Below are 56,155 nucleotides of genomic sequence, written 5' to 3' on the forward strand. Positions count from 1 at the left end.
GCGGCACGGCAATCTCGGCCGCGACGGCAGCCGGTGGTGAAGTGTCGGTTGGCGCGGCGGGCAAGGAGCGTCGCATCACGAATGTGGCAGCGGGCCTGAACGCGACCGATGCAGTGAACGTGAGCCAGCTGCAGTCGGAAGACGCGAAGGTGAATAACGTCTCGAACAACGTGTCGAACCTGAGCACCACCGTCAACAACATCGTCATCAACGGTGGCGGCATCAAGTATTTCCACGCGAACTCGACGCTGGCGGACTCGTCGGCAACGGGCACGGACGCAGTGGCGATCGGTGGCAACGCATCGGCGACGGCAGTGAACTCGGTGGCACTCGGTTCGAACTCGACGACGACGGCAAACCTGTCGGCAGCAGGCTACAACCCGGGCAGCAGCACGTTGTCGGGTACAGCTTCAGCAGCGAACGGCGAAGTGTCGATGGGTTCGGCAGGCAAGGAACGCCGCATCACGAACGTGGCAGCCGGCTCGGCCGCTACAGATGCAGTGAACGTGAGCCAGTTGCAGTCGGAAGATGCGAAGGTGAATAACGTCAGCAACAACGTGAGCAACATCGCGGGCAATGTCACCAACATCAGCAACACGGTGAACAACATCACCAACGGTGGCGGCATCAAGTATTTCCACGCGAACTCGACGCTGGCGGACTCGTCGGCAACGGGCACGAACAGCCTCGCGGCTGGTCCGGCAGCAGTGGCAAGCGCAACCAACGCAGTCGCACTGGGCAACGGCGCGAATGCAGGTAACGCTGGCGCAGTCGCACTGGGCGCAGGCTCGACCACCACGACGGCGGTGACGACAAGCGGCACGACGATCGGCGGTATCACCTACACATTCGCTGGCTCGGCTCCGACGAGCACGGTGAGCGTGGGCTCGGTGGGCAACGAGCGGACGATCACGAACGTCGCGGCTGGCCGTCTCAGCGCAACGAGCACGGATGCGGTCAACGGAAGCGAACTGTTTGCAACCAATCAGCAGGTGACGCAGAACACCGCGGACATTTCCAACCTGACGAACAACATGAACAACGGTTCGGTGGGTCTGGTGCAGCAGGACGCGGCCACACGCAACATCACTGTTGCGAAGGACACCGACGGTGCGGCGGTGGACTTCACGGGCAAGGCAGGCACGCGCAAACTGACCGGCGTGTCGGCCGGTGACGTGAACGCGACGAGCGTGGATGCGGTGAACGGTTCGCAACTGTACGCGTTGGCCAGCTCGACGGCCGATGCCATGGGCGGCGGTTCGACGGTGAACCCAGACGGGACGATCACGCCTCCGTCGTACGTAGTGGATGGCACCACTGTCAACAATGTAGGTGACGCGATCACCAACCTTGATGGCCGTGTGACGCAGAACACCACTGACATCACCAACATCAACAACACGCTCAATAACATCAGCAGCGGTGCTGGTGTCAGGTACTTCCACGCCAATTCGAACCTGGCTGATTCGCAGGCAACGGGCATGGAATCGGTGGCGATCGGCGGTAACGCCCAGTCGCTGGCGGCGAACTCGGTTGCATTGGGTTCGAATTCGGTGGCTGACCGCAGCAACACGTTGTCGGTCGGTTCGGCGGGTAACGAACGCCAGATCACCAACGTGGCGGCTGGTACGGCGGATACGGATGCGGTGAACGTCGCGCAGTTGAAGGCCTCGGGTGTGATCAATCCGGATGGCACGACCAACGCTGCCGTGACGTATGACCGCAAGGCGGACGGTACGACCAACTACAACAGCGTCACGATGGGTAACGGCGCTGCAGGCGGTACGACGATCCACAACGTGGCAGCAGGCACGGCCGGTGACGACGCAGTCAACGTCAACCAGATGAACGCGGCGATCTCCACCGTCACGAACATTGTCACCGCGGCGAGCAACCCGATGTTCGCAGCAGCCGGCAACCGTGACACGGAAGCAGCAGTCGCCAGCGGCACGCATTCCACGGCGATGGGTGCGAACGCGAAGGCGACGGGGGCCAACTCGGTGGCACTGGGTGCGGGTTCGGTGGCGGACCGTGACAACACGGTGTCGGTGGGCTCGGCGGGTAGCGAACGCCAGGTCACCAACGTGGCAGCCGGTACGGCAACGACCGACGCAGTCAACGTCGGCCAGTTGAACGACGCAATCGGCTCGTCGCTCGGCAATCTGCCGGCCGGCATGACGGCAAAGGACTACACCGATAAGCAGATCAATTCGGTGCAGAACAGCGTCAGCCAGGTCGCGAAGAGCGCCTACGCAGGTATCGCAGCAGCTACCGCGCTGACGATGATTCCGGATGTCGATCAAGGCAAGACGTTCGCGGTCGGCGTCGGCGGCGGCACGTACAAGGGTTCGCAGGCTGTCGCGCTCGGCGTGTCAGCACGTATCACCGAGAACCTGAAGATGAAGGCCGGTGCGGGTACGAGCTCGCAAGGCACGACGGTGGGCCTTGGTGCTTCGTACCAGTGGTAAGTGGCGTGGCGGACGAGGCGCAAGCCTCGTCCTGGCAGCCGAGTCTGCTCTGACTTAAATGCAAGCGCACCCTTGTTCGCAAAGCACGCGGCAAGGGCGCCGCTTCAATTGACTGAATCCGTGAAAATGAACGTAACTCTTTTCAAATCCTTGCGCGCGCCGTTGCTCGGCGCGTTTGTGACATTCCTTGCTGCATGTACCGCGCAGTCGGGGGCGACTTATACGCTTCGCACGATCAGCGTGCCGAATCAGCAGGCGCCGATCTACCGGGTGAGTTGCTCAGGACTCTTCGAAAGCTCGCAGAACTGTGTGCGGGTCGCTGAGGAAACCTGTAAAGCCCAGCCTGTGACGTGGATGCAAGCAGTCGATCGCGTAAGCGACGGCGCGCCGAAGAAAGATCCGCGCGAATTGACCTTCATGTGTGGCAAGCCGGTCGTGCAACAGCCGACCCCGCAGCCGGTTGCGCAACAGCCTGCTCCGCAGGGAGCGCCGCAACAACCGGCCCTGCAGCCGCAAGCAAAGCCGGTGGTTCCGCAGGTTCGTCTACTGCTGCAAGGCAACGCCAACTTCGCCACTGACAGCGCGGCGCTTAGCTCGGTTGCAAAGGAAAACCTCGACCGCTTCATGAACGTGAACCAGGGCGTCAACCTGCATCGCGTCACGGTGATGGGTTATACCGATAAGACGGGTTCGGAAGCGCATAACCTGAAACTGTCGCAAGCGCGCGCTGCGGCTGTCGTGCAATATCTGCGAGACGGCGGTCTCCACGCCGATCAGTTCGTCGCGCGTGGTCTCGGCAGCGCTGATCCGGTGGCGCCGAATGCGACGGCCGAAGGCCGCATGCAGAACCGCCGCGTCGACGTCCGCGTGTTCGCCGAGTAAGCAGCGACACGCATCGTTTGATGTTCGACCCAAAGGCCTGCCATCGCGCAGGCCTTTTTACCCACACCACTTCAACCTTCGCCGTCGATCCTCAGCCGGCCGATCACCCCTTTCGCCTGCCCGACCCGCTCCACCAGTTCAGGCCCGCGCTTGAGCGCGACGCCCACCGCGAGAATATCGCCGATTGCCAGATGCGACATGCGCGATGTCATTGGCGAAAACACATCGTTTTCTTCGACCACGTTCGAGAACAGACAAATCGACGCGACACGCGCAAGCGGTGAACTGCCATGCGTGATGGCGATCACCTTCGCGCCGCGAGCGAGCGCGGAACGCGCCGCTTCGATGATGTCGCGGGTCCGGCCGGTATTCGATACCGTGACGACGACATCGCCGGGGCCAAGCAGCGCCGCCGACATCGAGTAAGTATGCGGATCGGAGTACGCGACGCTCGGCATGCCGAGCCGAAAAAACTTGTGCTGGATATCCTGCGCGGCGATGCCCGATCCGCCCGCCCCATAGAATTCGATACGTGCCGCGTTCGCGAGCAACTCAACGGCCGCTTCCACGCTATCCGGCGACAGGCTATTGCGCACCTCGATCAGCGTGCCGATGGTCCGATCAAACACTTTGGCGATCAGTCCAGGCGCGCCTTCATCCGGCCGCACATCCCGATAGACGGTCGGCACGCCCGACGCAATCCCCTGCGCCAGCCGGATCTTGAACTCGCGGAACCCCGAAAACCCGAGCGCGTGACAAAACCGCGCGATGGTCGGTTGGCTCACGCCCGCACGGGCGGCCACTTCCGTCATCGACAGATCGAGCACCTCGCGCGGCGCCTCGATCACGTAGTCGGCGAGTTTGCGCTCGGAGGGCCGCAACTGCTCGCGCATCTCTTCCACCTGAGACAGCATCATCGGAAAACTCGCACTATGCTGAAGAATGCGTGGACTATATACCGATTGCCGGAAAGGTACAAAAACTACATATCGCCTCGTAGGTGTAATCCCTAGGTTTTGCGTGAAACCTGTGAAGTCAAAGCCCATGGGGATTCCGGGCAGTTTGATTATGCGGCAGCGCAGCAGCAATGAACATTGCGATCGTGTAGTTTTTCTACTAAGATGGCGTCGTCAACTGATTCGACATCCCCGCGATACCTACCTGGCACAGTGCGCATACGCATCTCTTCAGCCAGCGACGAAGGAGCTCCGATGGTTTCCCCGCATTCGCAATTGTTGAAGGTCACGCAACGTGTTGTCGAGCGCAGCAAGCCGACGCGTGAGGCGTATCTCGCCCGCATCCACCAGGCGCAGGGCAAGTTTCCGGCGCGCGGTGCGCTTTCCTGCGCCAATCTCGCTCACGGTTTCGCCGGCCTCGAGGGCAACGACAAGCTCGTCATCAAGCAGATCCGCGAGCCGAACATTGGCATCGTGTCCTCGTACAACGAAATGCTGTCGGCCCATGCGCCGTACAAAAACTACCCGGACATCATCAAGCAGGCCGCACGTGAAAACGGCGGCGTCGCGCAATTCGCGGGCGGTGTGCCGGCCATGTGCGACGGCGTCACGCAAGGCAATGCCGGCATGGAACTGTCGCTGTTCTCGCGCGAAGTCATCGCGATGAGCACGGCGGTCGCGCTCACGCACAACATGTTCGACGCGGCGCTGTGTCTCGGCATCTGCGACAAGATCGTGCCGGGCCTGCTGATCGGCGCGCTGCAGTTCGGCCACATCCCGACCATCTTCGTGCCGGCCGGCCCGATGGGCAGTGGCCTGTCCAACGACGACAAAGCCAAGACGCGTCAGCTCTTCGCGACCGGTCAGTGCGACCGCGGCGCGTTGCTCGAAGCGGAAGCCGCCGCGTATCACAGCCATGGCACCTGCACGTTCTACGGCACCGCGAACAGCAACCAGATGCTGATGGAAGTGATGGGCCTGCATCTGCCGAGTTCGGCTTTCGTGCATCCGCATACGCCGCTGCGCGACGCGCTGACCGCGCAAGCCGCGCGCCGTGTGCTCGATCTGACGGTGGAACGCGGTAACTACATGCCGATCGGCCACGTGGTCGATGAAAAAGCGATCGTCAACGGCATCGTCGCCTTGCTGGCGACGGGCGGCTCGACCAACCACACGCTGCACCTGGTCGCGATTGCACGCGCGGCGGGCATCGTGATCGATTGGGATGACTTCGACACGCTGTCGCAAGCCGTGCCGCTGCTCGCGAAGATTTATCCGAACGGCAAGGCCGACGTGAACCACTTCCACGCGGCCGGCGGCGTGGCCTTCCTGGTGCGCAATCTGCTGGAAGGCGGCTTGCTGCACGAAGACGTGAACACAGTCGCTGGCAAGGGCCTGAAGCACTACACCGAAGAGCCGAAGCTGATCGACGGCAAGCTGCAATGGGTGCCGGGCGCGCAAGCCAGCGAAGACACGGCGGTGCTGCGCGGCATCAAGGAACCGTTCCAGCCGGACGGCGGTTTGCGTCTGATGCAAGGCAAGCTCGGCCGCGGCGTGATCAAGATTTCGGCGGTCGCGGCGCAGCATCGCAAGGTGAAGGCGCCGGCGATCGTGTTCGATTCGCAGGAAGCCGTGCAGGAAGCATTCGACAAAGGCGAGCTGAAGCGCGACTTCATCGCCGTGGTGCGCTTCCAGGGCGCGCGGGCAAACGGCATGCCTGAGCTGCATCGTTTGACGCCGCTGCTCGGTGTGTTGCAGGATCAAGGTTTCCACGTTGCACTGGTCACGGACGGCCGCATGTCCGGCGCGTCGGGCAAGGTGCCGGCGGTGATTCATCTGTCGCCGGAAGCGTTGCTGCAAGGGCCGATCGGCAAGGTGCGCACCGGCGACATGCTGGTGATCGACGCCGAAGCCGGTGTGCTCGACATCGAGATCGACGCAGCCGAGTGGGCAGCCCGGCCTAACGCCGTGCCGCAGCATCAGGCGGAAAACGAAGTCGGCTTTGGCCGCGAACTGTTCGGTGTATTCCGTGCGGCGGCGGCGCCGGCGGAGCAGGGTGCGTCGGTATTCGGCGCGATGGTGGGCGAGCGTTCGGCGCATCACGGCGAAGCAGCCAAAGCTCACACGGCAAAACACACAAGCACCACTCACGCCAGCTAAGCGCTGCAGAACAAGGAGTCTGACTATGACGTCGAAAACAGTAAGCGATATCGTGCGCCTCGGCCCGGTGATTCCGGTGCTCGCGTTCGACTCTGTCGAACAGGGTGAGCACGTGTCGCGCGCGCTGCACGCGGGCGGCGTGAAGGTGCTGGAAATCACTTTGCGCACCGCAGCAGGCCTCGAAGCGATCGAACGCGCGAGCCAGTTGGCCGAAGATATCGTGGTCGGTGTCGGCACGATTACAAAGCCGGAGCATTGCGCTCAGGCCAAGAAGGCGGGCGCGCAGTTCGGCGTCTCCCCTGGCCTGACGAGAGACATGCACAAGGCCGCGCAGGATGCGGGCTTGCCGCTGCTGCCGGGCGTGATGACGCCCTCGGACATCATCGCGGCGCTGGAACTCGGCTATGAGATCGTGAAGTTTTTCCCGGCGCAGCAAGCCGGCGGCGTGCCGATGCTGCAAGCGTTCCACGGCCCGTTCCCGAATCTGAAGTTCTGCCCGACCGGCGGCATCACGGCGGAAACCGCGACGCATTTCCTGTCGCTGCCGAACGTGGTGTGCGTGGGCGGCTCGTGGCTCACGCCGAAAGCCGCGCTCGCCGCGCAAAACTGGGACGAAGTCACGCGTCTGGCGCGTGCCGCGAGCCAGTTGGCGGCGCCGGCTCACTAAGTTCAAGCCGCGCGCTCGTTAACCCTTTATCAGGTCCGACACAAAGGAGCCTCGTCGATACAGCTGTTCCGGCTGTCCTGGCGAGGCTCCTTTGCGATATGCGCGCAGAATTGGCGCACGTTTGCAGATAACAAACAGTAAAATTCAGCGTCCGCGCGGTCAGCCCGGTTTCAAGGTGCCGCACAGGTCGCCGTGAGACACGGTGCTGGCTGTGTTCCGCACGCACTGAAATCAATAACGCAAAAAGGAGGGGCTTCATGGAAGCTGTCCACGGCAGCACGCTGCTGGTCTTCGCGGTGATCGCCATCGCATTGCTGATCCTGCTGATCACACGCTACAAGGTCTATCCGTTCCTCGTTCTGATCATCGTGTCGCTGCTGCTGGGTCTTGCATCCGGCATGCCGATGGCGACCATCGTCAAATCGTTCGAAACAGGTAATGGCAATACCCTTGGGCATATCGCCATCGTGGTCGGTCTCGGCACGATGCTCGGCAAGATGATGGCCGAATCGGGCGGCGCCGAGCGCATCGCCACCACGTTGATCAACTTCTTCGGCGAAAAGAACATCCACTGGGCGATGATGATCGTGGCGATCATCGTCGGCTTGCCGGTGTTCTTCGAAGTCGGGTTTGTGCTGCTGATTCCGATCGCGTTCAACGTCGCGAAGCGCACCAACAAGTCGTTGCTGCTGGTCGGCTTGCCGATGGTCGCGGGTCTGTCCGTCGTGCACGGCCTGCTTCCGCCGCATCCGGCCGCGATGCTCGCGGTGCAGGCGTATCACGCGGATATCGGCAGGACTATCGCTTATGGGCTGATCGTCGGTGTGCCGACCGCGATCGTCGCGGGTCCGCTGTTCGCGTTGATGATCAGCCGCTATATCAAGCTGCCGAAAGAGAACGCGCTCGCCGCGCAATTCCTCGGTCACGGCGACGAAACCAAAAACGGCGCGCAGAACGCAGCGCAAAACGCAGCACCTAAGCGCGAACTGCCGAGCTTCGGCATCACGCTGCTCACGATTCTGCTGCCGGTGATTCTGATGTTGATCGGAAGCTGGGCCGATCTCTTCACCACGCCGAAAACCTTGCCGAACGATCTGCTGCATTTCGCCGGCAATTCGGACGTCGCGCTGCTGATCGCGGTGCTGGTGAGCTTCTGGACTTTCGGTGCGAGCCGCGGTTTCACTCGCGAGCAGATTCAGAAATTCTGCGGCGACTGTCTGGCGCCGATCGCGGGCATCACGCTGATCGTCGGCGCGGGCGGCGGTTTCGGGCGCGTGCTGATGGATAGTGGCATTTCGAAGGAAATCGTCAATGTGGCAACGGCCATGCATCTGTCGCCGCTATTGTTCGGCTGGCTGGTGGCCGCGTTGATTCGTCTGGCCACGGGTTCGGCGACGGTCGCCATGACCACCGCGTGCGGCATCGTCGCGCCGATCGCTTCGGCTAGCGGCGTGCATGTCGAGCCGGAGCTGCTGGTGCTCGCCACCGGTTCGGGCTCGCTGATCTTCTCGCACGTGAACGACGGCGGTTTCTGGCTGATCAAGGAATACTTCGGTATGACAGTGGGGCAGACCTTCAAGACATGGTCGCTCCTCGAAACCATCATTTCGCTGATGGGCTTGGGTTTGACCTTCGCACTCGCGGCGGTCGTGTAAGGAGTTTTTGATGATTCTGATCGCAATGGGCGTGTCGGGCGCCGGCAAGACGAGAATTGGCGAAATGCTGGCGGAACGCCTGCATTGCGCGTTCACCGATGGCGACGCGTTTCACAGCGCCGCCAACAAGGAGAAAATGCACCACGGCATTCCGCTTACCGACGAAGACCGGTGGCCGTGGCTGCAAACCATCCGCGTGGCGATCGTCGAGAAGCAGAAGGCGGGCGAAACGGCGGTGTTCACGTGCTCTTCGCTGAAACGCTCGTACCGCGACGTTTTGCGCGACGGCGACAGGGACGTGTGCTTCGTGTATCTGAAGGGCTCGCGTGAAGTGCTGGAGCAGCGGCTAACCACGCGCACCGGGCATTTCTTCGATCCGTCGCTGCTGCAAAGCCAGCTCGACACACTCGAAGAGCCGGGCGCGGACGAAGCGATCACGGTGAGCATCGAGCTGTCGCCGGAAGAGATCGTCGTTGAAGTGCTGAAGCAGGTCGAAGCGCGTCAGTGAGTTTGTTTCGCTGCTGCAAATAAAAAACCGCTCCATGGAGCGGTTTTTTTACGCCTCGACTTTGACGAGGCAATCAGCAATCGAGACCGCTCAAGCGATCCGCTTGGCCAATTCGACGGCCTTGCCGATATACGAACCCGGCGTCATCGCGAGCAAGCGGTCTTTCGCATCCTGCGGAATCGCGAGGCCGTTGACGAACGTTTGCAGCGCTTCACGCGTGATGCCCTTGCCGCGCGTCAGTTCCTTCAACTGCTCGTACGGATTCTCGATGCCGTAACGGCGCATTACCGTTTGCACCGGCTCGGCCAGCACTTCCCAGCAATTGTCGAGGTCTTCGTTCAGACGCTGCGCGTTCACTTCGAGCTTGTCCAGGCCGCGAATCAGCGAGTCGTACGCGAGCAGCGAGTAACCGAACGCGACGCCGATATTGCGCAGCACCGTCGAATCGGTCAGGTCGCGCTGCCAGCGCGAGACCGGCAGCTTGTCGGCGAGATGGCGCAGCGTGGCGTTAGCCAGGCCGAGATTGCCTTCCGAGTTTTCGAAGTCGATCGGGTTGACCTTGTGCGGCATGGTCGACGAACCGATTTCGCCGGCCTTGGTGCGCTGCTTGAAGTAACCGACCGAGATGTAGCCCCACACGTCGCGGTCCAGATCCAGCAGGATCGTGTTGGCGCGCGAGACCGCGTCGAACAGTTCGGCCATGTAGTCGTGCGGCTCGATCTGGATCGTGTACGGATTGAACGTGAGCTTCAGGCGTTGCTCGACCACTTCGCGCGAGAACGCTTCCCAGTCGAACTCCGGATAGGCCGACAGGTGCGCGTTGAAGTTGCCGACCGCGCCGTTCATCTTGCCGAGCAGTTCGACCTTGGCGATACGATCGATCGCGCGTTCCAGGCGGGCCGCGACGTTGGCGAGTTCCTTGCCGAGCGTGGTCGGGCTAGCCGGCTGGCCGTGCGTGCGCGACAGCATCGGCTGTTCGGCGTGCGCGTGGGCCAGAGCGACGAGACGCTGATGCACCGAGCGCAGCGCCGGCAGAATCACGTGTTCGCGGGCGCCCGCGAGCATCAGGCCGTGCGACGTGTTGTTGATGTCTTCCGACGTGCAGGCGAAGTGAATGAACTCGCTCGCGCGCTCCAGTTCCGCCTGACCCTTCACCGATTCCTTCAGCCAGTACTCGACCGCTTTCACGTCGTGATTCGTCACGCGCTCGATTTCCTTGATGCGCGCGGCGTCGTGCGCGGTGAAGCGCTCGGCCAGCTGCAGCAGGAATTGCTCGGACGCTTCGGAAAAGCGCGGCACTTCGGCGAAACCGGCGCGCGAGAGCGCGATCAGCCAATGGATTTCGACCGTCACGCGATTGCGCATGAAAGCGGCTTCCGAGAGCCAGTCGCGCAGGGCTTCGGTTTTCGAGGCGTAGCGGCCGTCGAGCGGGGAGAGCGCGTTCAGCGCGAACAGGGTGTCGGGGCGGGTGTCGGACATGATGGGGGCGTGGCGCAAGGATGAAAACGCGGAGGAAACTGCGGGAACCGCGAATTTTACCACCGGACGCTGACCGGCCTGATTTCGATGCGGCGCCACGCGGCGCCGGCATAACGGGCCGCGCAGCGGCTAGCCAGGGTAACCGTCGTAGCCGGGAAACAGGGTAGGCAGCGTGAACGACGGCATCGAGTAGCGCGAAAAACAGCGCGAGGTGGACGCGGGATGCACCAGATGCAGGCAGCTCGCCTGCGGATCGTCCACCGCGATCACATTGCGACCCGCTTCGACTACGCGCCGGATGAAGCTCTCGTCGTCGCACAGGTCGATGTCGTCGAAGGCTGAGATCGCGGCAAGCGCTTTGTCGTACACATAAGAGAAGCCGTAGAACAGGATGAAGTCCGCGCCGATCTGCATTTTCTCGTGGAATTCGATGGGGCTGACCGAGCGGCCGCTCAGCTCGTAATGCAGGCCCACTTTCGCGTTCAGGTCCATGTAGCCGAAGAATTGCGTGTGCGGCGCGTACATGAAGAAGCCCGACAGCTTGATGAGGTCCGCGCGGTTCTCCTGCATCGTTTTGACCATGTGGGCGAGGTAGTGCGGCGCGTAGTGGTCGTCATCGTCGAAATGGGCGATCACCGAACCGCGCGCTTCCGCGATCAGCGCATTGCGCTTGGCGCCGATCGACATGCGCGAGGCGCAATGAAAGTAGCGAATGCGCGTGTCCTGCAAGGCCAGCGCCTGCAAGTACGCGCTCGGCTCGGGGCTATCGTCGAGCACCAGCCATTCCCAGTCGACTTGCTGGCGAACCACGCAACGCGCAATGGCCGGCAGGAAGCGCTCGCGGTTGGCCGTCGGCGTGATGATGGAGACGAGTGGGGGCATGGCGGGTCTCGCGCGTGGAAAGGCGCGTTGTCAAAGAGAGTTGATGGAGGGCGCGGCGCGTTGGCCGCCGAGGTGTGCGCGCAGCAAGATAGCGGCTCGCGGCCAGCCTGCGCCATCGGCGCAATCCGATTTCCTTGTGAAGGGTTATCACGCGTTCTCGCGCACGGCCGTGCGCGCCGCTTTCACGGCACCCACTAGAATGCTGACTTCCTCTCTCCCGTCGGCAGCAGGCCCCGCATGGAACTGAAATGGCTCGAAGACTTCGTTTCGCTCGCGGAAACGCGTAGTTTCAGCCGCTCGGCTGAATTGCGCCACGTCACGCAGCCGGCATTCTCCCGGCGGATTCAGGCGCTCGAAGCATGGCTCGGCACGGAGCTGATCGACCGCTCGGTCTATCCGACGCGGCTCACGGCGGCCGGCCAGGTGTTCAACGAGCAGGCGCTCGCGATGCTCTCGCAGTTCCACGAAGCGCGCGCGCTGCTGCGCGGCCACACGGCGACGCCGCAGGCGACCATCGAGTTCGCCGTGCCGCACACGTTGTCGCTGACGTACTTCCCACGCTGGCTGCAGCGGATCGAAGCGCATCTGGGTCCGATCCACACGCGTCTGCGAGCCCTGAACGTGCACGACGCGGCGTTGTCGCTGGTGGAAGGCGGCTGCGATCTGATGATGGGCTATCATCATCCCAGCCATCCGGTCGCGCTCGATCCGGGCCGCTACGACATGCTGACGCTCGGCAACGAACCAATCAGTCCGTTTTCGGCACCGGGCCGCGCCGGCCGGCCGCGTCACACGTTGCCGGGCACGGGCGAGGCGCCCACGCCTTACCTGTCGTACACGCCGAACGCCTATCTGGGACGCATGACCGAAGTGATCCTGGCCAATGCGCCGGAGCGCCTGTACCTCGACCGCCTCTACGAAACCGATATGGCCGAGGGACTCAAGGCGATGGCGCTGGCCGGGCACGGCATCGCCTTCCTGCCGCACAGCGCGGTGGAAGACGCGGTCGCCGACGGCAAGCTGATCCGCCTCGACCGCGCCACGCGCGGTACGCCGGAAGGCCAGCTCACGTTGACCATGGAGATTCGTCTCTATCGCGACAAGCTCGCGGCGAAGAGCGATGACGCGCGGCAAATTCTCGCGCGTCAATTGTGGGAAGTGGTGTCGGAGGAACTGGCGCAAGGCACGGCCTGAAAATCCTGCCTCCCGACGACACCAAGTTGCGGCTTCTCAATGGTTATGCAAAAAAAACATAATCGGATAAGGAAACGGCATTGGATTTCAAAACGGCGTTTTTCGACAATGCTGTCATTCGTTCAACGCCGGAGCGTTCATGTCATCCCAGCAACAAGCAGTCCAATCCGCATCAACGTTGCAGTCGGTTCCTTCCTACCTGAATAAAGACGACCTCGGTCCGTGGGGCAACTACCTGCGTCAGGTCGATCGCGTCGCGCCGTATCTCGGCTCCCTGTCCCGCTGGCTCGAAACCCTGAAGCGCCCGAAGCGCATTCTGATCGTCGACGTGCCTATCGAACTCGATAACGGCACGGTCGCTCACTTCGAAGGCTATCGCGTGCAGCACAATGTGTCGCGCGGTCCGGGCAAGGGCGGTGTGCGCTACCACCAGGACGTGACGTTGTCGGAAGTGATGGCCCTGTCGGCGTGGATGTCGGTGAAGAACGCGGCCGTGAATGTGCCGTACGGCGGTGCGAAGGGCGGCATCCGTGTCGATCCGCGCACCTTGTCGCGTGGTGAGCTGGAGCGCGTGACGCGCCGCTACACCAGCGAAATCGGCATCATCATCGGACCGAATACCGACATTCCCGCGCCGGACGTGAACACGAACGAGCAGATCATGGCGTGGATGATGGACACGTACTCCATGAACCAGGGCCAAACGGCCACCGGCGTCGTGACGGGCAAGCCGATCACGCTGGGCGGTTCGCTCGGCCGCCGCGAGGCGACGGGCCGTGGCGTGTTCGTGACGGCTTCGGAAGCAGCACGCCGTATCGGCGTCGACATCGAAGGCGCACGCATTGCGGTTCAAGGTTTTGGCAACGTCGGCGGCATCGCGGCGCGTCTGTTCCAGGAAGCCGGTTCGAAGCTGGTCGCGGTGCAGGATCACACCGGCTCGCTGTACAAGTCGACCGGTATCGACGCGGTCGCACTCCTCGAACACGTGGCCAGAACGGGCGGCGTGGGTGGTTTCCCCGAAGCCGATTCGGTGACGAACGAGGAATTCTGGACCGTCGAATCGGACATCCTGATCCCGGCGGCGCTGGAAAACCAGATCACCGAAAAGAACGCCAGCAAGATCAAGACGAAGATCGTCGTGGAAGGCGCCAACGGCCCGACCACCACCGCGGCGGACGACATCCTGCACGATCGCGGCATCCTCGTGATTCCGGACGTGGTGGCCAACGCCGGCGGCGTGACCGTGTCGTACTTCGAATGGGTGCAGGACTTCTCGAGCTTCTTCTGGACGGAAGACGAGATCAACCAGCGCCTCGAGCGCGTGATGCGTGAAGCGTTTGCCGCAGTGTGGCAAGTGTCGAGCGAGCAGAAGGTGTCCGTGCGGACGGCGGCGTTTATCGTCGCGTGTAAGCGGATCCTGGAAGCGCGTGAACTGCGCGGCCTGTATCCCTGATCTTTCGGCTTCTTCCCGCTCCTTTTCCGCTTCGAACGGCGCTTCCGCTACCCTGCGGATTCGCCGCGAATCCTAGCTTCAGCGCGGTCCACAAGACGGCGTGTTCGACCCGGCGGGCGGCATCGTATCGATGCCGCCCGCCTTTGCATATGCAAAAAAGGTTGACCGGCCGGCCCGAAGCGCCGCAAACCAGTAGCGGCGCACACGCAACAACATGGTTTATAGCGATACTTTCAGAATAATTACTTTGCTAAACTGGCGCCGGTTCTTGCCAAGGAGATCACACATGAAGGTTAAAAAAGCTGCGCTGCTGCTCGCGACTCTCGGACTGTTTACGGTTGGCGCGCATGCGCAAGACGCTGGTACGCTGAAAAAGATCAAGGACACGGGTGTCATTTCGCTGGGTCATCGCGAATCGTCGATCCCGTTTTCGTATTACGACGACAAGCAGAACGTTATCGGCTACTCGCAGGAATTCGCTCTGAAGGTCGTTGAGGCAGTGAAGCAGAAGCTGAACATGCCGAACCTGAAGGTGAAGCTCACGCCGGTCACGTCGCAAAACCGTATTCCGCTGGTGCAAAACGGCACCGTCGACATGGAATGCGGCTCGACCACGAACAATGCTGAACGCCAGCAACAGGCTGCTTTCTCGAACACGATCTTTGTGATCGGCACGCGCCTGATGACCAAGAAAGACTCCGGCATCAAGGACTGGGCGGACCTGAAGGGCAAGACGGTCGTCACGACCGCCGGCACCACGTCCGAGCGCCTGCTTCGCAAGATGAACCAGGACAAGAGCATGGGCATGAACATCATCAGCGCGAAGGACCACGGCGAGTCGTTCCTGACGCTCTCCACGGGCCGCGCCGCTGCCTTCATGATGGACGACGCGCTGCTCGCGGGCGAGCGCGCCAAGTCGAACAATCCGGGCGATTTCGTGATTGTCGGCACGCCGCAATCGCATGAAGCGTACGGCTGCATGATTCGCAAGAACGATCCGGAATTCAAGAAGGTGGTGGACGACGCGATCGCCAAGGTCGAAACCTCGGGCGAAGCCGATGCGATCTACAAGAAGTGGTTCGAATCGCCGATTCCGCCGAAGGGCCTGAACCTGAACTTCCCGGAAAGCGACGACATGAAGGCGCTCTACAAGAGCCCGAATGACAAGGCAATCGATTAAACCTTAGCTGTTTTTTTGAAACGCTGAACGAGACGGAAGGGGCCACGCGCTTCTTCCGTTTCTTTTTGCTGGAGTCTTGGTCATGTCATATCACTGGAACTGGGGCATTCTGCTGAGTCCCGTCTCCACCGGCGAGCCGACCACTTATCTGGGCTGGCTGCTGTCGGGCTTCTGGGTGACGATTACCGTGTCGCTGTCGGCGTGGGTGATCGCGCTGATCGTCGGTTCGTTGTTCGGCGTGCTGCGCACGGTGCCGAACAAATGGGCGTCGGGCATCGGCACGCTGTATGTCGCGATTTTCCGCAACATCCCGCTGATCGTGCAGTTCTTCATCTGGTATCTGGTGATACCGGAGTTGCTGCCCGCCTCCATGGGCAACTGGTTCAAGCAACTGCCGCCCAGCGCACAGTTTTTCTCCTCGTCGATCATCTGTCTCGGGCTTTTCACGGCTGCGCGCGTGTGCGAGCAGGTGCGCTCGGGTATCAACGCGCTGCCGAAGGGGCAGCGCGCCGCGGGCCTGGCCATGGGTTTCACGCAATGGCAGACGTACCGCTATGTGCTGCTGCCGGTCGCGTACCGGATCATCGTGCCGCCGCTTACGTCCGAGTTTCTGAATATCTTCAAGAATTCGGCGGTGGCGTCGACGATCGGCCTGCTGGACCTGTCCGCTCAAGCGCGCCAACTGGTCGACTACACGTCGCAGACCTATGAGTCGTTCATCGCGGTCACGCTGGCGTACATGCTGCTCAATCTGGTCGTGATGCAGCTCATGCGCTGGGTCGAAGCCAAGACCCGGTTGCCCGGCTATATCGGAGGCAAGTAATGCACCATTTCGACTGGAGCGGTATTCCGGGCGCATTGCCTACGTTGTGGACCGGCGCTATCGTCACGCTCAAGATCACGCTGATCGCGATCGTGTTCGGCATCGTCTGGGGCACCATTCTCGCCATGTTGCGGCTGTCGTCGTTCAAACCCTTCGAGTGGTTCGCGAAGGGCTACGTGACGATCTTCCGCTCCATCCCGCTGGTGATGGTGCTGCTGTGGTTCTTCCTGATCGTGCCGCAGGTGCTGCAAAACGTGCTCGGTTTGTCGCCGGATATCGACATTCGCCTCGCGTCGGCCATGGTCGCGTTCTCGCTTTTCGAGGCGGCTTACTATTCGGAGATCATCCGCGCCGGCATTCAGTCGGTGGCACGCGGGCAGGTCAACGCGTCGTTCGCGCTCGGCATGACGTACGCACAGTCCATGCGTCTGATCGTGTTGCCGCAGGCGTTCCGCGCCATGGTCCCGCTGCTGCTCACGCAAGGTATCGTGCTGTTTCAGGATACGTCGCTCGTCTACGTGATCAGCCTCGCCGACTTCTTCCGCACGGCCACGAATATTGGCGACCGTGACGGTACGAATGTCGAGATGGTACTGTTCGCGGGCGCGTGTTATTTCGTGATCTGTGTGGTCGCGTCGAGCCTCGTCAAAGGTCTTCAGAAAAAGGTCGCAAGATGATCTCTATCAAGAATGTTTCGAAGTGGTACGGCCAGTTTCAAGTGCTGACCGACTGCACGACGGAAGTCAAAAAGGGTGAAGTGGTGGTGGTGTGCGGGCCGTCGGGCTCGGGCAAGTCCACGCTGATCAAAACCGTCAACGGCCTCGAGCCGTTCCAGAAGGGCGAGATCGTCATCAACGGGCAGTCGCTCACCGACAAGAAAACCAATTTGTCGAAGCTGCGGGCCAAGGTCGGCATGGTGTTCCAGCACTTCGAGCTGTTCCCGCATCTGTCGATCGTGCAGAACCTCACGCTTGCGCAGGTGAAGGTGCTCGGCCGTTCGAACGACGAAGCCACGGCGAAAGGGTTGAAGCTGCTCGATCGCGTCGGCCTGCGTGCGCATGCGGACAAGTTTCCGGGGCAATTGTCGGGCGGTCAGCAACAGCGCGTGGCGATTGCGCGCGCGTTGTCGATGGATCCGATCGCCATGCTGTTCGACGAGCCGACCTCGGCTCTCGATCCGGAAATGATCAACGAAGTGCTCGACGTGATGGTCGAACTCGCGCAGGAAGGCATGACCATGATGTGCGTGACGCACGAAATGGGTTTCGCGAAGAAGGTCGCGCACCGCGTGATCTTCATGGACAAGGGCTTGATCGTGGAAGACGACCGCAAGGAAGACTTCTTCGCGAATCCGAAGTCGGATCGCGCGAAGGACTTTCTGGCGAAGATTCTGCACTGAGTTTGTTGTGGCGTCGCGTCGCGTCGTTCATGCGGCGCGGCGCGGCGTGGGCAGAAAAAAGCCGCTTCGGGAGAAGCGGCTTTTTCGTTTGTGGCGGCTCTCTTTTGAGCGGATGGTCAAGTGATCAGGATTCGAACGCGGCGGTGTCGTCGGCCGCTTCGAGGTCGAGCTCGGCTTCCGGCTGCGCTAACGCTTCGGCCGAAGCGGCGATCGTGGTTGCCGAGGCCGACGCATCCAAAGCCGGATTGCGCAGCTTTTCCAGCACCGAATCCGGCACCGGCACGTTGACGCGCCCGATCACTTCGCCGTGCTGGAACATCATCAGATCGCCCGGTTCGAAGGCGGTCCACACTTCGTTGTCGGTCAGCGGCTTGGTGGCGATCACCGCGACGCGGTCTTCGGGCGTGGTGTATTTGGCGAAATCGATCGACACGTCCGCGTCGACGAGATGCGCGGTGGAAAACGGCCAGCGCCGCACGATGTAATGCAGATGCGTGGAGCAATGCGCGAACAGCGCCTGGCCATTCGACATCAGGAAATTGAACACGCCGAACTGCGTGATTTCACGCGTGAGGGTTTCGAGCGCGGCAAACAGTTCGTCGAGCGGCGGCTGCTGCGCGCCGGGAAACGCCTTGCGCAGGCCTTCGAGCAACGCGCAGAAAGCGAGTTCGCTGTCAGTCGTGCCGACAGGCTGATACACGCCCGATAGCACGGGCGAATAATCCTTGAGATCGCCGTTGTGCGCGAAAATCCAGTGGCGTCCCCACAATTCGCGCATGAACGGGTGGCAGTTTTCCAGCAGGATGTGCCCTTGCGTCGCCTTGCGAATATGCGCGATCGTGTTCTTCGATTTGATCGGATAGCGCTTGACCATTTCGGCGATCGGCGAGGTCGCCGACGATTGATGGTCGATGAACAGGCGGCAGGCTTTGTCTTCGAAGAAGGCGATGCCCCAGCCGTCGGCGTGGTGATCGGTGACGCCGCCGCGCGCCGCAAAGCCGGTGAACGAGAACGTGACGTCCGTTGGCGCGGCGCAGTTCATTCCGAGAAGTTGGCACATGTTGCGGGTAAGCCTGTGAACGGGGCGAGCCGTTACAATGATGATTTTCCAAGCATATCACCGAGCCAGAAACGCCAAATAGCAAAATTGACGTGTGTTTACGCCGCAACGTTGCGGTTTGACCGCATAGATTGGCTTTTGTCGTCGAATCTCGTCCCCCGCCGCCATGACTGCTTCCAACGCTTCGCTCGACTCCATCACACTCGCCCGTCCGGACGACTGGCACCTGCACGTCCGCGACGGCGAAATGCTGGCCGCCGTGTTGCCGGACACCGCGCGCCAGTTCGGCCGCGCGATCATCATGCCGAACCTGAAGCCGCCGGTCACGACCACCGCGATGGCGCAGGCGTATCGCGAGCGGATCGTCGCCGCGATTCCCGAAGGCGCGAAGTTCGAACCGTTGATGACGCTGTACCTGACCGACAACACGCCGCCCGACGAGATCCGCCGCGCGCGCGAAAGCGGCTTCGTGCATGGCGTGAAGCTGTATCCGGCGGGCGCGACGACCAACTCGGACGCGGGCGTCACCGACATCATGAAGTGCGCCAAAACGCTCGAAGTGATGCAGGAAGTCGGTATGCCGCTGCTCGTGCACGGCGAAGTGACCGATTCGTCGATCGATCTGTTCGACCGCGAGAAGGTGTTTATCGACCGGGTCATGACGCCGCTGCGCCGTGCGTTTCCGGCGCTGAAAGTGGTGTTCGAGCACATCACCACGAAAGACGCGGTCGACTATATTCGCGAAGCCGGCGCGGCGCCTGAGCTGCTGGGCGCGACGATCACGGCGCACCACCTGCTCTACAACCGCAACGCGATCTTCCAGGGCGGTATTCGTCCGCATTACTACTGTCTGCCGGTGTTGAAGCGGGAGACGCATCGCGTGGCGCTGGTCGAGGCGGCGACGTCGGGCAATCCGCGTTTCTTCCTCGGCACGGATAGTGCGCCGCATCCGAAGGGGTTGAAAGAGCACGCGTGTGGCTGCGCGGGTTGCTATACGGCATTGCACGCTTTGGAGCTGTACACGGAAGCGTTCGACAACGCCAACGCGCTCGATAAGCTCGAAGGCTTCGCGAGCTTTTTCGGCGCGGACTTCTACGGTCTGCCGCGCAGCGAAGAGAAGGTCACGCTGCGTCGTGAGGAATGGACGCTGCCGGCCGAGTTGCCGGTCGGTGATGCGCCGGTCGTGCCGCTGCGCGGCGGCGAGTCGATTGGCTGGCGGCTGGTTTAAGTCATCAGCAAGATGCAGGCGCATGAGGCGCAGCCGCCAGGCTTCGCTGCCATCGACTGGACCAGGCCGTGGCTCGCGCCTTTTGCCGAGCGCGGCAAGCGGTGGCAGCAAGCGGCCTTGACGAGCTACGCGGCATTGCTCGCGGAAATGAACGCCGACGCCGGTGAGATGCGGCAGATCACCGGGCGCGGCCAGCGCCTCGCGTTCATCGCCCAGGACGATCTGCCCGCCGGCGCGGCGTACGAAGCACATATCGCGTCGACCGGCTGCGTACCGACGCGCCACAATCTGCACGACTTCTTCAATGCGTCGATGTGGTTTGCGTTTCCGCGCATCAAGGCAGCGCTGAACGCGCGGCAGTCGGCGGCTATCGAGGTGTTGGGTGTCGGTCCGACGCGAGGCGGCGCGCGCGACACGCTGACCTTGTTCGACGAGAACGCATTGCTGTTCGCCTGTGCGGATCCTGCCTTGAGCGCGGCATTGCGTGGGTTCGACTGGCATACGCTGCTGGTGGCCCGGCGCGACGCATGGGGGACCCGTTGCGAAGTGCGCTGTTTCGGCCATGCGCTGATGGAAAAGCTGATTGTGCCGTTCAAGGCTTGCACGGGGCATGCGTGGATCGTCGAAGTGCCGGCCGTGTATTTCGAATGGGACGCTGCGAAGCGAGACGCCTGGCTGGACGAATCCATCGCGACTGCGCTGCTGACCACCGATGCGCTGACAAGCCGCATGTTCGCGCCGTTGCCCGTGCTGGGCGTTCCAGGCTGGTGGCCGGAGAACGATTCTCCCGCGTTTTACGACGATACCTCTGTGTTCCGCTCGGGGCGGCGCGCGCGTTGAGCGCGTCGAGGTTGTCGCCGGACTCCTTGGCCATTCGGCTATTTCACCCGTAGAACCGGCCTGCCGTTCCCTCAGGTGTTAAAATCCGCCCCAGCAAAGCAGGCCAGGCAGTCGCGGCCTTGGCGGCTTCGGCCAAAGAGGGCGAGGAAAGTCCGGACTCCACAGGGCAGGGTGATGGCTAACGGCCATCCGTGGCAACACGCGGAACAGGGCAACAGAAAGCAAACCGCCGATGGCCCGGCGCAAGCCGGGATCAGGTAAGGGTGAAACGGTGCGGTAAGAGCGCACCGCGGCTGCTGCAAGGCAGACCGGCACGGTAACCTCCACCCGGAGCAATTCCAAGTAGGCAGGCTAGCATCTTCGAGATGCAGGACGGGGCCCCTGTCACGTCTGCGGGTAGGAAGCTTGAGCGCGTCAGCAATGGCGCGCCTAGAGGAATGGCTGCCACGCGCGTCGCGTCTTCGGACGTTGCGCGTGCACAGAATCCGGCTTATCGGCTTGCTTTGCCACCTGACAAAAAAATGCCGGCGTCCAGATGGACGCCGGCATTTTTCTTTTGTGCGCGCGTTCGGCGGCGAGCGCTCAGGCTCGCGCCGCGCAGCCGCCGACAGGTAGCGTTCAGTCCGCGACGATGTCGAACGAGTGCGTCAGCTCGGCGGTCTTGGCGATCATGATCGAGGCCGAGCAGTATTTGTCGTGCGACAGATTGATCGCGCGTTCCACGGTGGCCGGGTTCAGATTCTTGCCCGTCACGGTGAAGTGAAAGTGGATCTTGGTGAACACTTTCGGGTCTTCGCTGGCGCGCTCGGCCTTCAGCGTCACCGAGCAATCGCTGATTTCCTGACGGCTTTTCTTCAGGATCATCACGACGTCGTAGGCGGTGCAGCCGCCCGTACCGAGCAAAACCATTTCCATTGGACGCGGCGCGAGGTTGCGGCCGCCGCCTTCAGGCGCGCCGTCCATTGCCACCAGGTGGCCGCTGCCCGTTTCGGCTGCGAACGCCATCCCGTCCTGCCCCATCCAGCTCACTTTGCATTCCATGCTGTGCTCCACCGCGCTTTTGCCTTATCGAGAGGGCATTGTAGCCCGGTGTTTGCGTATCTGCCCGAGGCGACGTTTGCCTCAAGTTATGCCCGATGACGGCTTGCGTGTTGCGCCGCGGCATGTTCAAGCGATTCGGGAATGCCCTGACAGATTTAGGGTTTTTACTCTAGACGATGTCCGTCGATGCGGCCACCAAGTTGCCATTTAGTGTTTGATTTTAAAGGAAATTTCTCGTCTACGAGCCAAATAACCAAGTTTCCACATTATGAAATCGTATTTCGCATTGCAAATGTTCTTGCGTCGCACAAGGTCGGCTCATATAATCGTTTTTGTCTCCTCCACCTCCTCCTTTGGTGGATTAAACCCGAACCGCTCGTTCGGGTTTTTTTTCGCCCGCGTGCTGCGCGACGACCAGCCGGTTAGAGCGCGATAGCTCGCTAAATCACGCTTTCAACTACCGGATTCCCGCGCAATCTCACGCACACTCCTGTACGTTTTGACTTGCCGTAGCAAATTCCATTATAATTCAAGGCTTTTCCGCATCCGCGCCCGCGGAGGAAGAACCAGGGAGAGCCTGCACGCGCCTCGATGCGCACACTACAAGCAGGAAAAAACACATTGGGCGCAGCAATTTTTTTGGATCGATCATGAAGACGTTTTCCGCAAAAGCCCATGAGGTTACGCGTGAATGGTACGTGATTGACGCGACGGATAAGGTTCTCGGGCGTGTCGCCAGCGAAGTGGCACACCGTCTTCGCGGCAAGCACAAGCCTGAATTCACTCCGCACGTCGACACCGGTGATTTCATCATCGTTATCAACGCCGGCAAGCTGAAGGTCACGGGCAACAAGGCTACTGACAAGAAGTACTATCGCCACTCGGGCTACCCGGGCGGTATCTATGAAACGACGTTCGGCAAGATGCAAGAACGCTTCCCGGGCCGTGCGCTCGAGAAAGCGGTCAAGGGCATGCTGCCGAAGGGCCCGCTCGGCTACGCGATGATCAAGAAGCTGAAGGTCTACGCTGAAGCAACGCATCCGCATTCGGCACAACAGCCGAAAGCGCTCGAGATCTAAGGGGAGCCCACATGATCGGTAACTGGAATTACGGCACGGGCCGCCGCAAGAGCGCCGTCGCACGCGTCTTCATCAAGGCAGGCAAGGGCGATATCGTTGTGAACGGCAAGCCTATCGCCGATTACTTCTCGCGCGAAACGTCGCTGATGATCGTGCGTCAGCCGCTGGAACTCACGAACCACGGCGTTACGTTCGACATCAAGGTCAACGTGACGGGTGGCGGTGAAACGGGTCAAGCCGGTGCGGTTCGCCACGGCATCACCCGCGCGCTGATGGACTACGACGCAACGCTGAAGCCGGAACTGTCGAAGGCTGGCTTCGTTACGCGTGACGCACGTGAAGTGGAACGTAAGAAAGTCGGTTTCCACAAGGCACGTCGCCGGAAGCAATTCTCGAAGCGCTAATCGTTTCGGGTGCAAACCGGCTTTCGGGCCGGTGTGCTGCAAAAGCCGCCAACGCGTTCGCGAAGGCGGCTTTTTTCATGGACTCGCGGGTCGGTGCGGTGCCGGAGCAGCGAATTCGTCACCAGCGCGGCGATTCATCACGCTTAGTCAGGCTGGCGGCGGCAGAACGTGCAGTCCACTGATTCTCAGTAAGAACCTATTGATTTTGTGGGCTTCAGCACGATATCGAGATCAGCCCTACAATAGCGGTTAGAAGCTTTTTGGAGAGTTCGAATGAACGCAGTCACCGATACACCCGTGACCGAGATGCCCGCCCCCTTCGTTTTTACCGACGCAGCGGCTGACAAGGTCAAGCAACTGATCGAAGAAGAAGGCAATGCGGACCTCAAACTGCGCGTTTTCGTGCAGGGCGGCGGCTGCTCGGGCTTTCAGTACGGTTTTACCTTCGACGAAGCCGTCAACGAAGACGACACCGTCATGAACAAGAGCGGCGTCCAGCTGCTGATCGATTCGATGAGCTACCAGTACCTGGTGGGCGCTGAGATCGACTACAAGGACGACATCAACGGCGCGCAGTTCGTTATCAAGAACCCGAATGCAACGACCACGTGCGGTTGTGGCTCGTCGTTCTCGGTGTAATGGCTCGCTGAATGACTGGTTGAAACAAGAAACGGGGCTTCGGCCCCGTTTCTTGTTTTCTGCACCCGAATCTCGCGCGGCGCTCAACGCGGATAGATCGCCCCGAGCACGCGCTCGGCTGACGCGCCTGTCACCGCCGGCAGATTGCCGGGCAGACGCGCCACGCAGCGCATCGCAAGCCAGGCAAAAGCAAGCGGCTCGACCTGGCTTGGCGGTACGCCGAGCGCATCGGTGGTCATGACGGGAACGCCGCTGACGCCGCTGTCCTCCAACGCCTGCTGAAGAGCCTTCAGAATCTCCGGGTTGCGCGCGCCACCGCCGCAGACATAGACGGCCCTCGCGTCCGACGCGTGCCGCTCGATCTCGCGCGCGACCGTCACCGCGGTGAGCGCAACCAGTGTTGCTTGCACATCGGCGGGATCGAGCCCGGCGAACGGCTGCAGCTTCGCATCGAGCCATTCCGCGTTGAACAGGTCACGGCCGGTGCTCTTCGGCGGCTGTTGGCTGAAAAACGGTTCGTCGAGCAATGCATTCAGCAGCGCGCGATCCACCTGGCCACCCGCCGCGAAATGGCCGTTCTCGTCGAACGGTTTGCCGAGATGGCGCTGCGCCCACTCGTCGAGCAGCGCGTTGGCCGGGCCGCAGTCGAAGCCGCGCACGCTGCCGGTCGCATTCAGAATCGTGATATTGCTGATGCCGCCAAGATTGCAGACCACCCGCGTTTCGTTTTTTGCGCCGAACACCGTGGCGTGAAAAGCCGGCACGAGCGGCGCGCCTTGGCCGCCGGCCGCGACGTCGCGGCTGCGGAAATCGGCGATTACGTCGATATGCATCATTTCCGCGAGCAGCGCCGGGTTGTTGATCTGCCGCGTATAGCCTTTTTCCGGCCGATGCCGGACCGTCTGCCCATGCACGCCGATCGCGCGCACCTCCGCAGCCGGCACGCGGCTGCCGTGCAATAGTTCGTGGCAGCAAACGGCGTAACGCGTGGCGAGCGCATTGGCGGCCAGAGCCTCGCGTTCGATCTCGTTGTCGCCGGGTTGCTGGAGCGCGAACAATGCGTCGCGCAGACCCGCGGCAAAGCCAACAAACGCCTCGGCCAGCACCACCGGCGGCTTGCCTTGCGCGAACCTGACGGCCACGCCGTCCACGCCGTCCATGCTGGTGCCGGACATCAATCCAAAATAGACGCCGTCTGCGGGGTCTTGCGCCACGTTGCTGCTCCTCTCGATGGTTCGTTGCGATCCGTTGTAGCAGATTATCGGGCGAAGCGCGGTCGAATATGAAGCGTCGCGACGCCGGCGGCACGACGTCGAATGCGGAAATCGCGCGCTGGCGGCGCGCTTGTGGCTGCGTCAGTGGGCGCGGCGGCGCGCATCTATGGGACAATCTCCTTTTTTCGCGACTTCACGTTTCCAGCATGAGCACCGAGTCCACCAAGCCTAACCCCGCTGCCGCTTTCCCGATCACCGACGAAGTCCGTCACGCCCTCGCCGTCACCAAGCGCGGTGTCGACGAACTGCTGATCGAAGACGAATTCGCGCAAAAACTCGCGAAGAGCGCGGCTACGGGCAAGCCGCTGCGTATCAAGCTCGGGCTCGATCCGACCGCGCCGGACATCCACATCGGCCACACGGTCGTGTTGAACAAGATGCGCCAGTTGCAGGATCTCGGTCATACCGTGATTTTCCTGATCGGCGATTTCACGTCGCTGATCGGCGATCCGTCGGGCCGCAACGCCACGCGTCCGCCGCTCACGCGCGAGCAGATCGAATCCAACGCGAAGACGTATTTCGATCAGGCCGCGCTCGTGCTCGACCGCGAAAAGACCGAGATCCGCTACAACAGCGAATGGTCGATGCCGCTCGGCGCCGATGGCATGATCAAGCTCGCGTCGCGCTACACGGTGGCGCGGATCCTCGAGCGCGAAGACTTCACCAAGCGTTTTCAGGGCGGCGTGCCGATCTCGATCCACGAGTTCCTGTATCCGCTGATGCAAGGCTATGACTCGGTCGCGTTGAACGCGGACCTCGAACTCGGCGGCACGGACCAGAAGTTCAACCTGCTGGTGGGCCGCGAGCTGCAGAAGCAATACGGCCAGGAACAGCAATGCATCTTGACGATGCCGCTGCTCGAAGGGCTGGACGGCGTCGAGAAGATGTCGAAGTCGAAGAACAATTACATTGGCATCAGCGAAAAGCCGACCGACATGTTCGGCAAGCTGATGAGCATTTCCGACGTGCTGATGTGGCGTTACTTCGAACTGCTGTCGTTCCGTCCGATGGACGAAATCGCCGGCTTCAGAAAGGAAATCGAAGCGGGCCGCAATCCGCGCGATTTCAAGGTGATGCTCGGTCAGGAAATCGTCGCGCGCTTCCACTCGCAAGCCGATGCCGAGCGCGCGCTCGAAGACTTCAACCATCGCGCGAAGGGCGGCGTGCCGGACGATATCCCGGCCGTGACGCTTGCGGGCGCGCCGCTCGCGATCGGCCAGTTGCTCAAGCAGGCCAACCTCGTACCGTCTACTAGCGAAGCGCTGCGCAACATCGAGCAGGGCGGCGTGAAGATCGATGGCGCGACCGTGTCCGACAAGGGCCTGAAGGTCGAAGCCGGCGAATACGTCGTGCAGGTCGGCAAGCGCCGCTTTGCACGCGTTACGCTGACAGCCTGATGTTCAGCGTGTCGCAAACGGAGTCGCGCCGGTGATCGCGCTGATCCAGCGTGTGCGGCGCGCGGAAGTGCGCGTGGCCGACCGCGTGACGGGCGCGATCGAGGCTGGCCTGCTCGCGCTCGTGTGCGCCGAACGCGGCGACACCGAGGCGGCTGCCGACCGGCTGCTGGCCAAGGTGCTCGGCTATCGGGTGTTTAGCGATGCCGCCGGCAAGATGAATCTTTCCGTGCAAAATCTCGATGGCGCCGGGCGCGCGGGCGGCTTGCTGCTCGTGTCGCAATTCACGCTGGCCGCGGACACCAACAGCGGCCTGCGCCCGAGCTTTACGCCGGCCGCGCCGCCGGATGAAGGCAAGCGCCTCTTCGATTACTTCGTCGCGGCGGCGCGGGCGAAGCATCCGATCGTTGAGACCGGCGAGTTCGGCGCCGACATGCAGGTCTCGCTCGTCAACGACGGGCCGGTCACGTTCTGGCTGCAGACGAACGCCTGAGCTTTGTCCTTCAATGCGCACCTTGGTGTGCGCATCCATCCTCCAGCCGCTTTTGCGACAATAGCGGCTCGGCAACACCGGCCAAGGCGCCCACTTTCATCCCATGACGACGCAGATTCTGTTCATCCGGCACGGCGAGACCGACTGGAACCGCATCAAGCGCATTCAAGGTCACATCGACATTCCGCTCGCTACGACGGGGCTGGCGCAGGCGCAGCGCCTCGCGCGCCGCATGGCCGATGAGGCGAAGCAGGGCGCGCGGCTCGACGCGATCTATTCGAGCGACCTGCAACGCGCGCAGCAAACCGCGCAGCCGATCGCCGATGCGCTCGGCTTGCCGCTGCAGTTGCGCGAAGGTCTGCGCGAGCGTTCATACGGCGCGTTCCAAGGCCACGATAGCGACGAGATCGCCCTGCGTTTCCCCGATGAATACGCGCACTGGCAGACCCGCGATGCGGGCTTCGCGCCGCCGGAAGGCGAGTCGCTGCGCACGCTCTACCATCGCGTGCTGCACGCGATCGAACCGCTGGTCGCCGCGCATCCTGGTGGGCGGATTGCCTGCGTCGCGCATGGCGGCGTGCTCGATTGCGTGCGACGCTTTGCTTGCGGTCTGGCGCTCGATGCACCACGTAACTATCCGTTGCTGAACACGAGCGTGAACGCCGTGGATTTCGACAATGGCAAGGCGACGATCGTGTCGTGGGCGGACGTCTCGCATCTCGATGCGCCGAGCGCGGACGACAGTTTCAAGAAGGTGCCGGAGCCGGGGCGATGATTGGCGTGGGGCGACAGGACGGCGTGATCTGGCGCGGCTGATTCGAACGGTTCGCGCGCGTCCCGCGAATTCGGGCCGCCGAAGATCGATGTCGCGATTTACGCGCATATTCATGCGGTTGTTATCGCTGACGTTTGATTGCGCAGTTTGTGCGCGTTCGAGCGCCGCCACTCGCGTTATTCCGGTTCGCGTACGCCCGCGGCCACGCGTCGGCGCGCCCGTTTCGACACACCATTCACGAGCGCCCAGCGAATGACCGGCGCCACCAGCCGCACGCCGGGCCTGGCCACCGCGCGGCGAAGTACGGCATAGCGCTCGAATCCCAACATCGACTGTGCCCAATCAGGCAGAAGGTCGACGCCGGCGTTGAACATCAACACACCGGCCGGGCGCATCGATAGGCTCGGGGCGGGCGCGTTCAGCAGAACCCTCACGACTTCACGCGTGCGTTCGCCGGCGACGAGCCCGGGCTGCATCGCGAGCAAGTAAGCGTCGATCTCGGCTCGCGAGCGCGGAATGTTCGACGCGCCGAGCATCTCGGCAATGCGCGCGGTCTCGGCGAAGTACTGATCCTGCGCGGCAATCGGCAGTGCCGGGTTCACATAGCGCAGGTGCGCGGTCATGAAGCTCGACACTTCGGCGACATGCACCCACGTCAACAACTCGGGTTCGCTCGCGCGGTAGGGCTGGCCGTCAGGCGTGACGCCGTTCACGCCAAGATGAATGCGCTTCACACGTTCGATCAGTGCCAGCGCGTCGTGCCGGCTGCCGAAGGTCGTGCCCGCGATAAAAGTCGCGGTGCGGCGCAGGCGGCCGAGAATATCGGTGCGAAACGTCGAATGGTCCCACACGCCGGCGAGGGCCAGCGGGTGCAGCGCCTGAAGCAGAAGCGCGCTGATGCCGCCCGTCATCATGGATGTGAAATCGGCGTGGACTTTCCAGCATACGGAATCTGGGCCGAACAGGCCGGGGTCGCCCGGAGGCGACGAGTAGTCGAGCGTGGGACCGCTGCCGCTTGTCAGATGCGTGACGCCGGCGGCCAGTTTCGAGCGGAGCTTGCCGGTGAGAAGTTGCGCGAGACCGTTGGACGAGTTGGGCTGCCTGGTTTGGTCGGACATCCTGATTCGGTCTCGTGGGGCGTGACGTGTGCCGCTCAGGTCGCGGCCGAATCCCACAGACCCGGCAGGCCGCTCGACGAATCCGGCGCGGCGAGGCCGAAATGCCGGTACGTGAGCATCGTGGCGACGCGGCCGCGCGGTGTGCGTTGCAGGAAGCCTTGCTGGATCAGATACGGCTCGAGCACGTCTTCGATCGTGTCGCGTTCTTCGCCGATTGCCGCCGCCAGATTGTCGACGCCGACCGGGCCGCCGTCGAATTTGTGCAGAATTGCTTCGAGCAGCTTACGGTCCATCAGGTCGAAGCCGACTGCATCCACGTCGAGCATTTTGAGCGCGGCGTCGGCCACTTGCGCGGTGATGTTGCCGTCGGCCTTCACTTCGGCGAAGTCGCGCACGCGCCGCAGCAGACGGTTCGCGATTCGCGGCGTGCCCCGCGCGCGCTTGGCGATTTCCAACGCGCCGTCCGGATGGATCTGCGCATGGAGCAGCGACGCCGAACGCGTGACGATACGCGCCAGTTCCTCGGCGTTATAAAACTCGAGCCGCGCCACGATGCCGAAGCGGTCGCGCAGCGGGTTGGTCAGCATGCCCGCGCGCGTGGTCGCGCCGACCAGCGTGAACGGTTGCAGATCGAGCTTCACGCTGCGCGCGGCCGGCCCTTCGCCGATCATGATGTCGATCTGATAATCCTCCAACGCCGGGTACAGAATTTCTTCGACGACCGGCGAGAGCCGGTGGATTTCGTCGATGAACAAAACGTCGTTGGCTTCGAGATTGGTGAGCAGCGCGGCGAGGTCGCCGGCGCGTTCTAGCACCGGTCCGGACGTTTGCCGCAAATTCACGCCCATTTCCCGCGCGATGATGTGCGCGAGCGTGGTTTTGCCGAGGCCCGGCGGTCCGAACAGCAGGACGTGATCGAGCGATTCAGAGCGGCGCTTGGCGGCTTCAATGAAGATTTCGAGCTGGCCGCGCACCTTTTCCTGCCCGACATATTCTTCGAGCTGGCGCGGACGCAACGCGCGCTCGAACGCTTCTTCGTTCGGCGAGACGGGCGTGGCCGCGATGATGCGCTCGGCGGCGAGTTTGTCGGTTTCGATCATGCGTTCATTGTACCGCGAGCCGCCTGCCGCGAAACTCGGCCGAATGGCCAGGGTGCGCGGCGCACAGGCGTGTGCGAAGCTTCATCCATCGCCTGCATGTCGTCGCCACCACGGGTTGAGCGTCAGCCCTTGGAGAGCGCCTTCAATGCGAGCTTGATGCCCTCGGAAACACCAGTGCCGGCCGGCACGTTTTTGACGGCGGCCAATGCTTCTTTTTCGGAGTAACCCAATGCGAGCAGTGCGTTCAGGATATCGGAGGCATGGTCGGATGCCGATGCCGCGCCCGCCATCGCGCCCAGGTCGGCGCCGATCTTGCCCTTCAGTTCAAGGAGCAGGCGCTCCGCCGTCTTCTTGCCGATGCCCGGCACGCGCGTCAGACGCGCCGCGTCCTGCATGGTGACGGTCTGCGCGAGTTCGTGCACGCTCATGCCGGAGAGCACCGCCAACGCCATGCGCGCGCCGATGCCGGAGATTTTCAGCAGTTCGCGGAACGTCGAGCGTTCCTCCGCGGTGCCGAAGCCGTACAGCAGATGTGCGTCTTCGCGGACGATCATCTGTGTGAGCAACACGACGCGTTCGCCGGTGGAGGGCAGGTTGTAGAACGTGCTCATTGGCACATCGACTTCGTAACCGACGCCGTTGCAGTCGATGAGCAGATGCGGCGGGTTTTTTTCCAGCAGAACGCCGGCAATGCGACCGATCATGGCGAATTCAATCTCGAGAGAAAGGGCGAGTGTAGCGCAGCGCGTGAGCGTCGAGTGGACAGCGGGTTACGCGTAAAACTATCCGACCAAACGTCCGCGCCTCACCCGCAGCCCCTTCTTCGCCAGCGAAGGCGCGATGCCGCCCAACGTGCTCAACGTCGTGCCGCCGTGCGCGTGGCAGATTGCCATGCCGAGCGCGTCGGCGGCATCGGTGCCGGGTACGCCGGAGAGGTTGAGCAGACGCACCACCATCTGTTGCATCTGTTCCTTGGTTGCGCGGCCGTAACCCACCACGGCCTGCTTCAATTGCAGGGCCGTATATTCGGCGACCGGCACGCCGCCCGCAACCAGTCCACAGATCGCCGCGCCGCGCGCCTGGCCGAGCAGCAAGGTGGATTGCGGATTGACGTTGACGAAAACTTTTTCAATCGCCGATTGATCCGGTGAATGCTGGCGGATCAATGTGGAGATACCATCGAAGATGGTGCCCAGGCGCGACGGCAAATCGGCGTCGGCGGTTTTGATGACGCCGCTCGCGACATAGCTGAGCGTATGGCCGCTTTGTTCGATCACGCCGAAGCCGGTCACGCGCAGGCCGGGGTCGATGCCGAGAATTCTCATGAGGTGCCGCAAAGGCGGTAAAAACCAGGTGCTTGCGATACTACAACACGCGCGCCGCGTGGCGGCCGGCGCGCGGCGATATCGGCGGAATAAAAACTGCTGGGTGTGCTGCAAGGAGGCATTTGCACATGGAGCGCTATCGGAATCTCAGCGGCGACTCGGGCGTCGAGGCTTATGAAATCGGCGACGATTTCGTCGCGGTCCGCTTCAGGCACGGCCCGGTGTATTGGTACACCGAGGCGAGCGTCGGCGCATGGCACGTCGCTGCGTTAAAACGTCTCGCGCAACGCGGGCAGGGGCTCAGCACTTATATCAGCCAGCACGCTGATGTGAGCGGCGGCTATGCGAGAAAGGAACCGGACGACTGAACGGCGCTCGGCGCGAGCACGGCAGGACCGAAGCAAGTGGCACACACGGCACACACGGCGCAAGCGCCGAACCGAAGCCCGCACCAAGCCGGCACCAAAGAAAACGGCCCGGCGAATAATTTCACCAGGCCGCATCTCTAAACCTCAACCCTCGCCAGCAACCCGATTTCAACAAGAATCAGGCGCCGCTGCCAAACCCAAATCAATGCCGGAAGTGACGCACACCCGTCAGCACCATCGCGATATTGTGCTCATCCGCCGCGCCGACCACTTCGTCATCGCGCATCGAACCGCCCGGCTGGATCACGCAGGTCGCGCCTGCCGCCACCACCACGTCGAGGCCATCGCGGAACGGGAAGAACGCATCCGACGCCACCGCCGAACCGGCCAGTGTCAAACCGGCGTTCTGCGCCTTGATGCTCGCAATGCGCGCCGAGTCCACCCGGCTCATCTGGCCCGCACCGACGCCGAGCGTCATGCCGTTGCCGCAAAACACGATCGCATTCGACTTCACGAACTTCGCCACACGCCACGCGAACAGCAGGTCGTCCATTTCCTTCGGCGTCGGATGACGCTTCGTGACCACGCGCAACTCGCGCGGCTGCACGTTCTTCGAGTCGAGCGATTGCACCAGCAGCCCGCCGCCCACGCGCTTCAGATCGAACGCGTTATGGCCTTCGCCCAGCGCGATTTCCAGCAGACGCACATTCTGCTTGGCCGCGAATACCTGGCGCGCTTCGGCGCTGAACGACGGCGCGATCAGCACTTCGACGAACTGCTTGGCCACGGCTTGCGCCGCCGCTTCGTCCACTTCGCGGTTGAAGGCGATGATGCCGCCGAATGCCGAGGTCGGATCGGTCTGCAGCGCCTTGGCGTATGCGTCGTGCGCATCCGCACCGAGCGCCACGCCGCACGGATTCGCATGTTTGACGATCACGCAGGCCGGCACGTCGAAGGTCTTCACGCATTCCCACGCCGCGTCGGAATCCGCGATGTTGTTGTACGACAGTTCCTTGCCCTGCAACTGGTTGTAGTTCGCCAGCGCGCCGGCCGGCACGCTCAGGTCGCGGTAGAACGCCGCGCTCTGATGCGGGTTTTCGCCGTAGCGCAGATCCTGCACCTTGTCGAACGCGAGGTTGAGCGTTGCCGGATACGTGTTGCGTGACGAATGTTGCAGTTCGTCGGTCAGGCTCGTCAGGTAGTTCGTGATCGCGCCGTCGTATTGCGCCGTGTGCGCGAACACCTTGGTGGCGAGGCGAAAGTTCGTCTTGTACGACACGGCATTGCTGTTCGCGCGCATCTCGTCGAGCACGACCGCGTAATCGGCCGGATCGACCACCACCGTCACGTCGCGATGATTTTTCGCGGCCGAACGCAGCATGGTCGGGCCGCCAATGTCGATATTCTCGATCGCGTCTTCCAGCGAGCATTCTTCTTTCGCCACGGTCTGCACGAACGGGTACAGATTCACGACCAGCAGGTCGATGGTCGGAATGTCGTGCTTCTCAAGCGCCGCCATGTGCTCCGGCAGGTCGCGGCGCGCGAGAATGCCGCCGTGCACCTTCGGATGCAGCGTTTTCACGCGCCCGTCCAGCATTTCCGGGAAGCCGGTGTAATCGGCGACTTCGGTGACGGAGAGACCCGCGTCCGCGAGCAGTTTCGCGGTGCCGCCGGTCGACAGGATCTTAACGCCGAGGTCGGACAGCGACTTGGCGAAGTCGACGATGCCGGACTTGTCGGAAACGGAGATGAGCGCTTGCTTGATCATGATGAAGACGAAAAGCCGAAGGGAAACGTGGCAGGGCGCAAGAAACTACGACGAATTACAACGGGCTACAGCAAACCGTGTTGTTGCAGTTTCTTGCGCAGCGTATTGCGGTTGATGCCGAGATACTCGGCGGCCAGCGACTGATTGCCGCCGGCCTGCTCGAGCACCACTTCGAGCAAAGGTTTTTCTACGCAGGAAATCACCATGTCGTAGACGTCGTGCGGATTGGAGCCGTCGAGATCCTGGAAATACATGCCCAGGCTGTCGCGGACAGATTGTTCGATATTGTTCTTGCTCATGCTGCTAGTCGGTCGGTTTGGTCCGGCTCGCCGTTTTCGCTGAGCGTCTCGTCGACGTAGACGAGACGGTCTGAGATCGCCTTTTGGGCGTCGAAGAATTCGTTGACGGCGAGGAGTTGTTCGCGCGTGGTGTCCAGCGTATTCATGCGATGCCGGAACACGTTGGCGCCAGAAAGGCCGCGAGTGTACCAGCCGATGTGCTTACGCGCAGTGCGGACACCGGTAAATTCCCCGTAGAACGCGTAGTGGTCTTCCAGATGCTCGTTCATCACCTGCTGGATTTCGTCGATGCGCGGCGGCGGCAGCAACTCGCCCGTTTGCAGGAAATACTCGATCTCGCGGAACAGCCACGGGCGCCCCTGCGCCGCGCGGCCGATCATGATGGCGTCCGCGCCGGTGGCGGCGAGCACTTCGCGCGCCTTGTGCGGCGAGGTGATGTCGCCGTTGGCGACCACGGGAATGCGCACAGCGGCTTTCACCGCGGCGATGGTTTCGTATTCGGCGTCGCCGTGATACAGGTCGGCGCGCGTGCGGCCATGCACGGTCAGCATGGAAATGCCGGCTTCCTGAGCCAGATGCGCCACGCTCAGCGCATTTTTATTGTCGCGATTCCAGCCGGTGCGGATCTTGAGCGTGACGGGTACCGCGTCCGGGCCGACGCCCACCGCGCCCACCACCGCCTCGACAATGCGCTGCACCAGCGGCTCGTTCTGCAGCAGCGCCGAACCCGCCGCCACGTTGCACACCTTCTTGGCCGGACAGCCCATGTTGATGTCGATGATCTGCGCGCCGTTCGCCACGTTGTAGCGAGCCGCTTCGGCCATCATGGCCGGATCGGCGCCGGCGATCTGCACGGAGATCGGCTCGACCTCGCCCGCGTGGTTGGCGCGGCGCATGGTCTTCTCGCTCTTCCACAACTGCGCGTTCGAGGCGACCATTTCCGACACCGCATAGCCCGCGCCCAGCCGTTTGCACAGTTGCCGGAACGGCCGGTCGGTCACGCCGGCCATAGGCGCGACGAACAGGTTATTACGCAGATTGTGGGAGCCGAGAGTGGGCATAACGTGAGACGCGGTGAACGCGCGCGCGGCCGATTGCACAATTTCTGTCAATCGGAGCGTTCGCGAAATGCGAGAGAAAACCGCTATTTTAGCGTTAACGGATAGCCGGTACCCGACATGTGCCTGTCGTAACCCATTAAATCTTCTATGAAAGTGCGCCGATTCATAGAACCGGCGCTACTCGCGCGAACCCTTGCGCGCTGAGCGAAAAGGCTGTGCGGCGCGAGCGGGCGGCGCGCCTAGCGGCGCTGTCCGAACATCATTTGCCGTGCCAGCGCGGTTTTTACCGGCGGCAGGAATTCGAGCGCGGTAAGAGCGAGACCACGCATGACGGCGAGCGGCGCGAAGTCGATGGTGAAGAGACGCGCGAGCGTGTCGGTGGCGCCGATCGTCATGCGCCGGTCGAGCGCGCGGCGTTGCGCGAAGGTGGCCAGCGCGAGCGGGGTCGGACCTTCCGCCGACAGGGCGTCGGCGAGTGCGTGCGCGTCGCGCAGACCCAGATTCAGACCTTGGCCCGCGACCGGATGCAGCGTCTGCGCCGCATTGCCGATCGCGACGACGTGGCCATTCACCAGCGTTTCCACTGCGTTCAGTCCCAGCGGGAACGACGCGCGTCCCTTGATGTGCGTGAAGCGGCCCATGCGGTCGCCAAATGCGGCGCCGAGTTCGCGCAGGAAATCTTCGTCGGAGAGTTGCGCGCGGCGCGCGGCTTCTTCGGGCGCGCAACACCAGACCAGCGCGTAGTCGGCGCCGCGCACGCCGCCCATCGGCAGCAATGCGATCGGCCCTTGCGACGTGAAGCGCTCCCACGCCACATGCGGTTGCGGCGCGGATACCGTCACCGTGCCGACCAGCGCGGTTTGTCCATAGTCACGCGAGCCGGGCTCGACGGCGCCTCGGCCCGCCGCGCGACGTGCTGCGTCGTCGTTCCGGCCGTCGCGCTGATCGCTGCTTTTTGCCGCGCTGTTCGCGGCCCGGCAGTCGGCGCTGTCGCTATCGCCGTCGTGGCCGGCTTGCTCGTCCGCACTCATGCTGGTGTTCCTGCCGGCGCGTTTTCCCACGCGTTTAGCTGACTTCTGATCGCCGAACAGCCCGCCTTCGGCATTCACCAGAATGCGCGTGCGCAACCGACGCGTGACGCCCGCGGTTTCGATCGGCAGCGTGACGCCGTCGAGTTCCTGCGTCGGCGCCGCAGCGGAAGTGGAGCGGAACCAATGCACCGGGCTCGAGTGCACCGCCTCGGCGAGACCATGCACGATCGAACCGTAGCGCAGCACGTAGCCGAGCGCCGGCAAGCCGTGCTCGCCGTGATCGATCAGCGTACGGCCGAAGTGGCCGCGCTGCGAGACATGAATACGCTGGATCGCGGTGGCGTCGGCGGGCCAGCGCAACGGCTCCAGGATCATCCGGCTGCCGTGCGACACAGCGATGGCGCGCGGATCGGCAATCGAATCCTCCGGCTCGCGCGCGTCGACGAGCGCGATCTTCAACTCCCGCGTCGCGCTGCGGCGCGCCAGCCAGCCGGCCAGCGCCAGCCCGACCGGACCGGCGCCGACGATCGTCACGTCGAAATCGAAGGGCGGGCCGGCCTTGGCGGGCTTCAGGATCACCGTCGACTGGGAAACGTCGTTCATTGCGAGTCACTTCCTTGTTTCATGTGCCGCGATGTGCCGCGCGGGCTTCCTGCATCAGCGCCTCGATCTCGCCAGCGGCGACCGGCACGTCGCGCGTCATGAGTTCGCAACCGGTCGGCGTGACAATCGCGTCGTCCTCGATGCGGATGCCGATGTTCCAGTAACGCTCGGGTACGCCTTCGGCCGGCCGGATATACAGGCCGGGCTCGATCGTCAGCGTCATCGACGTTTGCAGCGTGCGCCACGGCAGCGCGCCCGCTTCGTCGCGCGGCGCGCCGCGTTCGCGGTAGTCGCCGACATCGTGCACGTCCATGCCGAGCCAGTGGCCGGTGCGGTGCATATAGAAGGGCGCGTAGGCGCGTTCCGCGATCACGTCGTCGACGGAGGCGAATTTCGCGCGCTCGATGATGCCGGTGTCCAGCAGGCCCTGCGACAGCACGCGCACGGCGGCCTGGTGCGGGTCGTCGAAGGTGGCGCCGGCGCGGGTGGCGTCGATCGCGGCCTGCTGCGCGGCCAGCACGATGTCGTACAGCTCGCGCTGCGCCGGCGTGAAGCGGCCGCTCGCGGGGAAGGTGCGGGTGATGTCGGATGCGTAGCCGTCGAGTTCGCAGGCCGCGTCGATCAGGATCAGGTCGCCGTCGTGGGCAATCGCGTTGCCGGCCGGGTAGTGCAGCACGCAGGCGTTCGCGCCGGCCGCGACGATCGACGTGTAAGCCGGCGCCTGCGTGCCGAACTTGCGGAACGTGTAGAGCAGCTCGGCTTCGAGTTCGTACTCGCGCACGCCCGGATGGCACGCGGCCATGGCGCGACGATGCGCCTGGGCGGAAATCTGCCCGGCCCGGCGCATGATGGCGAGTTCGTGATCGTCTTTGATAAGCCGCATCTCGTCGAGTAACGGGATGAGGTCGCGCGCGGTCGCGGGCGCGGCGACGCCGCCGCGGCTTTGCGCGCGCACCGCGTCGAGCCAGCCGCGTACCCGTTCGTCCAGTTGCGCCGAGGCGCCGAGCGCGTAATGCAGCGACGGCTTGTCGGCCAGTAGGCGCGGCAGTTGCGTATCGATTTCGACGATGGCGAACGCGGCGTCGAAACCGAAGGCTTCGCGCGCGCCGTCAGGGCCGAAGCGGAAGCCTTCCCACGTTTCGCGCTCGACGTTTTTCTCGCGGCAGAACAGCACCGAAGCCGGTTCGCCGGGCGCGGCGCTGGCGTCGAGCACCAGCAGCGCCTCGGGTTCGGTGAAACCGGTCAGGTAATAGAAGTAGCTGTCGTGCCGATAGGGATAATCGGCGTCGCGGTTGCGTAGCGCTTCCGGCGCGGTGGGGACGATGGCGACGCCGCCGCCCGCTGCCCGCAGCGCGGCGAGTACGCGCTCACGGCGCGTGCGGTAGACGTCGATGGCGATGGTGGGTTCGGTCGGCTGGTTCATCGTGCGATTGTAGCGCCCATGCGCGGAGTTATTTTGCGCGGGATACTCATGGAAGCGGCGGCTGACGCGCCCGCAGCGCTGTTGCAATCCGTCCACAGCAAGCCCCCGTGCGGCTCGCGAAGCGTCGGCGCGACGCTTCTGAACGCTCGTGAACGACGCCAAGCACTTATACTTTCGCCGGATTCAGATAAAGGCAGATGGTAATGATGAAACTCATCGGTTCGCTCGCTAGTCCGTTCGCGCGTAAAGCGCGGATCGTGCTGGCCGACAAGAAGATCGACTACGAACTGGTGCCCGAGAATGTCTGGGCGCCGGACACTCGCATTCACACTTTCAATCCGCTCGGCAAGGTGCCGTGCCTCGTGATGGAAGATGGCGAAGCGGTGTTCGACTCGCGGGTGATCTGTGAATACGTGGATACGCTTTCGCCGGTCGGCAAGCTGATTCCACAGTCGGGACGCGAGCGCGTCGAGGTTCGCTGCTGGGAAGCGCTCGCCGACGGCGTGCTGGACGCGGCAGTGCTGATTCGCCTTGAAAGCACGCAGCGCGCGCCGGAGCAGCGCGTGGACGCGTGGGTGGCGCGGCAGCAACGCAAGATCGACGAAGCCCTGATCGCGATGGCGCAGGGACTAGGCAGCAAGACGTGGTGCGCGGGCAATCACTACACGCTTGCCGATATCGCGCTGGGTTGTGCATTGGGTTATCTGGATTTCCGCATGCCGGAATTGAACTGGCGCGAACCGTATCCAAATCTGGACAAACATTTCCAGAAGCTCTCGCTGCGTCAGTCGTTCATCGACACGGTGCCTTCCGACTGAATAGTTGGTTTTGAATAAGGTGGTCTGCCATCTCGCGAAGTTTGCAAAATAGTGTCATTCAAGCTTCCAGAATCATGAATTGAAGCTTACATTTGTGGTAAAAATGCGCCTGCCCGTCAGGCGCATTTTTTTGTCTGTCACAGGGCGTAAATGCGTTCATGCAGGTTTATGCAATTTACATATCGGTTTCTTTTTCTGCCGATATGCAACCTGTTGCGAACAGGCGGTGCATTAAAAGCGCGCCGCTGAAATGAATAACATCGCAGAGAGACTTCCACCATGAAATCGTACCGCTTTGCCATTGCCGCTTCCGCCTGCGCTTTATTCGCAGCGTGCTCGAATATCAGCAACGTCGATCCGTCCGCGCTGATCAAGTCCGGCCAGATGGCCACCCAGGCTGCCACGCTCAGCGACACCGACGTGCGTGCTCTGACCGACAAGTCGTGCACGCAGCTGGACAGCGAAAACAAGATTGCCGCCGCGAACAGCAATTACCAGAAGCGCCTGAACAAGATCGCCGCGCAACTGGGCGACAACATCAACGGCACGCCGGTGAACTACAAGGTGTACATGACCAAGGACGTCAACGCGTGGGCCATGGCGAACGGCTGCGTGCGCGTCTACAGCGGTCTGATGGACATGATGAACGACAACGAAGTGCGCGGCGTGGTCGGCCATGAAATGGGCCACGTTGCGCTCGGCCACACGAAGAAGGCGATGCAGGTCGCGTATGCGACTTCGGCGGCGCGCTCGGTGGCGTCGTCGGCGGGCGGCGTGGCGGGCGCGCTGTCCGGTTCGCAACTCGGCGACTTTTCCGAGAAGCTGATTAACGCGCAATTCTCGCAAACCCAGGAAAGCGCAGCGGACGATTATTCGTTCGACCTGCAGAAAAAGAAGAATCTCGATCCGTCGGGATTGGTGACGGCGTTCAACAAGCTCGCCGCATTGGATGGCGGTAAATCGAGTATGTTGAGTTCGCATCCGGCGTCGCCGGCGCGGGCGCAGCATATTCAGCAGCGCATTGCTTCGAACCAGTAAAGTTTGATTGGGCTAAAAACGCTCGCTCGCGGTATTCCGCGGCGCGCGTTTTTTATTGCGGTGTTTTTGGGGTGGTTTGATTCGCGCGCGCCGCTTTCAAATAGGCGGCGCGCAGAATTGATGCGGTTTAATGACGCGGCTTATTGCTTACCGTTGCGGCGCCGCGTAATGCCCGGCCCGAACGCAAAGCCAAATGCCAGCAGCAGCAACGAAACCGCCAGCACGGTGTTATTGCCGCTCGTAATATAAGGCGTGTTGCCCGTAGTGCCTTGCACGGTGACATCGAGCGAGCCGATCGTGTACGGCGTCAGACGCCCGATCACTTTGCCATGTGCGTCGATCGCGGCGGTCATGCCGGTGTTGGTCGCGCGCAGCATCGGGCGGCCGGTTTCCAGCGAGCGCATGCGTGCAATCTGCAAATGCTGGTCGAGTGCGATCGTGTCGCCGAACCAGGCCAGGTTGGTCGAGTTGACCAGCACGCCGGCGGGCGTAGCGCTTTCGCGGATGGTCCGCGCGATCTCTTCGCCGAAAATGTCTTCGTAGCAGATGTCCACCGCGACCGGCTGGTTGTGCACCATGAACGGCTTCTGCACCGGCGCGCCACGGAAGAAATCGCCGAGCGGAATGCTCATCAGATTGACGAACCAGCGGAAGCCCCACGGCACGAATTCGCCGAACGGCACGAGGTGATGCTTGTCGTAGCGATACACGTCGCGCGTGCCGGGCGTGACGCCGAACAGGCTGTTCGTATAGTCGATCACCTGGCCCTCCGGCGTGATCGTGCCGCCGATCGCGCCGAACAGGATCGCGCTGCCGGTCGAGTCCGAGAAGTTGCGCACCGCCGAGGCGAACGGCGCCGGCAATTGCTGCGCGAGCACGGGGATGGCGGTTTCCGGCGTGACGATCAGATCGGCCGGTTTCGACGTGATCATCTGCTGAAACTGATCGATCGCGGCGCGCATGCCGGATTCCTCGAACTTCATTTCCTGTTTGACATTGCCCTGCAGCAGACGCACGGTCAGCGGCGCGTTGGCCGGCACGGTCCATTGGACGAGCGGCAGCAGCAGACCGGCGGCGATCAGCGCCAAGGCGATGATCGCCGGCACGGCTACCCGCGCTAAGCCGGGTTTCGCGGCGGTATTGCGGTCGCTGCCGTTTCTGTCGCTCTTGCCGCTGTTGCTGAGGTCGACGCCGCCGTTGCGAGCCGCTTTGCGCGAAGAGAGCAGCGCCAGCACCGCCTGCACGATCAGCGCGGCCACCAGCGCCAGCATCCAGCCGACGCCGTACACGCCCGCCACCGGCGCAAAGCCGGCAAACGGACCGTCCACTTGAGCGTAACCGCTCGCCAGCCACGGAAAGCCTGTGAACACCGTGCCGCGCAACCATTCGCCGATCGCCCACGCGCTCGCGAACGCCAGGGCGCCGTGCCAGGTTGGGGAGAACGGCGTGTCGTCGTCCATGGCCACGCCGTTGCGCGCGTGACCCGCGCAGAACGACCAGACGCCGGCCGCCAGCGCCGGATAAATCGCCAGATACAGCGAGAACAGCACGACGGCCGCGCCGGCGAGCGGCGCCGCCATGCCGCCGTAAAAATGCATGCTGACGTAGAGCCACCACACGCCGGTCACGAAATTACCGAAGCCGAACGCGCCGCCCGTCAGCGCCGCGCTTTTCCAGCCGGTGCTGCGCGTGAGCCAGGCAAAGAAGAACGCGAAGATTGCGAGTTCGAGCCAGCCGCCGTGCGGCGTCGGCGCGAACGAGAGCGTGTTGGCCGCGCCCGCGGCCAGCGCGACGAGGTAGTGCCAGCGCGGCAGCGTGCGGCCGCGGGTTTGCTGGGCGGCAGAAGCGCTCACGCCGCGGCGCGAACGGGAAGTCATCGGGTCGGCCATTGTTGCGCGGTCGGCGTGAGAGTTGAAGAAGCGGGAAAAGACCCGGCGAAAAGCCGGATCAGGTCTGCACGTGCTGCGCTTCGCGCTCGCGCTGGCCCGCGAGCGGATCGCGGCGCACCAGCAGCATGTGAATCTGTCGGGCATCGCCGCGCAGAATCTCGAAGATCAGATCGTCGAGGCGGACTTTTTCGCCACGATGCGGCACCCGTCCGAAATGATGCGTGACGAGGCCGCCGATCGTGTCGACTTCATCGTCCGAATAGTGCGTGCCGAAGGCCTCGTTGAACTGTTCGATCTCGGTCAGCGCGCGCACGCGGAAACGGCCGTCCGGCGAGGCGATGATATTGCCGCTTTCCTCGTCGAAATCGTATTCGTCTTCAATGTCGCCGACGATCTGTTCCAGCACGTCTTCGATCGTGATCAGGCCGGCCACGCCGCCGTATTCGTCGACCACCACCGCGAGGTGATTGCGATTCACACGGAAGTCGTGCAGCAGCACGTTCAGACGCTTCGATTCGGGGATGAACACGGCGGGGCGCAGCATGCCGCGCACGTCGAATTCTTCTTCGGCGTAGTAGCGCAGCAGGTCTTTGGCCAGCAGCACGCCGATGATGTTGTCGCGGTTGCCTTCGTAGACCGGATAGCGCGAGTGCGCTTTTTCCAGCACGTACGGAATGAATTCGGCGGGATTATCGGCGATGTTGATCGCGTCCATTTGCGCCCGCGGCACCATGATGTCGCGCGCGCTGAGTTCGGACACCTGGAACACGCCTTCGATCATCGACAGCGAGTCGGCGTCGATCAGGTTGCGCTCGTGCGCGTCCTGCAAAATTTCCAGAAGTTCGGCGCGCGAGTCGGGCTCGGGCGAGATGAAGTCGGTCAGACGCTCGAGGAGTGAGCGCTTTTCCTGCGGTTTGTCGAGTTGGCGTCGACTGGGATACGTGTCGTTCATGGTAGTGCGCCCGGCAAGACTGGGCGCGCTGTTGCAGAGCATTAAGGATACACCAGGCACATGGCAGGACCGTGTCCCGCCCGGCTGGGCGATGAGTGAAGCTGGGGTGAAGCGGCTCCGCCGTGAGGGCGGGCGTGGGTCAATCCTAACTGATTACGCGCCGAAAAGCGTTTTCGGGAAAAAAAGCGCCGCTCGCCACGGTTATTTCTGGTCGGCTTTCACGCTTGCGTCGCGGCTTTCCTCGCGGCAGCGTTCGAGCAACGCCTCGAGTGCGCGGTCGGGCATGCCGCTCTCACGCAGCGCATGGACCGTCCGGCTGACGTAGTCGAGCGTGGTGCCATAGCGCCCGCTCGCGCAGCCGAACACGGTTTTGACGATGTCGTCGCGCAACTTTCCGGTGTAGCTCGGCACGTCGCGGCGCATGACGAAAGCGAGTGCGTCGACGCGCCGGCCGTCGGCGAGCACGCACGGCAGCCACGCCGGGCGGTATGAACCCATCGCCATTTCGCGGCGCCAGAGCGCTTCGAGATGCGGCATCGAGCCTTCGGCCGCGAGCCGGAATGCGATGCCGGCGCACGAACCGCCGCGATCGAGCGCGAGCACGAGGCCCGGCTGTTCGGGCGTGCCGCGATTTACGCGCGACCACAGGTAGAGCCCCCGGTGATAGCCGTGGACCTTGGATCGGGCGGCTTCGACGGTGGGCAGGCCGGGGTTCCAGATCAGCGAACCATAGCCGAACAGCCACAGATCGCTCTTGCGGTCCCAGTCGCGCAACGTGCATTCGAGCGACGCGCGCAATTCCTCGTCCGTCAGCAGCCGCGATTCGCCGAGCGCCGGCGGATAGTCCGGGCAGGGCGTGCGAGTGTCGGCTTCAGGAGAGGAGGTGCTCACGATGGTTTTGAACGGATTGGACGTTGGCGACGCGTGGGTGATCGACGCCTACTGGTAAGGATCGGGAAAGCCGAGCTTGGCGAGGATTTCCGTTTCGATTGCTTCCATTTCCTCGGCTTCTTCCTCGACTTCGTGGTCGTAGCCCTGCGCGTGGAGCGTGCCGTGCACGAGCAGATGCGCGTAGTGTGCGATAAGCGGCTTGCCCTGTTCGGCGGCTTCCTTCTCGACCACCGGACAGCACAGGATCAGGTCGCCCGTCACCGGATCGTCTTCCGATTCGGCGTAGGCGAAGGTCAGCACGTTGGTCGAATAATCCTTGCCGCGATAGGTGCGGTTCAGCGTGCGGCCTTCTTCGGCATCGACGAAACGCACGGTCAGTTCGCCGTCCGCGAAGAGCGCCGCCTTGATCCAGCCGGCCACGGTGGCGCGCGGCAGCAGCGCCTTGTGTTCCGGCCAGCTCCTGGCGGCGGGGAATTGCAGATTCAACGTCAGTTTCGGGGCGCGGCTCATGCGGTTTCGTTGTGATGCGTTTTTACGTTCGTTGCGGCTGCGGGCGCTCAGCGCGAATCCGCCAGACCGGCGGTTTTCTGCGAATGCGCATCGTACGCCTCCACAATTCGCGCGACCAGCGGATGCCGCACCACGTCGGCACTGGTAAAGCGCGTGAGCGCGATGCCGCGCACGTCGGCCAGCACCTGCTGTGCTTCGATCAGCCCGCTCTTGTGGCCGCGCGGCAAGTCGACCTGGGTCGTGTCGCCGGTTACCACCGCCTTCGAGCCGAAGCCGATCCGCGTGAGGAACATTTTCATCTGTTCGGGCGTGGTGTTCTGCGCCTCGTCGAGAATGATGAACGCGTGGTTCAGCGTGCGGCCGCGCATGTAGGCGAGCGGCGCGATTTCGATCATCTGCCGCTCGAACATCTTGGCGGTCTTGTCGAAGCCGAGCAGGTCGTACAGCGCGTCATACAAAGGACGCAGATACGGATCGACCTTCTGCGCCAGGTCGCCCGGCAAGAAGCCGAGACGCTCGCCTGCTTCGACCGCCGGACGCGTCAGCACGATGCGCTTGACCTGGTCGCGCTCGAGCGCATCTACCGCGCAGGCCACCGCGAGATAGGTCTTGCCCGTGCCGGCCGGCCCGATGCCGAAGGTCACGTCGTGCGAGATGATCTGCTTCAGATACTCGCGCTGCGCCGGCGTGCGGCCGCGCAGATCCGCGCGGCGCGTGTACAGCTTCGGGCCGAGTTCTTCGAGGTCGTCGTCGCCGGCGTCGGCGGGCTGGTCGAACGGGTGGTCCGGGTTGCCGGGGAAGCGCGGGTCTAGCGCTTGCGTGCCATGGCCGTTGCCGTTCGCGCGATGCCGTGCCGGCTGACGCACTTCGACGAGCGCGAGCTGGATGTCGTCGACCGACAGTGGCTTCTGCGAGTTGTCGTAGAACTTTTCGAGCGCGGTGAGCGCGAGTTTCGCGCCGCGCCCGCGAATCGTGATGCGGTGGCCACGGCGCTGCAGCGTTACATCGAGCGCCTGCTCGATCTGGCGCAGGTTTTCGTCGAGCGGGCCGCAGAGGTTGGCGAGCCGCGCGTTGTCTTCGCGCGGTGCGGTGAATTCCAGATGCTGCTGAGTGGTCTTCAAGGCGGTGAGTCGATCCTGTCGGTTTCGATACGCGGGTTTGCGTCGCTTAGTGGGTCGTGGCCGGGGCGTCGTCATGAACCAGCACGAGTTCGCCACGCAGCGAATGTGGGTACGCTTTGACGATTTTCACGTCGACCATCTGGCCGATCAGCCTTGCGTGCGACGCGACCGGCGCCGGGAAATTCACCACCCGGTTGTTCTCGGTGCGGCCGGCGAGTTCGTTCGGATCCTTGCGGGCTGGGCGCTCGACCAGTATGCGCTCGATCTTGCCGACCATCGAATCGCTGATGCGCTGCACGTTTTCCTCGATGGTGGCCTGCAAATGTTGCAAACGCTCGAGCTTCACTTCGCGCGGCGTGTCGTCGTGCAGATTCGCGGCCGGCGTGCCGGGACGCGGGCTGTAGATGAACGAGAAGCTGGTGTCGTACTTCATCTCGTGCACGAGCGCCATCATCTTGTCGAAGTCTTCTTGCGTCTCGCCGGGGAAGCCGACGATCATGTCCGTGGAAAGCGACAGGTCGGGGCGGATCGCGCGCAGTTTGCGGATCACGGACTTGTATTCGAGCACCGTGTAGCCGCGCTTCATGGCCATCAGGATGCGATCCGAGCCGTGCTGCACCGGCAGATGCAGGTGGCTGACGAGCTTCGGCACCTTCGCGTAGGTGTCGATCAGACGCTGAGTGAATTCCTTCGGATGCGACGTGGTGTAGCGAATCCGTTCGATGCCCGGAATATCCGCGACGTATTCGATCAATTGAGCGAAGTCGGCGATTTCCGTCGAACCCAGCGTGAGGCCGGCGCGATAGGCGTTCACGTTCTGGCCGAGCAGCGTGACTTCGCGCACGCCCTGATCGGCGAGACCGGCGATTTCGGTCAGCACGTCGTCCAGCGGACGCGACACTTCTTCGCCGCGCGTGTACGGCACGACGCAATAGCTGCAGTACTTGCTGCAGCCTTCCATGATCGATACGAACGCGCTCGGGCCGTCGACGCGCGCCGGCGGCAGGTGATCGAACTTTTCGATTTCCGGGAACGAGATGTCCACTTGCGCGCGGCCGCTTTCACGGCGCTTGTCGATCATTTGCGGCAGACGGTGCAGCGTTTGCGGGCCGAACACGAGATCGACGTACGGCGCGCGCGACACGATCGCCGCGCCTTCCTGGCTCGCCACGCAACCACCCACACCGATGATCAGATTCGGATTCGCTTCCTTCAGCTCGCGCACGCGGCCGAGGTCGGAGAACACTTTTTCTTGCGCCTTTTCGCGCACCGAGCACGTGTTGAACAGAATGACGTCCGCGTCTTCCGGCGTGTCGGTCTTGACGAGTCCTTCAGCCGCGCCGAGTACGTCGACCATTTTGTCGGAGTCGTACTCGTTCATCTGGCAGCCAAAGGTCTTTACATAAACTTTCTTGGTCATCGAATTTCGCCGGTCGCAGTGGTTAACCTGGGGGCGTCGTTTAAAAGGTGAAGAGGGCGAAACGTGCGAGCGGGCCGTGGGGCGGCGCATATTTACCGTCATGGGCCGCTGCGGGCCGCCGCTGTGGGCCGCTTTCAGTGCACGTTTGCAGCGTAGCTCAACATTATAGCCCTTCGCGCGATGCGGTTTCCCCGGCCGGCCGGCGGCGCGGACGCTCCGGAGGCAAGCCCAGCAAACCTTCCAGTTCATCCGACACCTGCGCGAAACGCTCGCTCAGGAAATCCAGCAACACGCGCACGCGCGGCGCCATGAAGCGGTTGCGATGGTAGAGCGCGTGCAGCGGCGCGTCCGGATAACGCCATTCCGGCAGCAGGATCTTCAGACCGTCGGCGCGCAGGTCGGCCTCCACGTCCCACATCGACTTGATCGCGATGCCGTAGCCGCGCAGCGCCCATTCGCGGGCGACGGCGCCGTCGTTGGTCTCGCGGGCGGTTTCGAACGGCACGGTGTAGTGCTGCACCTCGTCGCCGCGCGTGAAGCGCCACTCGTTCGCCAGCCCGGTGGCGGTCGCCAGCACGATGCAGTCGAAATTGGCCAGATCGTGCGGATCCTTCGGTTCGCCCTTGCGCGCGATGTAGTCCGGCGACGCGCACAGCACACGCCGGTTCGGCGCCAGCTTGCGGGCGACCAGCGAGCTGTCCTGCGGCACGCCGAAGCGGATCGCCAGATCGATGTCCTCCTGCACGAGATTTGCCAGCGAGTCCGACAGCGTGAGCGCGAAGGTCACCTCCGGATACAGCGCGTTGAATTCGTCGAGCCAGTGCATCAGCAGATTGCGGCCGAAGTCCGAGGTCGCCGACACCCGCACCTTGCCGCGCACGACGCCCTGGCCGGCTTGCAGGGCGGCTTCGGCGTCGTCGAGCGATTGCAGCGCCTGGCGGCAGCAGTTCAGGTATAGGCGGCCTTCGTCGGTGAGCCTGAGTTGACGGGTGGTGCGTTCGAACAGGCGCGCTTTGAGGCCGGCTTCGAGCTTGGCAAGGCGCGCACTGGCGGCCGCCGGCGTCAGCCCCATCTTGCGGCCCGCCGCCGACAGGCTGCCCTGCTGCGCCGCTTCGACGAACAGACGGATATCACCGAGATTGTCCATGGCGAATCTTTCAAATGAGATTTGAAAATGCTTCAAATGCTACGCCAATTATCAAATTGACGCCCAGCCTCGACAATGGCGCTCATGGAAAACCCTGAGGCCGCTCACGCCATGCAACTCGATCACGCCACCATCGTCACTGCCGACCTCGACACGGCTCGGCGTTTTTTCGCCGATGTCGCCGGGCTGATGCAAGGTGCACGGCCGGCATTTTCGGTTGACGGCTACTGGCTGTACGCGAACGGCCGGCCGCTGATTCATCTGATCGACGCGACGGTGCCCGCCGCGGCCGGCCGGACGGCGCCGCGCATCGACCACATCGCGTTCCGGCTGGAGAGCGCCGCCGAATGGCAGGCGCTGCTCGGTCGCCTGCATGCGCATGGCGTCGACTTTCAAACCGCGCGCGTGCCGCAAATGGGACCGCAAGAGGCACAGGCGCAACTGTTCGTGGCGCTCGCGCCGGGCGTCGTCATCGAATTCGTGACGGCGCTGCATCACGCTGAAATTTAAATTTTGGAGAAGAGAAATGCCCATTCCTTTACTCGCGCTGGCGATCAGCGCGTTCGCGATCGGCACGACGGAGTTCGTGATCATGGGCTTGCTGCCCGAGGTGGCGCGCGATCTGGCGGTGTCGATTCCGTCGGCGGGTTTGCTGGTGAGCGGTTACGCGCTCGGCGTCGCTGTCGGTGCACCGTTGCTCGCGGTGGTGACCAGCAAGATGCCCCGCAAATTGGCGCTGCAACTGCTGATGGGCGTGTTCATCGTCGGCAATACGCTGTGCGCGATCGCGTCCAGTTATTCCGTGCTGATGATCGCGCGCGTGGTGACGTCGTTCGCGCATGGCTCGTTCTTCGGTATTGGCGCGGTGGTGGCGGCTTCGCTCGTGCCGGCCGAAAAGCGCGCCAGCGCGATTGCGCTCATGTTCACCGGCCTGACGCTGGCGAACGTGCTCGGCGTGCCGTTCGGCACGTTCGTCGGCCAGGAGTTTGGCTGGCGTGCGGCGTTCTGGATCGTCAGCGCGTTCGGCGTGCTGTCGCTCGCGGGCGTCACGGCGCTGGTGCCGAATCGTCATGACGCCGGTCCGGTCGGACTCGGTCATGAAGTGCGCGTGTTGAAGGATCCGCAAGTCTGGACCGCGCTCGCGATGACGGTGCTCGGCTTTGGCGGCGTGTTCGTCGTGTTCACCTACATAGCGCCGATTCTCGAGCAGGTAAGCGGCTTCTCGCCGCGCGGCGTCACGCTGATTCTGGTGCTGTTCGGCGTGGGCCTCACGATCGGCAATACGGTCGGCGGCAAATTGGCAGACCGTGCGCTGATGCCGTCGCTGATGGGCATTCTGGTCGCGCTCGCGGTGGTGATGGCGATCTTCGCGCGCACCAGCCATTCGCAAGTGGCCGCGGCGATCACGATCTTCGTGTGGGGCATTGCCGCGTTCGCCACGGTGCCGCCGTTGCAGATGCGCGTAGTCGAGAAAGCGGCCGCGGCGCCGAATCTGGCTTCGACGCTGAATATCGGTGCGTTCAACGTCGGCAATGCGGGCGGCGCTTGGCTTGGCGGTCTGGTGATCAATCACGGCCATGCGCTCGATACCTTGCCTTGGGTGGCCGCCGCGGTCAGCGTGGCGGCGTTGCTGCTGACCTGGTTCGCGGCGCGTATGGATGCACCGGCGTCGGCGGTTGCGCAAGGGGCATAAGCACGCTCCGGTCCGCGAACTGTCCGCCGTCACGCCCTTATGAAAGATTCGCACAAGCATTGCGGAAAACGTCCTCCGCAATGCTGATAACAGTGTGAAGATAACTTCGTTGGGCGTGGCGGGGCGCGATGCTATCTTGTTTCCACTAACCGTTTGCCCGCCGTCCGGCGGCGCTCCTGGAGGCAATCATGCATTCCCCGCTTGCGCTGGTTCGCGATCCCACGGCTGACACCGATACGTCGCCCCGTTCACCTGAACCTTTCGATGCACTTGAACATCTGGTCGGTGTGAATCTCGCCCGTTTGCGCGCCGAGCGGCAACTGTCGCTCGACGCTTTGGCCCGCGCGTCCGGCGTCTCGCGCGCCATGCTCGCGCAGATCGAATCGGCGCGCAGCGTGCCGTCCATCAAGGTGCTGTGCAAGGTGGCGGCGGCGTTGAAGGTGTCGGTGGCGGCTTTCTTACGGCGTCACGCGACTAACGGCTTCGAGCATTTGCCGGCGGAGCGCTCGTCGCGTGTCGTCAGTTCGAACGGCCGCTATTCGGCCCGGCCGCTTTATCCCGACGCCGAACCGACTGCCGCCGAGTTTCACGAGTTGCGTATCGCGCCGTTGCACACCGAAGCCGGCACGCGCCGCGCGCCGGGCACGACGGTGAATCTGGTGGTGAGCGAAGGCACGCTGGAAGTCAGCGTCCACGATCAACGCCAGTTGCTGGCCACCGGCGACGCGATCGTGTTCGACGCCGACCAGCCGCATAGCCTGCGCAATCCCGGCGACACGGAAGCGCGCGCGTTTCGCGTGACGTTGAAGGCGGAGACGCCGCCGCGCTGGGACGTGCCCGCGCACCACGAGCCGGCGCGCGAAGTCGCACCGGTTTGATCGGCATCTTTGCGCACGCATGTGCTCCGAGTGAGCGATCTCCGTCTGATCAGTAGGGTTGCGCTGCACGTGCGGCGCGGCTGTTGTATGCTTTGCCAGCCGGTCGATCCGGCAATCAGTGCGTCTTCAGGGCGGGGCGAAATTCCCCACCGGCGGTATGCCGGCAACGCGAAAGCGTGAGCCGGCGAGCCCGCGAGCGCCCACGTCGTGCGGTCTTCCAAACAGGAAAGACTGAAGTGGGGTCAGCAGATCTGGTGAGAAGCCAGAGCCGACGGTTAGAGTCCGGATGGAAGAAGATGTGCAGATAGTCATGTTCGTTTCCGTGGCGCCGCCTGCAGGTCGAGGCGGTGCGCGAGCGTCGCTTTGCGCGGCGTTCGACGGCGCGTCTTTGTCTGTTTGCAATGCCCTGAAACGTTTCTCGCCCAACTTTTGCGATGAGCGTTTCAATCATGACCTTTGCTACTTTCCCTGCTCCGTCGACGATTGCGGATAGCGCATTCCTCGACCTCCCGCTGCTCGACACCGAAGCCGTTCCGCCGCGTATCGCGGCCGCCTTGCAAGCCATGCGCGACGGCCGCGCAGTCGTTTTGCAAGACGATCACGACCGTGAGAACGAGGCCGATCTGATCGTGTCCGCCGAGCGTCTGTCCGTCGAAACCATGGCGTTGCTGATCCGCGAATGCAGCGGCATCGTGTGCCTGTGTTTGCCCGACGAGAAGATTCGCGCGCTCGAATTGCCGCCCATGGCCGTCAACAACGAAAGCCGGCACGGCACCGCGTTCACGGTCTCGATCGAAGCACGCGACGGCGTGACCACCGGCGTGTCCGCGCTCGATCGCGTGACGACGATTCGCGCCGCGATCGCCGACACGGCGAAGCCTGCCGATATCGTGCGTCCTGGTCACGTGTTCCCGTTGCGTGCGCAACCCGGCGGCGTGCTGGCTCGCCGCGGCCACACCGAAGGCACGGTCGACCTCGCGATTCTGGCGGGTCTGAAGCCGGCTGGCGTGCTGTGCGAACTGATGAACCCGGACGGCACGATGACGCGCGGCGCCGATGTGGAGCGCTTCGCCGCGCAACACAATTTGCCGATGCTGACCATCGCCGAGCTGGTGGAGTTTCGTCAGGCGCTGGCGCAGGCGCGCGAATGCGTGGCTGACGAGGCTTGATGCGCGGGGAGTGCGAACGCGTGACACCACGCGCTCGCTCGCTTGCAGTGGTGATGTGAAAAAGCCGGCTCGCGCAGCCGGCTTTTGCGAATGCCGCGAACGCCTACGACTGCACGTCGCCAAATTCTCCGCGTACACCCGCTTCGACCAACGCGGGCAATTCATCCATATGCTGCATGATCCGCGTCATGCCCATCTTGCGCAGCGCGTCCGCGTAGCCATCGGGAATATGGCTCGCGCCGACAAAAGCGATCGTCTTCATGCCCGCGGCGCGCGCGGCATTCAAACCCGCCACGCTGTCTTCCACCACCACGCATCGTGACGGCTCCACGCCCAGCGTTTTCGCGGCGAACAGATACACATCGGGATACGGCTTCGGCCGCGCCACCTGTTCCGCGCTGAAAATGCGTTCGCCGAAAATCTGCTGCAAACCCGCGCGCCGCACCGACGCATTCACGCGCGCCATCCGGCTGTTCGATACGACGGCGGCCGGCAACGTGACGCGTTGCAACGCGTCGCGCACGCCGTTGATCGGGCTGAGCGAAGCCGCGAGTTCGAGTTCGACGTTGTGTTCGATGGTGTCGAAAAAATTCGCGGGCAACGTGATATCGAACGACTTCTCGATGCCTTCGAGAAAGCGCGACGTTTGCTGACCAAAGGCCGTCTTGACGATGGGTTCGAAGTCGAGGCTGGGGAACGTGGCGCTCAGCGTTTCGAGCATCACGCGGTCAGCGATGATTTCACTGTCGACGAGCACGCCGTCGCAGTCACAGATGAGGTGGTCGATCATGCCTGAAAACGGAAAGCGAAGCGCATGAGCAAGGCAATTGCAAGTTCATGCGCGGTAAGTGAAAGCGTCATGATACGTGCTTTGGCGGCGCCTGAGCGGCGCCGCTGCTTTCCGTGACTTCTCCGCTTAGGCGCACGAGACGACGTACGCCTGAGCGAGTCCTGCCTACAGCGCGCAGGTCAATGGACGTGCAAATACAGATACAGACATGCTGCCGCCGCGCCGCCCAGCAGCGGACCGCAAACCGGAATCCACGCATAGTGCCAGTCGCTGTCGCGTTTGCCCGGAATCGGCAGTAACGCGTGCATTAAACGCGGCGACAGATCACGAGCGGGACTCATCGCGTAACCGGTCGGGCCGCCGAGCGAGATGCCGATGCCGAGAACCAGCAGGCCGACCGGGAGCGCGTCGAGCGCGCCGAGACCGACTTGCGGCGAAGCCAGATACAGCACGCCCAGAATCAGCACGAACGTAGCGATCATTTCCGTGAGCAGGTTGTGCGGCACGCTGCGTATTGCCGGCGAGGTGCAGAATACGCCGAGCTTCACATCGGCATCGCCCTCTTTGGCGAAGTGCTGCCGATATGCGATCCATACGAGCAGCGCGCCGGCCATGCCGCCGAGCATTTGCGCCGCGATATAGCCGGGCACCTTGGCCCAGGCGAACTTGCCGGCCAGCGCGAGGCTGATCGTCACGACAGGATTCAGATGAGCGCCGCTGAACGACGCGGTGACATAGACGGCGATGAACACGGCCATTGCCCAGCCCATGACGATCACGATCAGGTCCGCGCCTTTGCCTTTGGTGCGCGCGAGCAGCACGTTGGCGACGGCCCCGTCGCCGAGCAGTACCACGAGCGCCGTGCCGATGAATTCAGCAATGTAAGGTGACATTGTTTGGTATCCGAAATATTGTTGTCAGGGAAGCCGCGGGATGAGCGGCTTCTTTATCGATGAAAAGAGAAGGGTTGAGAAACGTGCTTAGGGCGTGTCGGCCCAAGCCTTCGCGGCGCGGATCGCGCGCTGCCAGCCGTCGAGGCATTGCTTGACTTCGGCGTGCGGCAGCGCGGGCGTGAAGCGGCGGTCGAGCTTCCACTGGCTTTGCAGTTCGTCGACGTCTTTCCAGTAACCCACCGCGAGACCGGCCAGGTAAGCCGCGCCCAATGCGGTGGTTTCCGCCACCTTGGGGCGCACCGCGTCGACGCCGAGAATGTCCGCCTGGAATTGCATCAGCAGATTGTTCGCGCAGGCGCCGCCGTCCACCCGCAATTCGCCGATGCGAATACCGGAGTCGGCTTCCATCGCTTTCAAGACATCGAGTGATTGATAGGCGATCGAGTCGAGCGCGGCGCGCGCAATATGCGCCGAGGACGTGCCGCGCGTCACGCCGAACAGCGTGCCGCGAGCACGCGCATTCCAATGCGGCGCGCCGAGGCCGGCGAAGGCGGGCACCAGATACACGCCGTCGGAATGGGACACGCTGCGCGCCAGCGTTTCGATCTCGGCGGCATTCTTGATGATGCCAAGGCCGTCGCGCAGCCATTGCACCACGGCGCCGCCGATGAAGATGCTGCCTTCGAGCGCGTAATTGATCTGATCGCCGATCTGCCACGCAATCGTGGTGACGAGATTGTTTTTCGATTCGATCGGCTTGTCGCCGGTGTTCATCACGAGGAAGCAACCGGTGCCGTAGGTGTTCTTCACCATGCCCGACTCCGTGCACATCTGCCCGAAGAGGGCGGCGTGCTGATCGCCGGCGATACCCGCGAGCGGAATCTTCGAAGCGAACACGGTGGTCTTGGTCGGCCCGTACACTTCCGACGAAGCCCGCACCTCCGGCAGCATGCTGCGCGGAATGTCGAGCGCTTCGAGCAGTTCATCGTCCCACTTCAGCGAGTGGATGTTGAAGAGCATCGTGCGCGACGCGTTGGTGACGTCGGTGACGTGCAGGCCGCCCTTGGTGAAATTCCACACCAGCCAGCTGTCGACGGTTCCGAACGCGAGTCGGCCCTGTTTGGCCTTTTCTCGCGCGCCTTCGACGTTATCGAGAATCCAGCGGATCTTGGTCGCCGAGAAGTACGAATCGATCGGCAGGCCGGTTTTGGCGCGGACTTTGTCTTCGAGGCCTTGCTCTTTGAGTTGGTCGCAGAAATCGGCGGTGCGGCGGTCTTGCCAGACGATCGCGTTGTAGATCGGATGGCCGGTTTCGCGATCCCACACGATGGTGGTTTCGCGCTGATTGGTGATGCCGATCGCGGCGATCGAGGTGCCGTTCATGCCGGCGCGCGTCACGGCTTCGGCGGCGACGCCGGCCTGAGTCGACCAGATTTCCTGCGGATCGTGTTCGACCCAGCCCGGACGCGGATAGATCTGCTGGAATTCCTTCTGAGCGGTCGACACGATATTGCCGAGCCGGTCGAACAGCATCGCGCGCGAGCTGGTGGTGCCTTGGTCAAGCGCGAGGATGTACTGGTCCTGCATTGTCTCTTCTCCATGCGTTTTATGAATCGCCGTGCGCAAAGCCGGCGACGGGAACGGCTTGTAGTTTTAAGCGGGCAGCAACACGTGTGATGAAGCCGCCCGGCTTCGTTCAGCCGAGGGGTGAATCGATACGGTTCGGTGCTCTTGCATGCCGCGCACACGCTGCGTGGCGATATCCGACTATGCGCTTTCGCGCGCGGGTTCGCGGGCGAACCACGCGTCGATATCGCGTGTGATCGAATCGAGCGTGCCGGGTTCGACGTGCAAGCCGAGTTTCGAACGGCGCCACAGCACGTCTTGCGCGCTGCGCGCCCATTCGGTGTCGCGCAGGTACGTCAGTTCCGCTTCGTAAAAACCCGGCGCGAAGGCGCGGCCAAGATCGGCCACGGAACGCGCATTGCCGAGCACATGCTTGACGCGCGTGCCGTAGGCGCGGGCGAGGCGATGCGCCAGATCGGCCGGCAGCCATGCATGCTGCTGTTTGAATTCGCTCAGAAAGCGCTCGAAGTTGGCGTTCGGAATATCGCCGCCGGGCAACGGCGCGCCGGCCGTCCACGAAGACGCGCCGTTATGCAGTGCTTGCGCGAGTTTGTCGACGGCTTCTTCCGCCAGTTTGCGGAAGGTGGTGATCTTGCCGCCGAACACCGACAGCAGCGGCGCTTCGCCGGCGGGCGCGTCGAGTTCGAGCGAGTAGTCGCGCGTGACCGCCGAGGGGTTGTCCGCGCCTTCTTCCTCGAGCAGCGGACGCACGCCTGAATAAGTCCAGCGCACGTCGGCCGGCGAAATCTTCTGCTTGAAGTAGCGGTTGATCGAGTCGCACAGGTACTGCGTTTCGTCGGCGTTGATCGCCACTTGCGACGGGTCGCCGCGATATTCGAGGTCCGTCGTGCCGATCAGCGTGTAGTCGTGCTCGTACGGAATCGCGAAGATGATGCGCTTGTCCGGATTCTGGAAAATGTACGCGTGGTCGTGTTCGAACAGACGCCGCGTAACGATATGGCTGCCTTTCACGAGCCGCACGCTGTGCGACGCGGCGCGGCCGAGCGCGCCTTGCAGCAGTTCGCCGACCCACGGACCCGCGGCGTTCGCAATCGACCCGGCGCGCACGTCCAGAAGCGTGCCGTCCGCGCGCTTGAGCTGCGCCCGCCATTCGCCGCCCGCGCGCACGGCGCTCAGCAGCTTCGTGCGTGTGAGAATTTTCGCGCCGTGCTCCTGCGCATCCAGTGCGTTCAGCACGACGAGGCGCGCGTCGTTGACCCAACCGTCTGAGTACACGAAGCCGCGCTTGATCGAATCGACGAGCGGCGCCCCCGCCGGATGATTGCGCATC

Annotated in this window: 53 protein-coding genes, 1 other RNA gene and 1 riboswitch (1 of these 55 cut by a window edge); of the genes, 28 read left to right on the forward strand and 26 right to left on the reverse strand. The window is 63.0% G+C overall.

Annotation, left to right across the window (positions count from 1 at the left end; genetic code table 11):
• Both ACFSNN_RS28555 and ACFSNN_RS28560 read left to right on the forward strand, forming a co-directional pair.
• Positions 1–2,468 (forward strand): YadA family autotransporter adhesin (locus ACFSNN_RS28555; RefSeq protein ID WP_377779201.1); only part of this gene is annotated, 2,468 nt, incomplete at its 5' end.
• A gap of 126 nt (positions 2,469–2,594) precedes the next feature.
• Positions 2,595–3,350: an OmpA family protein gene (locus ACFSNN_RS28560; RefSeq protein ID WP_134457821.1), complete on the forward strand. Its 756-nt coding sequence runs from the start codon at positions 2,595–2,597 to the stop codon at positions 3,348–3,350.
• Positions 3,351–3,421: 71 nt separating this feature from the next.
• Here the strand turns inward: ACFSNN_RS28560 and ACFSNN_RS28565 are convergent, their stop codons facing one another.
• Complete coding sequence (locus ACFSNN_RS28565; RefSeq protein ID WP_012434326.1) at positions 3,422–4,267, reverse strand: MurR/RpiR family transcriptional regulator; 846 nt, start codon at positions 4,265–4,267, stop codon at positions 3,422–3,424.
• Between the two features lie 294 nt (positions 4,268–4,561).
• On the opposite strand from ACFSNN_RS28565, the gene edd reads away from it, so the two are divergent.
• The 4 genes from edd (at position 4,562) to ACFSNN_RS28585 (ending at position 9,296) form a co-directional block, all read left to right on the forward strand.
• Positions 4,562–6,466, forward strand: coding sequence for a phosphogluconate dehydratase (gene edd, locus ACFSNN_RS28570; RefSeq protein ID WP_134457822.1), 1,905 nt, complete (start codon positions 4,562–4,564; stop codon positions 6,464–6,466).
• Positions 6,467–6,491: 25 nt separating this feature from the next.
• A complete protein-coding gene (gene eda, locus ACFSNN_RS28575; protein ID WP_106284003.1) occupies positions 6,492–7,133 on the forward strand; it encodes a bifunctional 4-hydroxy-2-oxoglutarate aldolase/2-dehydro-3-deoxy-phosphogluconate aldolase in 642 nt (213 codons plus the stop codon).
• 257 nt (positions 7,134–7,390) lie between these two features.
• Positions 7,391–8,788, forward strand: a complete 1,398-nt coding sequence (locus ACFSNN_RS28580; protein WP_134457823.1) for a GntT/GntP/DsdX family permease — start codon at positions 7,391–7,393, stop codon at positions 8,786–8,788.
• Positions 8,789–8,798: 10 nt separating this feature from the next.
• The gene (locus tag ACFSNN_RS28585) at positions 8,799–9,296 is read left to right on the forward strand and encodes a gluconokinase (protein ID WP_134457824.1); all 498 of its coding nucleotides are present in this window, start codon (positions 8,799–8,801) and stop codon (positions 9,294–9,296) included.
• 90 nt (positions 9,297–9,386) lie between these two features.
• Here the strand turns inward: ACFSNN_RS28585 and purB are convergent, their stop codons facing one another.
• Positions 9,387–10,775 carry an adenylosuccinate lyase gene (purB, locus tag ACFSNN_RS28590; RefSeq protein WP_134457825.1) on the reverse strand — a complete coding sequence of 463 codons (1,389 nt, stop codon included), beginning with the start codon at positions 10,773–10,775 and terminating at the stop codon, positions 9,387–9,389.
• A gap of 129 nt (positions 10,776–10,904) precedes the next feature.
• Positions 10,905–11,657, reverse strand: coding sequence for a glycosyltransferase family 2 protein (locus tag ACFSNN_RS28595; protein WP_134457826.1), 753 nt, complete (start codon positions 11,655–11,657; stop codon positions 10,905–10,907).
• 237 nt (positions 11,658–11,894) lie between these two features.
• Here ACFSNN_RS28595 and ACFSNN_RS28600 point away from each other — a divergent pair, with 237 nt between their 5' ends.
• The 6 genes from ACFSNN_RS28600 (at position 11,895) to ACFSNN_RS28625 (ending at position 17,706) form a co-directional block, all read left to right on the forward strand.
• Positions 11,895–12,851 (forward strand): LysR family transcriptional regulator, encoded by a 957-nt coding sequence (locus ACFSNN_RS28600; protein WP_106311103.1) that lies wholly within the window; start codon positions 11,895–11,897, stop codon positions 12,849–12,851.
• A gap of 139 nt (positions 12,852–12,990) precedes the next feature.
• The gene (locus ACFSNN_RS28605) at positions 12,991–14,304 is read left to right on the forward strand and encodes a Glu/Leu/Phe/Val family dehydrogenase (RefSeq protein ID WP_134457827.1); all 1,314 of its coding nucleotides are present in this window, start codon (positions 12,991–12,993) and stop codon (positions 14,302–14,304) included.
• A 286-nt stretch (positions 14,305–14,590) separates the two neighbouring features.
• Positions 14,591–15,484 (forward strand): glutamate/aspartate ABC transporter substrate-binding protein, encoded by an 894-nt coding sequence (locus ACFSNN_RS28610; protein WP_134457828.1) that lies wholly within the window; start codon positions 14,591–14,593, stop codon positions 15,482–15,484.
• Between the two features lie 82 nt (positions 15,485–15,566).
• Positions 15,567–16,307: an amino acid ABC transporter permease gene (locus ACFSNN_RS28615; protein ID WP_134457829.1), complete on the forward strand. Its 741-nt coding sequence runs from the start codon at positions 15,567–15,569 to the stop codon at positions 16,305–16,307.
• Entirely contained in the window at positions 16,307–16,984 is a 678-nt protein-coding gene (gltK, locus tag ACFSNN_RS28620; RefSeq protein WP_106284012.1) for a glutamate/aspartate ABC transporter permease GltK, read from the forward strand. The genes ACFSNN_RS28615 and gltK overlap by 1 nt, the downstream gene beginning before the upstream one ends.
• Positions 16,981–17,706 carry an amino acid ABC transporter ATP-binding protein gene (locus tag ACFSNN_RS28625; protein WP_012434314.1) on the forward strand — a complete coding sequence of 242 codons (726 nt, stop codon included), beginning with the start codon at positions 16,981–16,983 and terminating at the stop codon, positions 17,704–17,706. Before gltK ends, ACFSNN_RS28625 begins: the two co-directional genes overlap by 4 nt.
• A gap of 124 nt (positions 17,707–17,830) precedes the next feature.
• Here the strand turns inward: ACFSNN_RS28625 and ACFSNN_RS28630 are convergent, their stop codons facing one another.
• Positions 17,831–18,766: a class II glutamine amidotransferase gene (locus ACFSNN_RS28630; protein ID WP_134457830.1), complete on the reverse strand. Its 936-nt coding sequence runs from the start codon at positions 18,764–18,766 to the stop codon at positions 17,831–17,833.
• Positions 18,767–18,932: 166 nt separating this feature from the next.
• Between ACFSNN_RS28630 and pyrC the strand changes: the two genes are divergently transcribed.
• From pyrC to rnpB, 3 genes are all read left to right on the forward strand, one after another.
• The gene (gene pyrC / locus ACFSNN_RS28635) at positions 18,933–19,994 is read left to right on the forward strand and encodes a dihydroorotase (RefSeq protein ID WP_134457831.1); all 1,062 of its coding nucleotides are present in this window, start codon (positions 18,933–18,935) and stop codon (positions 19,992–19,994) included.
• A gap of 12 nt (positions 19,995–20,006) precedes the next feature.
• Positions 20,007–20,834 carry a DUF3025 domain-containing protein gene (locus ACFSNN_RS28640; RefSeq protein ID WP_134457832.1) on the forward strand — a complete coding sequence of 276 codons (828 nt, stop codon included), beginning with the start codon at positions 20,007–20,009 and terminating at the stop codon, positions 20,832–20,834.
• A gap of 95 nt (positions 20,835–20,929) precedes the next feature.
• An RNA gene (rnpB, locus tag ACFSNN_RS28645) (RNase P RNA component class A) lies at positions 20,930–21,343 on the forward strand.
• A 109-nt stretch (positions 21,344–21,452) separates the two neighbouring features.
• On the opposite strand, the gene ACFSNN_RS28650 is transcribed toward rnpB, so the two are convergent.
• Complete coding sequence (locus ACFSNN_RS28650; protein ID WP_134457833.1) at positions 21,453–21,875, reverse strand: OsmC family protein; 423 nt, start codon at positions 21,873–21,875, stop codon at positions 21,453–21,455.
• A 650-nt stretch (positions 21,876–22,525) separates the two neighbouring features.
• On the opposite strand from ACFSNN_RS28650, the gene rplM reads away from it, so the two are divergent.
• From rplM to erpA, 3 genes are all read left to right on the forward strand, one after another.
• Positions 22,526–22,954 carry a 50S ribosomal protein L13 gene (gene rplM, locus ACFSNN_RS28655; RefSeq protein WP_020069304.1) on the forward strand — a complete coding sequence of 143 codons (429 nt, stop codon included), beginning with the start codon at positions 22,526–22,528 and terminating at the stop codon, positions 22,952–22,954.
• Between the two features lie 11 nt (positions 22,955–22,965).
• Positions 22,966–23,358 (forward strand): 30S ribosomal protein S9, encoded by a 393-nt coding sequence (gene rpsI, locus ACFSNN_RS28660; protein WP_011489810.1) that lies wholly within the window; start codon positions 22,966–22,968, stop codon positions 23,356–23,358.
• 273 nt (positions 23,359–23,631) lie between these two features.
• Positions 23,632–23,997 (forward strand): iron-sulfur cluster insertion protein ErpA, encoded by a 366-nt coding sequence (gene erpA / locus ACFSNN_RS28665; protein ID WP_007180424.1) that lies wholly within the window; start codon positions 23,632–23,634, stop codon positions 23,995–23,997.
• Positions 23,998–24,080: 83 nt separating this feature from the next.
• On the opposite strand, the gene ACFSNN_RS28670 is transcribed toward erpA, so the two are convergent.
• A complete protein-coding gene (locus ACFSNN_RS28670) occupies positions 24,081–25,211 on the reverse strand; it encodes an anhydro-N-acetylmuramic acid kinase (protein WP_134457834.1) in 1,131 nt (376 codons plus the stop codon).
• Positions 25,212–25,417: 206 nt separating this feature from the next.
• On the opposite strand from ACFSNN_RS28670, the gene tyrS reads away from it, so the two are divergent.
• From tyrS to ACFSNN_RS28685, 3 genes are all read left to right on the forward strand, one after another.
• On the forward strand, positions 25,418–26,668 hold the full coding sequence (tyrS, locus tag ACFSNN_RS28675) for a tyrosine--tRNA ligase (RefSeq protein WP_134457835.1): 1,251 nt from the start codon (positions 25,418–25,420) through the stop codon (positions 26,666–26,668).
• 31 nt (positions 26,669–26,699) lie between these two features.
• Entirely contained in the window at positions 26,700–27,158 is a 459-nt protein-coding gene (gene dtd / locus ACFSNN_RS28680) for a D-aminoacyl-tRNA deacylase (RefSeq protein ID WP_134457836.1), read from the forward strand.
• A gap of 103 nt (positions 27,159–27,261) precedes the next feature.
• Positions 27,262–27,933, forward strand: a complete 672-nt coding sequence (locus tag ACFSNN_RS28685) for a histidine phosphatase family protein (protein WP_134457837.1) — start codon at positions 27,262–27,264, stop codon at positions 27,931–27,933.
• A gap of 176 nt (positions 27,934–28,109) precedes the next feature.
• Here ACFSNN_RS28685 and ACFSNN_RS28690 read toward each other — a convergent pair whose 3' ends face one another.
• The 4 genes from ACFSNN_RS28690 to ruvC all read right to left on the reverse strand — a co-directional run bounded on the left by ACFSNN_RS28690 (position 28,110) and on the right by ruvC (position 31,476).
• On the reverse strand, positions 28,110–29,051 hold the full coding sequence (locus ACFSNN_RS28690; RefSeq protein ID WP_134457838.1) for an oxygenase MpaB family protein: 942 nt from the start codon (positions 29,049–29,051) through the stop codon (positions 28,110–28,112).
• A gap of 35 nt (positions 29,052–29,086) precedes the next feature.
• Entirely contained in the window at positions 29,087–30,151 is a 1,065-nt protein-coding gene (ruvB, locus tag ACFSNN_RS28695) for a Holliday junction branch migration DNA helicase RuvB (protein ID WP_134457839.1), read from the reverse strand.
• A 122-nt stretch (positions 30,152–30,273) separates the two neighbouring features.
• Positions 30,274–30,855, reverse strand: coding sequence for a Holliday junction branch migration protein RuvA (gene ruvA / locus ACFSNN_RS28700; RefSeq protein WP_106284023.1), 582 nt, complete (start codon positions 30,853–30,855; stop codon positions 30,274–30,276).
• 78 nt (positions 30,856–30,933) lie between these two features.
• A complete protein-coding gene (ruvC, locus tag ACFSNN_RS28705; protein ID WP_134457840.1) occupies positions 30,934–31,476 on the reverse strand; it encodes a crossover junction endodeoxyribonuclease RuvC in 543 nt (180 codons plus the stop codon).
• Positions 31,477–31,604: 128 nt separating this feature from the next.
• Here ruvC and ACFSNN_RS28710 point away from each other — a divergent pair, with 128 nt between their 5' ends.
• A complete protein-coding gene (locus ACFSNN_RS28710) occupies positions 31,605–31,844 on the forward strand; it encodes a hypothetical protein (protein WP_134457841.1) in 240 nt (79 codons plus the stop codon).
• 202 nt (positions 31,845–32,046) lie between these two features.
• Here the strand turns inward: ACFSNN_RS28710 and purH are convergent, their stop codons facing one another.
• The 5 genes from purH to ACFSNN_RS28735 all read right to left on the reverse strand — a co-directional run bounded on the left by purH (position 32,047) and on the right by ACFSNN_RS28735 (position 38,029).
• Entirely contained in the window at positions 32,047–33,612 is a 1,566-nt protein-coding gene (gene purH / locus ACFSNN_RS28715; RefSeq protein WP_134457842.1) for a bifunctional phosphoribosylaminoimidazolecarboxamide formyltransferase/IMP cyclohydrolase, read from the reverse strand.
• Positions 33,613–33,677: 65 nt separating this feature from the next.
• On the reverse strand, positions 33,678–33,911 hold the full coding sequence (locus ACFSNN_RS28720) for a Fis family transcriptional regulator (RefSeq protein WP_007180440.1): 234 nt from the start codon (positions 33,909–33,911) through the stop codon (positions 33,678–33,680).
• Positions 33,908–34,972 (reverse strand): tRNA dihydrouridine synthase DusB, encoded by a 1,065-nt coding sequence (gene dusB, locus ACFSNN_RS28725; protein ID WP_134457843.1) that lies wholly within the window; start codon positions 34,970–34,972, stop codon positions 33,908–33,910. The genes ACFSNN_RS28720 and dusB overlap by 4 nt, the downstream gene beginning before the upstream one ends.
• A 239-nt stretch (positions 34,973–35,211) precedes the next feature.
• Positions 35,212–36,606 (reverse strand): UbiH/UbiF/VisC/COQ6 family ubiquinone biosynthesis hydroxylase, encoded by a 1,395-nt coding sequence (locus ACFSNN_RS28730; protein WP_134457844.1) that lies wholly within the window; start codon positions 36,604–36,606, stop codon positions 35,212–35,214.
• Positions 36,607–36,625: 19 nt separating this feature from the next.
• A complete protein-coding gene (locus tag ACFSNN_RS28735) occupies positions 36,626–38,029 on the reverse strand; it encodes an aminopeptidase P N-terminal domain-containing protein (protein ID WP_134457845.1) in 1,404 nt (467 codons plus the stop codon).
• Positions 38,030–38,232: 203 nt separating this feature from the next.
• On the opposite strand from ACFSNN_RS28735, the gene ACFSNN_RS28740 reads away from it, so the two are divergent.
• Positions 38,233–38,847 carry a glutathione S-transferase C-terminal domain-containing protein gene (locus ACFSNN_RS28740; protein ID WP_208949499.1) on the forward strand — a complete coding sequence of 205 codons (615 nt, stop codon included), beginning with the start codon at positions 38,233–38,235 and terminating at the stop codon, positions 38,845–38,847.
• A 279-nt stretch (positions 38,848–39,126) separates the two neighbouring features.
• The gene (loiP, locus tag ACFSNN_RS28745; RefSeq protein ID WP_012434294.1) at positions 39,127–39,885 is read left to right on the forward strand and encodes a metalloprotease LoiP; all 759 of its coding nucleotides are present in this window, start codon (positions 39,127–39,129) and stop codon (positions 39,883–39,885) included.
• Between the two features lie 140 nt (positions 39,886–40,025).
• On the opposite strand, the gene lnt is transcribed toward loiP, so the two are convergent.
• From lnt to ACFSNN_RS28780, 7 genes are all read right to left on the reverse strand, one after another.
• Positions 40,026–41,774: an apolipoprotein N-acyltransferase gene (lnt, locus tag ACFSNN_RS28750; RefSeq protein ID WP_134457847.1), complete on the reverse strand. Its 1,749-nt coding sequence runs from the start codon at positions 41,772–41,774 to the stop codon at positions 40,026–40,028.
• 58 nt (positions 41,775–41,832) lie between these two features.
• On the reverse strand, positions 41,833–42,726 hold the full coding sequence (locus ACFSNN_RS28755) for an HlyC/CorC family transporter (RefSeq protein WP_041758566.1): 894 nt from the start codon (positions 42,724–42,726) through the stop codon (positions 41,833–41,835).
• 201 nt (positions 42,727–42,927) lie between these two features.
• Positions 42,928–43,617 carry a gamma-glutamylcyclotransferase gene (locus ACFSNN_RS28760; protein ID WP_134457848.1) on the reverse strand — a complete coding sequence of 230 codons (690 nt, stop codon included), beginning with the start codon at positions 43,615–43,617 and terminating at the stop codon, positions 42,928–42,930.
• A 48-nt stretch (positions 43,618–43,665) separates the two neighbouring features.
• Positions 43,666–44,127, reverse strand: a complete 462-nt coding sequence (gene ybeY / locus ACFSNN_RS28765; RefSeq protein WP_106311174.1) for an rRNA maturation RNase YbeY — start codon at positions 44,125–44,127, stop codon at positions 43,666–43,668.
• A 47-nt stretch (positions 44,128–44,174) separates the two neighbouring features.
• The gene (locus ACFSNN_RS28770) at positions 44,175–45,248 is read right to left on the reverse strand and encodes a PhoH family protein (RefSeq protein WP_134457849.1); all 1,074 of its coding nucleotides are present in this window, start codon (positions 45,246–45,248) and stop codon (positions 44,175–44,177) included.
• Between the two features lie 46 nt (positions 45,249–45,294).
• Positions 45,295–46,668 carry a tRNA (N6-isopentenyl adenosine(37)-C2)-methylthiotransferase MiaB gene (miaB, locus tag ACFSNN_RS28775; protein WP_134457850.1) on the reverse strand — a complete coding sequence of 458 codons (1,374 nt, stop codon included), beginning with the start codon at positions 46,666–46,668 and terminating at the stop codon, positions 45,295–45,297.
• Positions 46,669–46,831: 163 nt separating this feature from the next.
• Positions 46,832–47,815 carry a LysR family transcriptional regulator gene (locus ACFSNN_RS28780; RefSeq protein ID WP_134457851.1) on the reverse strand — a complete coding sequence of 328 codons (984 nt, stop codon included), beginning with the start codon at positions 47,813–47,815 and terminating at the stop codon, positions 46,832–46,834.
• A gap of 111 nt (positions 47,816–47,926) precedes the next feature.
• On the opposite strand from ACFSNN_RS28780, the gene ACFSNN_RS28785 reads away from it, so the two are divergent.
• From ACFSNN_RS28785 to ribB, 4 genes are all read left to right on the forward strand, one after another.
• The gene (locus ACFSNN_RS28785) at positions 47,927–48,325 is read left to right on the forward strand and encodes a VOC family protein (protein WP_134459100.1); all 399 of its coding nucleotides are present in this window, start codon (positions 47,927–47,929) and stop codon (positions 48,323–48,325) included.
• A gap of 16 nt (positions 48,326–48,341) precedes the next feature.
• A complete protein-coding gene (locus ACFSNN_RS28790) occupies positions 48,342–49,508 on the forward strand; it encodes an MFS transporter (RefSeq protein ID WP_134457852.1) in 1,167 nt (388 codons plus the stop codon).
• Positions 49,509–49,696: 188 nt separating this feature from the next.
• Positions 49,697–50,386, forward strand: a complete 690-nt coding sequence (locus ACFSNN_RS28795; RefSeq protein WP_134457853.1) for a helix-turn-helix domain-containing protein — start codon at positions 49,697–49,699, stop codon at positions 50,384–50,386.
• Positions 50,387–50,504: 118 nt separating this feature from the next.
• Positions 50,505–50,688, forward strand: a riboswitch (FMN riboswitch).
• A gap of 147 nt (positions 50,689–50,835) precedes the next feature.
• Entirely contained in the window at positions 50,836–51,555 is a 720-nt protein-coding gene (gene ribB, locus ACFSNN_RS28800; RefSeq protein ID WP_134457854.1) for a 3,4-dihydroxy-2-butanone-4-phosphate synthase, read from the forward strand.
• 103 nt (positions 51,556–51,658) lie between these two features.
• Here ribB and ACFSNN_RS28805 read toward each other — a convergent pair whose 3' ends face one another.
• The 4 genes from ACFSNN_RS28805 to glpD form a co-directional block, all read right to left on the reverse strand.
• The gene (locus ACFSNN_RS28805; RefSeq protein ID WP_134457855.1) at positions 51,659–52,345 is read right to left on the reverse strand and encodes an HAD family hydrolase; all 687 of its coding nucleotides are present in this window, start codon (positions 52,343–52,345) and stop codon (positions 51,659–51,661) included.
• A 179-nt stretch (positions 52,346–52,524) separates the two neighbouring features.
• Positions 52,525–53,238 (reverse strand): MIP/aquaporin family protein, encoded by a 714-nt coding sequence (locus tag ACFSNN_RS28810; protein ID WP_012434281.1) that lies wholly within the window; start codon positions 53,236–53,238, stop codon positions 52,525–52,527.
• A gap of 87 nt (positions 53,239–53,325) precedes the next feature.
• Entirely contained in the window at positions 53,326–54,825 is a 1,500-nt protein-coding gene (gene glpK / locus ACFSNN_RS28815) for a glycerol kinase GlpK (protein WP_134457856.1), read from the reverse strand.
• 180 nt (positions 54,826–55,005) lie between these two features.
• Positions 55,006–56,155: the 3' portion of a glycerol-3-phosphate dehydrogenase gene (gene glpD / locus ACFSNN_RS28820; protein ID WP_134457857.1), read on the reverse strand. It continues 380 nt past the right edge of the window; 1,150 of the gene's 1,530 nt are visible here — the last part of the coding sequence; its start codon lies off the right edge, out of view; its stop codon occupies positions 55,006–55,008.

Origin of the sequence: Paraburkholderia dipogonis (assembly GCF_042680985.1) — a bacterium.
GTDB classification, from domain to species: Bacteria; Pseudomonadota; Gammaproteobacteria; order Burkholderiales; family Burkholderiaceae; genus Paraburkholderia; species Paraburkholderia phytofirmans.

Coding starts and splice junctions, on each gene's coding strand:
- ACFSNN_RS28560 (WP_134457821.1), top strand. CDS start 2,595: ATGAACGTAACTCTTTTCAAATCCTTGCGCGCGCCGTTGCTCGGCGCG.
- ACFSNN_RS28565 (WP_012434326.1), bottom strand. CDS start 4,267: ATGATGCTGTCTCAGGTGGAAGAGATGCGCGAGCAGTTGCGGCCCTCC.
- edd (WP_134457822.1), top strand. CDS start 4,562: ATGGTTTCCCCGCATTCGCAATTGTTGAAGGTCACGCAACGTGTTGTC.
- eda (WP_106284003.1), top strand. CDS start 6,492: ATGACGTCGAAAACAGTAAGCGATATCGTGCGCCTCGGCCCGGTGATT.
- ACFSNN_RS28580 (WP_134457823.1), top strand. CDS start 7,391: ATGGAAGCTGTCCACGGCAGCACGCTGCTGGTCTTCGCGGTGATCGCC.
- ACFSNN_RS28585 (WP_134457824.1), top strand. CDS start 8,799: ATGATTCTGATCGCAATGGGCGTGTCGGGCGCCGGCAAGACGAGAATT.
- purB (WP_134457825.1), bottom strand. CDS start 10,775: ATGTCCGACACCCGCCCCGACACCCTGTTCGCGCTGAACGCGCTCTCC.
- ACFSNN_RS28595 (WP_134457826.1), bottom strand. CDS start 11,657: ATGCCCCCACTCGTCTCCATCATCACGCCGACGGCCAACCGCGAGCGC.
- ACFSNN_RS28600 (WP_106311103.1), top strand. CDS start 11,895: ATGGAACTGAAATGGCTCGAAGACTTCGTTTCGCTCGCGGAAACGCGT.
- ACFSNN_RS28605 (WP_134457827.1), top strand. CDS start 12,991: ATGTCATCCCAGCAACAAGCAGTCCAATCCGCATCAACGTTGCAGTCG.
- ACFSNN_RS28610 (WP_134457828.1), top strand. CDS start 14,591: ATGAAGGTTAAAAAAGCTGCGCTGCTGCTCGCGACTCTCGGACTGTTT.
- ACFSNN_RS28615 (WP_134457829.1), top strand. CDS start 15,567: ATGTCATATCACTGGAACTGGGGCATTCTGCTGAGTCCCGTCTCCACC.
- gltK (WP_106284012.1), top strand. CDS start 16,307: ATGCACCATTTCGACTGGAGCGGTATTCCGGGCGCATTGCCTACGTTG.
- ACFSNN_RS28625 (WP_012434314.1), top strand. CDS start 16,981: ATGATCTCTATCAAGAATGTTTCGAAGTGGTACGGCCAGTTTCAAGTG.
- ACFSNN_RS28630 (WP_134457830.1), bottom strand. CDS start 18,766: ATGTGCCAACTTCTCGGAATGAACTGCGCCGCGCCAACGGACGTCACG.
- pyrC (WP_134457831.1), top strand. CDS start 18,933: ATGACTGCTTCCAACGCTTCGCTCGACTCCATCACACTCGCCCGTCCG.
- ACFSNN_RS28640 (WP_134457832.1), top strand. CDS start 20,007: ATGCAGGCGCATGAGGCGCAGCCGCCAGGCTTCGCTGCCATCGACTGG.
- ACFSNN_RS28650 (WP_134457833.1), bottom strand. CDS start 21,875: ATGGAATGCAAAGTGAGCTGGATGGGGCAGGACGGGATGGCGTTCGCA.
- rplM (WP_020069304.1), top strand. CDS start 22,526: ATGAAGACGTTTTCCGCAAAAGCCCATGAGGTTACGCGTGAATGGTAC.
- rpsI (WP_011489810.1), top strand. CDS start 22,966: ATGATCGGTAACTGGAATTACGGCACGGGCCGCCGCAAGAGCGCCGTC.
- erpA (WP_007180424.1), top strand. CDS start 23,632: ATGAACGCAGTCACCGATACACCCGTGACCGAGATGCCCGCCCCCTTC.
- tyrS (WP_134457835.1), top strand. CDS start 25,418: ATGAGCACCGAGTCCACCAAGCCTAACCCCGCTGCCGCTTTCCCGATC.
- ACFSNN_RS28685 (WP_134457837.1), top strand. CDS start 27,262: ATGACGACGCAGATTCTGTTCATCCGGCACGGCGAGACCGACTGGAAC.
- ACFSNN_RS28690 (WP_134457838.1), bottom strand. CDS start 29,051: ATGTCCGACCAAACCAGGCAGCCCAACTCGTCCAACGGTCTCGCGCAA.
- ruvB (WP_134457839.1), bottom strand. CDS start 30,151: ATGATCGAAACCGACAAACTCGCCGCCGAGCGCATCATCGCGGCCACG.
- ruvA (WP_106284023.1), bottom strand. CDS start 30,855: ATGATCGGTCGCATTGCCGGCGTTCTGCTGGAAAAAAACCCGCCGCAT.
- ruvC (WP_134457840.1), bottom strand. CDS start 31,476: ATGAGAATTCTCGGCATCGACCCCGGCCTGCGCGTGACCGGCTTCGGC.
- ACFSNN_RS28710 (WP_134457841.1), top strand. CDS start 31,605: ATGGAGCGCTATCGGAATCTCAGCGGCGACTCGGGCGTCGAGGCTTAT.
- purH (WP_134457842.1), bottom strand. CDS start 33,612: ATGATCAAGCAAGCGCTCATCTCCGTTTCCGACAAGTCCGGCATCGTC.
- ACFSNN_RS28720 (WP_007180440.1), bottom strand. CDS start 33,911: ATGAGCAAGAACAATATCGAACAATCTGTCCGCGACAGCCTGGGCATG.
- dusB (WP_134457843.1), bottom strand. CDS start 34,972: ATGCCCACTCTCGGCTCCCACAATCTGCGTAATAACCTGTTCGTCGCG.
- ACFSNN_RS28730 (WP_134457844.1), bottom strand. CDS start 36,606: ATGAACGACGTTTCCCAGTCGACGGTGATCCTGAAGCCCGCCAAGGCC.
- ACFSNN_RS28735 (WP_134457845.1), bottom strand. CDS start 38,029: ATGAACCAGCCGACCGAACCCACCATCGCCATCGACGTCTACCGCACG.
- ACFSNN_RS28740 (WP_208949499.1), top strand. CDS start 38,233: ATGATGAAACTCATCGGTTCGCTCGCTAGTCCGTTCGCGCGTAAAGCG.
- loiP (WP_012434294.1), top strand. CDS start 39,127: ATGAAATCGTACCGCTTTGCCATTGCCGCTTCCGCCTGCGCTTTATTC.
- lnt (WP_134457847.1), bottom strand. CDS start 41,774: ATGGCCGACCCGATGACTTCCCGTTCGCGCCGCGGCGTGAGCGCTTCT.
- ACFSNN_RS28755 (WP_041758566.1), bottom strand. CDS start 42,726: ATGAACGACACGTATCCCAGTCGACGCCAACTCGACAAACCGCAGGAA.
- ybeY (WP_106311174.1), bottom strand. CDS start 44,127: ATGAGCCGCGCCCCGAAACTGACGTTGAATCTGCAATTCCCCGCCGCC.
- miaB (WP_134457850.1), bottom strand. CDS start 46,668: ATGACCAAGAAAGTTTATGTAAAGACCTTTGGCTGCCAGATGAACGAG.
- ACFSNN_RS28780 (WP_134457851.1), bottom strand. CDS start 47,815: ATGGACAATCTCGGTGATATCCGTCTGTTCGTCGAAGCGGCGCAGCAG.
- ACFSNN_RS28785 (WP_134459100.1), top strand. CDS start 47,927: ATGCAACTCGATCACGCCACCATCGTCACTGCCGACCTCGACACGGCT.
- ACFSNN_RS28790 (WP_134457852.1), top strand. CDS start 48,342: ATGCCCATTCCTTTACTCGCGCTGGCGATCAGCGCGTTCGCGATCGGC.
- ACFSNN_RS28795 (WP_134457853.1), top strand. CDS start 49,697: ATGCATTCCCCGCTTGCGCTGGTTCGCGATCCCACGGCTGACACCGAT.
- ribB (WP_134457854.1), top strand. CDS start 50,836: ATGACCTTTGCTACTTTCCCTGCTCCGTCGACGATTGCGGATAGCGCA.
- ACFSNN_RS28805 (WP_134457855.1), bottom strand. CDS start 52,345: ATGATCGACCACCTCATCTGTGACTGCGACGGCGTGCTCGTCGACAGT.
- ACFSNN_RS28810 (WP_012434281.1), bottom strand. CDS start 53,238: ATGTCACCTTACATTGCTGAATTCATCGGCACGGCGCTCGTGGTACTG.
- glpK (WP_134457856.1), bottom strand. CDS start 54,825: ATGCAGGACCAGTACATCCTCGCGCTTGACCAAGGCACCACCAGCTCG.